This is a genomic window from Fulvimarina uroteuthidis (assembly GCF_034321785.1).
GTDB lineage: Bacteria > Pseudomonadota > Alphaproteobacteria > Rhizobiales > Rhizobiaceae > Fulvimarina > Fulvimarina uroteuthidis.
The window spans coordinates 342,662-390,810 of record NZ_JAXLPB010000005.1 but is presented as its reverse complement, the minus strand read 5'-3'; the positions used below and the strand labels follow the sequence as shown (position 1 = coordinate 390,810).

The following is a 48,149-nucleotide window of genomic DNA, read 5'->3' as shown; positions in this document are numbered from 1 at the left end:
CGACAATGTGGCGATGGACGTGACGCTGATCGTGCCGATCGCGATGGAAGAGAAGCTGCGCTTCGCAATCCGCGAAGGCGGCCGCACCGTCGGCGCCGGCATCGTGGCTTCGATCGTCGAGTAAGGCGTTTCAAGTTGGGCGCGCCCCGGCCTTAGCGGGGCGCGTTTTTTCTTGGGCCTTCTGATTTCGGAAGGCAGGTGGTTCGACCACCATGCGAATGGCTGACAAGAAGACATAACGTTCGGAAAGCGCCGGCATGACGGAAGGCTCCGACAGAGGACGAAAAACATGAACGGCCAGAATATCCGTATTCGCCTGAAGGCGTTCGATCACCGGGTTCTCGACGCCTCGACGCGCGAGATCGTTTCGACCGCCAAGCGGACCGGTGCCAACGTTCGCGGACCGATCCCGCTTCCGACGCGGATCGAGAAGTTTACCGTGAACCGTTCGCCGCACATCGACAAGAAGTCGCGCGAGCAGTTCGAAATGCGCACCCACAAGCGTTTGCTCGATATCGTCGACCCGACGCCGCAGACGGTCGATGCGCTGATGAAGCTCGACCTCGCCGCCGGCGTTGACGTCGAGATCAAGCTCTGATTCGAGCGGGGAAGGAATGAGACCCATGCGTTCAGGAGTGATCGCTCAGAAGGTCGGGATGACCCGCATCTACACGGATGCTGGTGAACATGTCCCGGTCACCGTCCTGAAGGTCGAGAACCTGCAGGTCGTCGGTCAGCGTACTGCCGACAAGAACGGCTACACCGCCGTTCAGGTCGGCGCTGGCCTCGCCAAAGTCAAGAACACGTCGAAAGCCATGCGGGGCGTCTTCGCCCAGGCTTCCGTCGAACCCAAGCGCAAGCTCGTCGAGTTCCGCGTGACGGAAGACAACATGATCGATGTCGGTGCCGAGATCACCGCCGATCATTTCGTCGAAGGCCAGATGGTCGACGTCACGGGCACCTCGATCGGTAAGGGCTTTGCCGGTGCCATGAAGCGTCACAACTTCGGCGGCATGCGGGCCACGCACGGCGTGTCCGTCTCGCACCGTGCCCACGGCTCCACCGGTCAGAACCAGGACCCGGGCAAGGTGTTCAAGGGCAAGAAGATGGCCGGCCATATGGGCCAGGTTCGCGTCACCACGCAGAACCTCCAGATCGTGCGCACCGACGCCGACAAGGGCCTGATCCTCGTCCGCGGCGCCGTTCCGGGCTCCAAGGGCGGCTGGATCGAAGTCCGCGACGCCGTCAAGGCGACGTTGCCCGAGAACGCACCCAAGCCTGCCGCTCTGCGTGGAGCTGCGCGCAACGGTGCTGCCGAAGAGACCACGGCCGCTGCCGAGGGAGCTGAATAATGGACATCACGATCAAGAAGCTTGACGGCGCCGACGGCGATACCGTCACCTTGTCCGAGGCGATCTTCGGCCTGGAGCCGCGCGAGGACATCCTGCACCGCATGGTGCGCTACCAGCTGGCCAAGCGCCAGCAGGGGACGCATTCCACGCTCGGTCGCTCGGACGTCGCGCGCACCGGCGCCAAGATGTACCGCCAGAAGGGAACGGGCCGCGCCCGTCACTCGACGGCCAAGGCTCCGCAGTTCCGCGGCGGTGGTATCGCCCACGGCCCGACGCCGCGCAGCCATGCCCACGATCTTCCCAAGAAGGTCTGCGCTCTGGCTCTCAAGCACGCGCTGTCGGCCAAGGCGAAGTCCGGCGGCCTGATGATCATCGACGAGCTGAAGGCCGCCGAAGGCAAGACCAAGGGTATGGTCAAGACCTTCGCCGATCTCGGCATCGAGAACGCGCTGATCATCGATGGCTCGGCGCTCGACCAGAACTTCGCTCGCGCCTCGCGCAACATTCCCAAGATCGACGTTCTGCCGATCCAGGGCATCAACGTTTACGACATTCTTCGTCGCCAGACGCTTGTTCTGTCGAAGTCGGCCGTCGACGCACTCGAGGAGCGTTTCAAATGAGCGATGTTCGCCACTACGACGTCATCACCTCACCGGTGATCACCGAGAAGTCGACGCTGTTGTCCGAGAACAATCAGGTCGTCTTCAACGTCCCGAAGACCGCGACCAAGCCGCAGATCAAGGCGGCCGTCGAGGCTCTGTTCGAAGTGAAGGTCGAAGCCGTCAACACGCTTATCCGCAAGGGTAAGGTGAAGCGCTTCAAGGGCCGGATCGGCAGGCAGAGCGATCAGAAAAAAGCCGTCGTGACCTTGGCCGAAGGCCAGTCCATCGACGTCTCGACCGGTCTTTAAGACTGCAAGGACCGGAGGAAGCACATCATGGCACTTAAGAATTTCAAACCGAACACGCCGAGCCAGCGCCAGCTGGTCATCGTCGACCGTTCGGGTCTTTGGAAGGGCAAGCCGGTCAAGCATCTGACCGAAGGCCTTTCGAACAAGGGCGGCCGCAACAATACCGGCCGCATCACGGCCCGCTACCAGGGCGGTGGTCACAAGCGCACCTATCGCATGATCGACTTCAAGCGTCGCAAGCTTGACATGTCGGCGACGGTGGAGCGTCTCGAATACGATCCGAACCGGACCGCGTTCATCGCGCTGATCCGCTACGAGGACGGCGAGGTCTCCTACATCCTCGCGCCCCAGCGTCTTGCCGCCGGCGACCAGGTGGTGTCCGGCAAGACCGGCATCGACGTGAAGCCGGGCAATGCGATGCCGCTGTCGGCCATGCCGGTCGGCACGATCGTCCACAATGTCGAGATGAAGCCCGAAAAGGGCGGTCAGATCGCACGTTCGGCCGGTGCCTATGCCCAGCTCGTGGGCCGCGATCCGGCCATGGCGATTCTTCGCCTGAATTCGGGCGAGCAGCGCCTCGTCCCGTCGTCCTGTTTCGCGACGGTCGGTGCGGTGTCCAACCCGGACCATGGCAACATCAATCTCGGCAAGGCCGGCCGCAAGCGCTGGCTCGGCAAGCGTCCGCACGTTCGCGGCGTCGTCATGAACCCGGTCGACCATCCGCACGGTGGTGGTGAAGGCCGGACGTCCGGTGGTCGTCACCCGGTTTCCCCCTGGGGCAAGCCGACGAAGGGCAAGCGTACCCGTTCGAACAAGTCGACCGACAAGTACATAATGCGCTCGCGCCACCAGCGGAAAAAGTAAGGGATACTCTCAATGACACGTTCCGTCTGGAAAGGCCCGTTCGTTGACGGCTACCTTCTTAAAAAGGCCGAAAAGTCGCGCGAAAGCGGTCGCAACGACGTGATCAAGATCTGGAGCCGTCGCTCCACGATCCTGCCGCAGTTCGTCGGACTGACCTTCGGCGTCTATAACGGCAACAAGCACATTCCGGTTTCGGTCAACGAGGACATGGTCGGACACAAGTTCGGCGAATTCTCGCCGACGCGAACCTATTACGGCCACGGCGCCGACAAGAAGGCGAAGAGGAAGTAACCATGGGCAAGGCGAAAGCTGAGCGTCAGCTCAAGGACAACGAGGCGAGAGCCGTTGCCCGCACCATTCGCGTCAGTCCGCAGAAGCTTAACCTCGTTGCCGCGCTCATCCGCGGCAAGAAGGTCAACAAAGCCCTCGCGGATCTCGAATTCTCGCGCAAACGTATTTCCGAGACCGTCAAGAAGACACTTGAAAGTGCGATCGCAAACGCCGAGAACAACCACGACCTCGACGTCGATTCGCTGATCGTCGCCGAGGCCTATGTCGGCAAGTCCATTACGATGAAGCGCTTTCACGCCCGGGGCCGCGGCAAGGCCAGCCGGATCGAGAAGCCGTTCTCTCATCTGACGATTGTCGTTCGTGAGGTTGAAGAACTTGAGGAGGCCGCGTAATGGGTCAGAAAATCAACCCGACCGGCTTCCGGCTCGGGATCAACCGTACCTGGGACAGCCGCTGGTTCGCCTCCGGCCGCGAATATGGTTCGCTTCTCCATGAGGATCTGAAGATCCGCAAGTTCCTGCTCGACGAGTTGAAGCAGGCCGCGGTGTCGAAGATCGTCATCGAGCGTCCGCACAAGAAGTGCCGGATCGCGATTCACTCGGCACGTCCGGGCATTGTGATCGGCAAGAAGGGCGCCGACATCGAGAAGCTTCGCAAGAAGCTGTCCACGATGACGGATGCCGAGACGCACATCAACATCATCGAGGTGCGCAAGCCTGAGACCGACGCGACGCTCGTCGCTCAGTCGATCGCCCAGCAGCTCGAACGCCGCGTCGCCTTCCGTCGCGCCATGAAGCGCGCCGTCCAGTCGGCGATGCGCCTCGGTGCGGAAGGCATCCGTATCAATTGCGGCGGCCGCCTCGGCGGCGCCGAGATCGCTCGTACGGAATGGTACCGCGAAGGCCGCGTGCCTTTGCATACGCTGCGCGCCGACGTCGACTACGGCACGGCCGAAGCGGTCACGGCATACGGTATCTGTGGCGTGAAGGTCTGGATCTTCAAGGGCGAAATCCTTGAGCACGATCCGATGGCCTCCGAGCGCCGTCAGATCGAGGGCGAAGGCCAGGGTGGCAATCGCCGCCGTGAGCACGCCTAAGCGATTAGCATTCGGAGAATAGAAGATGCTGCAACCAAAGCGCACAAAATACCGTAAGGCGTTCAAGGGTCGCATCCATGGAAACGCCAAGGGTGGTACCGCACTGAATTTCGGTGCATACGGCCTGAAGTCGATGGACCCGGAGCGCGTGACGGCGCGTCAGATCGAGGCGGCCCGCCGCGCGATCACCCGTCACATGAAACGCCAGGGTCGCGTATGGATCCGGATCTTTCCGGATCTGCCCGTGACCTCCAAGCCGACCGAAGTCCGTATGGGCAAGGGCAAGGGTTCCGTCGATTACTGGGCAGCACGCGTCCATCCTGGCCGCATCATGTTCGAAATCGATGGGGTCGACGAGCTCATCGCCCGCGAGGCGCTGCGTCTGGGAGCTGCGAAGCTGCCGGTTCGCACGCGCTTCATCCAGCGTATCGCCGAGTAAGGAGAGTTTGACGTGAAAGCTTCCGACGTCAGAACGATGACCCAGGACGAACTCACCGACGAGCTCGTAAAGCTGAAGAAAGAGCAGTTCAATCTGCGTTTCCAGCGTGCCACGGGTCAGCTCGAAAACACCGCCCGCGTGCGTCAGATTCGTCGCGACATCGCCCGGATCAAGACCATCTCCGCCCAGAAGGCGGTTGGGGCTCAGGCCTGAGGATCAACATGCCAAAACGAATTCTGCAGGGGACGGTCGTCTCCGACAAGAACGACAAGACCGTGGTCGTCCTGGTGGAGCGTCGCTTCACCCACGCGCTCTTCAAGAAGACCGTGCGCCGGACCAAGCGGTACAAGGCGCACGACGAGACCAACCAGTTCAAGGTTGGTGACCGCGTCGCGATCCAGGAAACGCGTCCCATTTCGCGTGACAAGAACTGGATCGTCGTCGTAGAGGACGCCGCAGTCGCGGGTTGAACAATTTTTCCGGGAGTGGCGCCTCGAGAGGGCGTTCCCGGCAGTAGCTTATAAGGCGAGCTGACATGATTCAGATGCAAACAAACTTGGACGTGGCCGATAATTCGGGCGCCCGCCGCGTTATGTGCATCAAGGTTCTGGGCGGTTCCAAGCGCAAGTATGCTTCCGTAGGCGACATCATCGTCGTCTCGATCAAGGAAGCCATCCCGCGTGGACGCGTCAAGAAGGGCGATGTTGCAAAGGCGGTCGTGGTTCGCACGGCCAAGGATATCCGTCGTGCGGACGGTTCGGTCATTCGTTTCGATTCGAATGCCGCGGTCCTGATCAACAACAACAAAGAGCCCATCGGCACCCGCATCTTCGGCCCAGTTCCGCGTGAACTGCGTGCCAAGAACCATATGCGCATCGTGTCGTTGGCACCGGAAGTTCTTTAAGGGGGAGCGGACGATGAATAGACTCCGTAAAGGCGACAATGTCGTCGTGCTCGCCGGCAAGGACAAAGGTCTGTCGGGCGAAATCGTCAAGATGATGCTGAAGGACGAGAAGGCTCTCGTGCGTGGCGTGAACATGGTGAAGCGTCACCAGCGCCAGACCCAGAGTGCTGAAGCCGGCATCATCTCCAAGGAAGCGCCGATCCATTTGTCGAACCTTGCGCTTGCCGATCCCAAGGACGGCAAGGCGACCCGCGTCGGGATCAAGGTGAACGACGATGGCAAGAAGGTTCGCTTCGCCAAGCGTTCGGGAGAAGAGATCAATGGCTGAAGCCGCAACCTCTTATGAGCCGCGTCTCAAGGGCGTGTATCGCGACGAGATCCGGGGCAAGCTGCAGGAGCAGTTTTCCTACAAGAACCCGATGCAGGTTCCGCGGATCGACAAGGTCGTGATCAATATGGGCGTCGGCGAAGCCACCGGCGATTCAAAGAAGCCGGCGAACGCCGCAGAATCGCTCGCTTTGATCGCCGGGCAGAAACCTGTTATCACGCACGCCTCGAAGTCGATCGCCGGCTTCAAGGTGCGTGAGGGCATGCCGATCGGCACCAAGGTCACGCTTCGTAAGGACCGCATGTACGAATTCATCGACCGCCTGGTGCAGATCGCTCTGCCGCGCGTTCGTGACTTTCGCGGCCTGAACCCGAAAAGCTTCGATGGCAATGGCAACTTCGCCATGGGCATCAAGGAACATATCGTTTTCCCGGAGATCAACTACGACAAGGTTGATCAGATGTGGGGCATGGACATCATCGTTTGTACGACGGCGACTTCTGACGAGGAAGCGCGCGCTCTTCTGACCGCGTTCAACTTCCCCTTCCGCCAGTAACGGCATTCGAGAAAGGATCACATCATGGCCAAAAAAGGCATGATCGAGCAGAACAAGCACCGTCGCGAGATGGTTGCGAAGTACGCCGCGAAGCGGGCCGCCCTCAAGGCGATCACGAAGAATGCGTCGGCGTCGATGGAAGAGCGTTTCAAGGCGCAGCTCGAACTGGCGGATCTTCCGCGCAACGGTTCGAAGGTGCGGGTGCGCAACCGGTGCGAGGTTTCGGGCCGTCCGCGGGCTTACTACCGCAAGCTCAGAATGAGCCGTATCGCGCTGCGCGAACTCGGCAATAACGGCCAGATTCCTGGTCTCGTTAAGTCAAGCTGGTAAGGGAACACGATTATGCAGTTGTCCGATCCACTTGGCGATATGCTGACCCGCATCCGCAATGCGTTGATGCGGAACAAGACGAGCGTTTCGACCCCGGCGTCGAAGCTCCGCGCGCGTGTTCTCGACGTTCTGAAGGACGAGGGTTACATCCGGGGCTACACCACCACCGAGCACGGGGCCGGCAAGACCGAGTTCGACATCGAGCTCAAATATTACGAGGGCGCCCCGGTCATCCGCGAGATCGCCCGCGTCTCCAAGCCTGGTCGGCGCGTCTACGTCTCGGCCAAGACCATTCCGCAGGTCGCAAACGGTCTCGGCGTGACAGTCCTTTCGACACCGAAGGGCGTTATGGCCGATCATGCCGCGCGCGAGCAGAACGTGGGCGGTGAGGTTCTCTGCCAGATCCTCTAAAAGGGTCTTGCGTGGAACGTCACAGAGCAAACGGACAAGGTTTCGAATATGTCTCGTATTGGTAAGAAGCCGGTCGCTGTGCCCAATGGCGTGACTGCCTCGGTTGAGGGGCAGACGGTCAAGGCGAAGGGACCGAAGGGCGAGTTGTCGTTCGTCGTCAACGACGAAGTCCTCGTCAAGATGGAAGACGGGTCGATCACGGTCGATCCGCGCGACAAGTCGAAGGACGCCCGGTCGAAGTGGGGCATGAGCCGCACGATGATCGAGAACCTGATGGTCGGCGTCGTCGCGGGCTTCCAGAAGAAGCTCGAGATCTCCGGCGTCGGTTACCGCGCGGCCAAGCAGGGGAACAATCTCCAGCTGTCGCTCGGGTTCTCGCACGAGGTGATCTACAACACGCCCGATGGCATCGACATCGTGGTGCCGAAGCCGACCGAGATCGTCGTCAGCGGCATCGACAAGCAGCGCGTGGGACAGGTCGCCGCGGAGATCCGCGAATATCGTCCTCCCGAGCCCTACAAGGGCAAGGGCGTGAAATATGCCGGCGAACAGATCGTCCGCAAGGAAGGCAAGAAGAAGTAAGGTCATGGTTAGCAAAACCGATACACTACGCCGCCGGGCCGCACGTATTCGCCGTTCGATCAAGAAGGTCGCAAACGGTCGCCCCCGGCTCTCGATCCACCGCTCGTCGAAGCACATCTATGCGCAGGTCATCGACGACAGCGTCGGTCGTACCCTCGCTGCCGCTTCGTCGCTCGATTCGACGTTGAAGGGTGATCTGAAGACGGGCGCCGACGTTGCGGCTGCCGCCGCCGTCGGCAAGCTCGTCGCGGAACGGGCCAAGGAAGCCGGCGTCACCGACGTCGTGTTCGACCGCGGCGCGTTCATCTATCATGGCCGCGTCAAGGCCGTGGCGGAAGGGGCCCGCGAAGGCGGCCTGAACTTCTGATCTTTCGCCGCCCGGTATTTTGTTGTATCGGACGGCTTGAAAACTCCAGGAACGGGCTGCCGGTCGGCGCCCGTTCTTTCGCAATGACGCCTCCGGAAAAAAATAAGGACTAGGATATGGCGCCTCGCAACGACCGCAGGGACGACCATGATGATGGTTTCGTCGACAAGCTCGTTCACATCAACCGCGTCGCCAAAGTCGTGAAGGGCGGCCGCCGTTTCGGCTTCGCCGCTCTCGTCGTCGTCGGCGATCTCAAGGGCCGCGTCGGCTTCGGCCACGGCAAGGCACGCGAAGTGCCCGAGGCCATCCGCAAGGCGACGGAAGCCGCCAAGCGCGATCTCATCTTCGTGCCGCTGCGCGACGGCCGTACGCTGCATCATGACGTGCATGGTCGCCACGGTGCCGGCAAGGTGCTGATGCGCGCCGCGGAAGCCGGTACCGGGATCATCGCGGGTGGCCCGATGCGCGCCGTCTTCGAGGCCGTCGGAATGCATGACGTCGTCGCGAAGTCGCTCGGTTCCTCGAATCCCTACAACATGGTTCGGGCAACGTTCGACGGGCTCAAGCAGGCGACGCATCCGAAGGATGTCGCGGCCAAGCGCGGGATCAAATATTCCGAGCTGCAGGCTCGCCGTCAGGCCGCAACCGGCCATTCCAACCACCAGGAATCGGCTGAGGAGACGTCCGAAGCCGCTTGAGGCTTCGTTCGCTCATCAGGTTGAAGGAGATAAGTTCGATGGCTGACAAGACAGTGACGGTCGAGCAGACGGGCAGCCCCATTCGCCGTGCAAAGGAACAGCGCCAGACCCTGACGGGTCTCGGCCTGAACAAGATGCACCGGCGTCGCACGCTCGAGGACACGCCCGCCGTTCGCGGCATGATCGCCAAGGTCGCCCACCTCGTGAAGGTGGTCGAAGAGGCTTGATTCGTCGGTGGACGGCGGCAACGCGGTCCACCCGGAACAATTTTGCAAATGCGGTACGGGCCCTCGTCGCGAACTTTCGCCTGACGCGTCCGAAATCGCCGGAGAAACACTATGAAACTCAACGAACTGCATGACAATGAAGGCGCGACCCATTCGCGCAAGCGTGTCGGTCGCGGTATCGGCTCGGGCAAGGGCAAGACCGGCGGGCGGGGCGTGAAGGGACAGAAGTCCCGGTCGGGTGTCGCCCTCAACGGTTACGAGGGTGGCCAGATGCCACTTTATCGTCGCCTTCCCAAGCGCGGCTTCGTGAACATTTTCGCGAAGAGCTTCAACACGGTCTCGCTCGGCCGCCTGCAGCAGGCGATCGACGCGGGTCGTCTGGATGCGTCGAAGGAGATCGACGTTGCCGCTCTGATCGCCGCCGGCATCGTGCGTCGTCCCAAGGACGGCGTTCGGGTTCTCGGCGACGGCGAGATCTCGGCTGCGCTGAACCTCAACGTTGCCGGTGCCTCGAAGTCGGCCGTCGAGAAGGTCGAGAAAGCCGGCGGGTCGGTCAAGACCGCCTGATGAGTCGCCCAGCGCTCTCGCCGGCCGCGAGCGTCCCGCTCGCATAGCGATACACGACATGGCCCGTTCCTCCCGTTTTCATGGGTGGGGCGGGTTTTGTTTTGTGGAAAATGCCGCTTCGACGGCAGTTGCTTGCGTCGCCTGCGTCCGCGGCTTATGTGTGCCCGGCGTGGCGCAGTCTTCCCCGACGCGACCGCTTCCGCATGTTCAGGAACCGGACCTGGTTCTGAACGCGAATTTCTGGAGAAATTTCCCATGGCATCGGCTGCAGAACAACTAGCCGCCAATCTGAACTTCTCGGCCTTCTCGAAGGCCGAGGATCTCAAGAAGCGGATCTGGTTCACCCTTGGCGCGCTGATCGTCTACCGGCTCGGCACCTATATTCCGATGCCCGGCATCGATCCCGACGCCCTGTCGCAGGCGTTCCAGCAGCAGTCGACCGGCATTCTGGGGCTGTTCAACATGTTTTCGGGCGGCGCCGTCGGGCGCATGGCGATCTTCGCTCTCGGGATCATGCCGTACATTTCGGCCTCCATCATCATCCAGCTGATGACATCGGTCATTCCCTCGCTCGAGGCTCTCAAGAAGGAGGGCGAGCAGGGACGCAAGGTCATCAATCAGTATACGCGTTACGGCACCGTGCTCCTGGCCATGGTGCAGGCCTACGGCATCGCCGCCGGTCTGCAGACACAGGCGGGAATCGTGGTCGATCCCGGCTGGTTCTTCACGGTCTCGGCGGTCATCACCCTCGTCGGCGGGACCATGTTCCTGATGTGGCTCGGCGAACAGATCACCGCGCGCGGGATCGGCAACGGCATCTCGCTGATCATCTTCGCCGGCATTGTCGCAAACCTTCCATCGGCCCTTGCGAACCTTCTGGAGCTCGGCCGCACCGGTTCGCTGTCGACGGCCGTCATCATCATCGTCATCGCGCTGGCCATCGGCACGGTCGCGATGATCGTCTTCTTCGAGCGTGCCCAGCGCCGGCTGCTGATCCAGTATCCCAAGCGCCAGGTCGGCAATCGCATGTTCCAGGGTGACACCTCGCACCTGCCGCTGAAGCTGAACACGTCGGGTGTCATTCCGCCGATCTTCGCCTCCTCGCTGCTCCTGCTGCCGGTCACGGTGGCGAACTTCTCGAACACGGAAGAGCTGCCGGACTGGGCGACGTCCGTCGTCGCCTCGCTCGGCCACGGTCAGCCGCTCTACATGCTGATGTATGCGTTCCTGATCGGGTTCTTCGCATTCTTCTATACGGCGGTCGTCTTCAGCCCGAAGGACACGGCCGACAATCTGAAGAAGCATGGCGGCTTCGTTCCGGGCATCCGGCCGGGCGAGCGCACTGCCGACTACATCGATTACGTCCTGACGCGCATCACGGTCGTCGGCGCGATCTATCTGATCGTCGTCTGTCTGCTGCCGGAATTCCTGATATCCGCGGTGGGCGTTCCGTTCTATCTCGGCGGCACGTCGCTGCTGATCGTCGTCAGCGTGACGATGGATACGGTTGCACAGGTCCAGGGGCATCTTCTGGCGCACCAGTACGAAGGCCTGATCAAGAAATCGAAACTCAGAGGGGGGAAACGGGGCCGATGAGATTAATACTGCTGGGTCCGCCGGGTGCGGGCAAGGGAACGCAGTCCAAAAGGCTGGTGGACAGCCTGCATGTTCCGCAGCTGTCGACCGGCGACATGCTGCGGGCGGCGGTCGTCAACCAGACGGAGATCGGCAAGAAGGCCAAGGCCATCATGGATGCCGGTGATCTTGTTCCCGACGAGGTCGTCAACCGGATCGTTTCGGAGCGCATCGAGGAAGCGGACTGTGCGAACGGGTTTATCCTCGACGGTTTCCCCCGCACCCTCGTCCAGGCCGACGCGCTTGGGGAGATCCTGACGTCGAAGGGCCTGACGCTCGACAAGGTGGTCGAGATGAGGGTCGACGACGAAGCGCTGGTGCATCGCATCACCGGCCGTTTCACCTGTGCCAACTGCGGCGCGCTCTATCATGACACCGACCATCCGCCGAAGACCGAGGGCGTGTGCGACGTGTGTGGATCGACCGAGTTCAAGCGGCGGGCCGACGACAACGAAGACACGGTTCGTCAGCGCCTGCGGGCCTATTACAAGGACACTTCGCCGCTGATCGGCTATTACCACGCCAAGGGCAAGCTCGCGCGCGTGGATGGCATGCAGGACATTGACATCGTCACGCGGTCGATCCTCGAAGCGATCGAGCGCTGATCGTTTCTCCGACAGACTTTCGCGGGGCAGGGCGGTCTGCCTTTGGTTGACTTGTCAAGCGGTGTTTTCTATAGGCTACCCCTATCCGCGAATCCGTTGCGATCGAAACCGGCAAACCCGTCTGGGATGATGCCGCTTCGGTCGCCTTTGGCCGTAACGCTGATCCTGCATTTGCGCGCGGCCGCAAACCTTTGAATTTTAGGAGCACGACGTGGCACGTATCGCTGGCGTCAATATCCCGACGAGCAAACGCGCAGTCATCGCACTGCAGTACATTCACGGCATCGGTCCGGCGCTCGCGCGCCAGATCATGGAGAAGGCGAACCTCACCGAGGACCGCCGCGTCAACGATCTTTCGGATGCTGAGGTTCTTCAGATCCGCGAGATCATCGACCGCGACCATCAGGTCGAGGGTGACCTTCGCCGTGAAGTGTCCATGAACATCAAGCGTCTGATGGACCTTGGCTGCTATCGCGGCCTGCGCCATCGCCGCTCCCTGCCGGTGCGCGGTCAGCGCACGCACACCAATGCCCGCACCCGCAAGGGTCCGGCCAAGGCGATCGCCGGCAAGAAGAAGTAATCGCGATCGGGCGCTTCCGGGCGCCCGGTTCAGGTGGAGCCGCCGGAACTACGGCGGTGTCGAGATCGAACGAAAGACACTTTGAATGGCTAAAGAACAGCGCGTTCGCCGCCGCGAGCGCAAGAACATTTCCGCGGGCGTTGCCCATGTCAACTCGACCTTCAACAACACGCTGATCACGATCACGGACGCGCAGGGAAACACGATTTCCTGGTCGTCCGCCGGCGCGCAGGGCTTCAAGGGTTCGCGCAAATCGACCCCGTTCGCCGCACAGATCGCCGCCGAGGATTGCGCCAAGAAGGCGCAGGAACACGGCATGAAGACGCTTGAAGTCGAAGTGTGCGGTCCGGGCTCGGGTCGCGAGTCGGCGCTTCGCGCCCTGCAGGCGGCCGGTTTCACGATCACCTCGATCCGTGATGTGACGCCGATCCCGCACAATGGTGTTCGCCCGCGCAAGAAGCGCCGCGTCTAATAGCCTTGTTGGCCCTCGGGATGTTCCCGGGGGTTTCGCTGTTTCGTCCCGCGCCGCCGTCCTCTCCGAAGGGCCGTGGCGCGTCGGCGTGTCAGAACCCATCGCCACGAATGGATGGTGGCGAGGAAACTGAAAGGCATCCATATGATTGCTAGCAACTGGCAGGATCTCTCGAAGCCCAACAATGTGGTCTTCAAGGGCACCGGGCGCACCAAGGCTTCTCTGACGGCCGAGCCGTTGGAGCGCGGCTTCGGCCTGACGCTCGGAAACGCGCTTCGCCGCGTTCTTCTGTCTTCACTCCAGGGCGCGGCCGTGACGGCCGTCCAGATCGACGGCGTTCTGCACGAATTCTCGTCGATCCCCGGCGTGCGTGAAGATGTGACCGATATCGTTCTCAACATCAAGGAGATCAATATCGGCATGCAGGGCGAGGGCCCCAAGCGGATGGTCGTCCGCAAGCAGGGTCCCGGCATCGTCCGCGCCGGCGACATCCAGACGGTCGGCGATATCGAGATCCTCAATCCCGATCACGAGATCTGCACGCTCGACGAGGGTGCCGAGATCCGCATGGAATTCACCGTCAACACCGGCAAGGGCTACATCCCTGCCGACCAGAACCGTGCGGAAGACGCGCCGATCGGCCTGATCCCGGTCGATGCGCTGTTCTCGCCGGTGAAGAAGGTGTCCTACAAGGTCGAAGCCACCCGCGAGGGGCAGGACCTGAACAAGGACAAGCTGACCATGCAGATCGAGACCGACGGTTCGATCTCGGGCGAGGATGCCGTGGCCTATGCGGCGCGGATCATTCAGGATCAGCTTTCGGTCTTCGTCAATTTCGAGGAGCCGCAGCGCGACCAGCGCGGCATGGCCATCGGCGGCGGCGTCGGCGGCTCGGGAGCGGCGGCCGAAGAGCCGATGCAGGAGCTTGCCTTCAACCCGGCGCTTCTGAAAAAGGTCGACGAGCTGGAGCTTTCTGTGCGGTCGGCGAACTGCCTGAAGAACGACAACATCGTCTATATCGGCGATCTGATCCAGAAGACCGAGGCCGAAATGCTGCGGACGCCGAACTTCGGCCGCAAGTCCTTGAACGAAATCAAGGAAGTGCTTGCCTCGATGGGTCTGCACCTCGGCATGGAAGTTCAGGCCTGGCCGCCTGAGAACATCGACGATCTGGCCAAGCGCTACGAAGACCAGTACTGATCTGGCCTGCCGGATCGATGTAGGCTCCTTCACGGGCCGATAGAGATTTCGCACCGGCGGAGACGGCGGTGCGACGAAATCATTCAAAGGAACGGCGGCTTGTCTTCGAAGCAAGGCAAGGACGCAAAGATCCCGACCTTCAGCGAGACGCCCGGACAGGGCGCGGGCTGACTTCTGAACTTTAAGGAAACCAACTCATGCGTCACGGAAACCGCGGCCGCAAGCTCAACCGGACCTCGAGCCATCGCAAGGCGATGTTCTCCAACATGGCCGTTGCGCTGATCGTTCACGAGCAGATCGTCACGACCCTGCCGAAGGCGAAGGATCTTCGCCCGATCGTCGAGAAGCTCATCACCCTCGGCAAGCGCGGCGATCTGCATGCGCGTCGCCAGGCCTTCTCCAAGCTTCGCGACGAGGCTGCGGTCGCAAAGCTGTTCGATGCGATCGCATCGCGCTACGCCGATCGCCAGGGCGGCTACACCCGGGTTCTCAAGGCCGGCTTCCGCTATGGCGACAATGCGCCGATGGCCGTGATCGAGATGGTCGATCGCGATCCCGACGCGCGCGGTGCGCCTGACCGCGCCCGTCTCGAAGCCGAAGCCGGCGACGAGTCGGAAGCTGCGTAAGACGCAGCGTTGCACCGTGCATGATGAAAGGGGCCTTGCGGCCCCTTTTTTGTTGGCCATCTCAAGGTTTCACGGTTCGATCGGACACACCGACCGGCGGGCTTTCGACCGGCACGTCAAAAGGCATCAGGAGATCAAGACATGACGACCGACCGCGTCCTTCTGACCGGCGCATCCGGGTTCGTGGCCAAGCATATCTGCGCCCGTCTCCTTAAAGAGGGATGGCGCGTGCGCGGGACGGTGCGCGGGTCGGCGAAGGCGGATGCGGTGCGTGCGGCGATGAGCGGCCAGGGGCACGATCCGGCTCGGCTGGAGCTCGTCACGGCCGACCTGACCGAGGATGCCGGCTGGAGGGATGCCGCCACCGGTTGCCGCTTCGTGATCCACACCGCCTCGCCGTTCCCGAAGGTACAGCCGAAACACAGGTTCGGGCTCGTCGACATCGCCAGAGGCGGCACGCTCCGTGTCCTGGAATGCGCCGAACGGGCCGGCGTCGAGCGTGTGGTCCTCACCTCGTCGGTCGTCGCCGTCTATGTCGGGCGGGCGAAGCGATCGCAGACGGTTTTCGGTGAAGCCGACTGGACCGATGTCGATGGCGAGGGTGCCTATCCCTACGCGGTTTCCAAGACCCTCGCCGAACGGGCGGCCTGGGCGTTCGCGGACAAGCACCGGCTCGATCTCGCCGTCGTCAATCCGGGGTTCGTCCTCGGCCCGATGCTCGACGGGGTTCCGGGGACCTCGATCGACCTGATCCGCACCATGCTGAAAGGCCGGCTCGTCGCAGTGCCGGACGCTGCCTTCGGCATCGTCGACGTCCGCGATGTCGCAACGGCCCATGTCCGCGCGATGACCGTGCCGGGCGCTGTCGGTCGACGCTTCCTGCTGTCGGGCGGCACGCGGTCCCTGAAGGAGATCGGCGACACGATCGGGCGGAACGATCCGAAGGTGGCAAGGCGGATGCCGCGTTTCGTCCTGCCGGACTGGCTGGTGCAGGGGGCGGGGGCGCTGTCCGGCCAGGTTGCCCCGATCGTTCCGGAGCTTGGACGACGCAAGATTTTCGACAGCGGTCCGGCGCGCGACGTTCTCGGTCTTGAACTGCGGACGGCCGACGACGCGATCGCTTCGGCGGCCCGGAGCGTGCGCGAACGCTTCGACGCGTGACGATATCCGGACTGCGGCGTTTTGGACCGTGGAAAATCGGTGCCGTGGGGTAGACTTTGCAACCTGGGGGTTATTTCAGTCCGAAACGTTCGGGAGGCCTCCAGAACGTTCGCGACCGGCTGAAAGGACCCCGATGGCGACGCCCCGCAGTTTCGATACCCGAATCATGGACCATCCGGGAGGCTACGGTCTCGTCAGCCGGTTCTTTCACTGGCTCGTCGTCCTCCTCATGCTGAACCAGATCGTGTCGGCGCTGGCACGCCACTGGTTCGACGATACGCCGTTCGGGGATGCGATGTTCTCCCTGCATGTCCCCGTTGGCGTGACCATTTTGATCGTCACCATCGCCCGGATCGCGTGGGCGCTCGCCAACAGCGCCAAACGTCCCGCCCACGGCGAAGGTCTCGAAAAGCTCGCCGGCTATGGCCACGGGGCGATCTATGCCCTGCTGGTTCTCGTTCCGACGCTGGCGATCCTGCGCAATTACGGATCGGGTCGCGGGTGGTCGATCTTCGGACTGCAGATCTTCGACCAGACCGGAGCGGAGATCGGCTGGCTGACCGCTCTCGGCAGCGCCTTTCACGGCGAACTCGGCTACGTCCTCTTCGCCGTCATCGTCGGTCATGCCGCGATGGCCATCATCCATGACAGGATCCTCTATCAGAACATCCTGGCCCGCATGACGACGGGCCGCGGCCAGATCTGATCCCGGCGCCCGGCCCCTGTGCGAGACGCTCGGCGTGAGAGCGCCGGATCGCGCGGCAACAGGCGTCGGCCGACGCCCCATCCGGCGCCCGTTCCAGCGCCGAACCCGCAATCCCCCTTGCGGTCCGCTTCCCTCTGCGGTTATGGCTTTCCCGACACGGATGGGTGTCCGAGTGGTTTAAGGAACCGGTCTTGAAAACCGGCGTGCGGGAAACCGTACCGTGGGTTCGAATCCCACCCCATCCGCCAATAGAATATATATTTCAGTGGTTTAGAGCCGTTTTTGAATTTTGTGAACGCATTTACCTACGTGAAGGTGTCTAGTGTCTTTGTCTTCTAGCCACGAACTGATTGGTCGAATTCTGTCGAGCTTGATAGCCGGGGGCCTTCGAAAGCAATATCTTGAGCCCGAGGAGTTCGAGTGCGCCGATCCGCCGAAATTCTATGAGTTCATGGACGTGATGCACTGGATGGTCGAAGAACGTCTGATTCGTGTGGAAGGCATCGAAGTAGATGGTCTTCACAGAAGCGTACAGCTTACGTCGCTGGGGTTGAAAGCTGCCGAGGACAAAGCCTTCGATGAAAACGAATCAGTCCGAGAAGCTGTGGAGAAGACACCATCGGGGCTGTCTGCCGAGAAATACGCCAAGATTGGAAGCTTCGTCGGCGGGCTAATCGGCGGAATGACGAAAAGTATCGGAGGTTAACCCCCGGGTTGCCACACCGCCCGGCACTCCGAAACCAAGTTGCCCTTGAACGTGTCGACCCACTGTTGGGCCTCCGATTCGTAGACGGCCCGCCATAGGCGGTTCTTTTCCTGGCCTCGGATCGAATGCAGATGGTTCTCGAGCTGGCCTTGGATATAGTCGCAGACTGCGGTCGGGCAGTCGCGGACCCAATGGCGAGCATCTTCCGTCTTCGTCATCGCTTCGTGCCAGTTGCCGCACTGCTCACAGGCCCATTTGTGCGCCGCCTTGCGCGCATTCCCCCCGGTGTCGAACATGATGATCAGCCTTTCGGTTCGAGCGGGTGGAGTCCATACGGGTCAAGGCGGTCGAGCTCGGACTCGGCGTGGCGTTTGATCTCGGCCAGATACAGCGCGAAATGCTCACGGGTGACGGCCTCGGCTTCATTCAGGTAGATGGCGGCCATGTCGGGGCTTCCGTCCGAAAGTAGGTCCGCAGCCACCTTACGATGCGGCTCGAGTAGCCTATCCAGTGCCGCCGCTTGGTTTGCCGCTAGATAGTCGAGATTGTCGGAGTCCACCCGCATTCCGTCCCACCATATATCTAAGCCTGCTTTTGTCTCTTTCCGCACATGATCGCGGAAGGTTTCGACTGCCTGGCGCTTAGTTTCTTCAGGGTTGGTCATCATGCTACCTCTTTGTTTGCGGCCATGGCGCGCCGCTGTTTTCGATTGAGACGCGGACCGATCAGCGTAACGTTCGCCGGCTTGGCCGACCGTTTCGGTTCGATCCGCTGTCCGATTTGATCTTCCGGCCAGCGATGAATGACGCGGGTCTTCACGCCGCTTTTCGAGACTTCGGCAAGTGTAACTTGCCCTCCGATCAAGTGCGAAGTCGCCCGGCCATTACGCGGTAGCGCCATCAATCTTTGAAGCTCGAGGAGTCGGATACTGTCTGACACGGGGTCGAAGCGCTCGATATTGAACGCCATTCCGTGATGTGCCAGCTAGGCTGTGCGGGCCGCTCCCATCAGAATCGGATGCGTTAGATTGCCGACATCATCGGCGTACCGTTCGTCATGCCCTCCACGCGAAAAAACGATGACTTTCAGCCGGCCCAGCTTGTCGGACCATCCGACGATAGCGGCTGTCAGTCCGCGCGTGCCTTAGTCGTCCAGGAGGTCCGCGATCTTTTCATAGACCGCATCTAGAACTGACTCTCCGCTTTCGGAAACGTCATCGATGTCCTGATAGACGTCCGGCAAGACGCGGCTGAGGGTCAGCGCTGCGATCGATGCGCCTGTACATGCCACGAACGCGCGCATCTGCGGAATTTCGAAGCCTTTTTGAACGAAGCCGGTTACGATGCCGTCGGCGTCATAAGCCGCGGAATCGTAGGAGAGGAAGACGCGATCTTCCTTGTGACAAATATTAAGGCCGCTCATTGAACCGACTCCTTTTTCGCTTGTGAGAATGGCACGCATCGGGATCGGCATGGAGCGGACTCGCCGGCGGTCATGCCCAGCGTGGCAATTTGCGTTTCGAGGGCTGAGACCTGTTCGTTAGCTTGGACGCGAAGCGCTTTCATCACCTCGGAATAGGTGTCGGTTTCCTTCGCGGCCTCCCGAAGAGCGTCCGCCCGAGAGGCGAGACCGTCCCGCAAAGCGTCGAAGCCTTCCGGGTTCAACCGCCGGAACATATCGATTGACGAACCACGTACGCCGATCGATGACGGGCTGAAGGCGACATTGCGGATTGCCATGCCCTGACTGCCGGTCGCGACCGGTGGACTGGCTCGCCGCCTCCATGGAACGTGCGCTTCCCCCTTGCGCCGGCCGACAGGGTGCCAAGCGGGTGCAGCATTAGAGGGCTTTGGCGTAGACGTCGTGCTCATCATCATCGGGCGCGGCCCGCCATCAAACACGTGTCCGACACCGACCCATGGGCGACGGCCTGTCCATGCCAAGTCGATCCCGCGACTGGCCGCCCGGGATGCGATCTGCGTCAATCCTGGTCCTGGCGGCCCTGAAGGCGTGCCCGGTGGCTGATGAAGAGGTCTGACAGGTAATCAGCAACGACCCGAACGCGGCGCGAGTGCGCCAGGTCGGAATGCATCACGAGCCAGATCGGTTGATCGAAGCCGAGTTCATCGGCCGGGCACACCAGACCCAGAGGTCGTGCGAGAAAATGGGGTAGCACGGCCAATCCGAGGCCGGCGACCGTGGCGGAGAGCTGGGATGAAAGGCTCGTGGTCGTCAACGCGCAGGCGCGTCCTCGAAGCATGCGCTCGATCCATTGCGCCGCAGGCAGATGGCTTTGCGTTTCGGCCCAGCCGATGAACCGATCGGTCTTGAACCCGGCCGGATCCGCGTCGGCCCGGCGGGCCCGCATGTAGTCCGCGGAACCGTAGAGGCCGAAGCCCAACGTCCCGAGCCGCCGCACGGTGACATTGCCGCCATCGGGCTTGACCATCCTGATCGCCAGGTCCGCATCGCGTCGATGCAGGTTGACGGTGTGGACATCGGTGGTGACTTCGATCTCGAGGCCCGGATGGCGATCGAGCAGAGTCGGCAGTGCGGGAATGATCAGCGGGTTGGCGAGGTTCTCGGCCGTGGCGAGGCGGACTTGCCCCGTCACGCTGGCCTGCCGGTCCGCCTCAACGCCGAAGGCATTGCCGGCATGTTCCAGAGCTTCGGCCCGCCCGATGAGCGCCTGGCCGTCATCCGTCAGGCGGTAGCCGGTTTGATGCCGACTGAAGAGCGGCACGCCCAGGGCGCGCTCCAGCCGCTCGATCCGCCTCGAGACGGTGGCAAGTCCCGTTCCGAGCTGAGCGGCCGCGCCGCTCAACGTTCCCGCCCGGGCAATCGCCAGGAAGACCCGCGCATCGTCCCACTGAATGCCCATCATTCGATCTTCCGTTATCGGAAAACAGATTCCACAAATTCTCGCTATAATTGCCGGTCATAGGACGTCATGCTTCTCCTGACAATTGCAAGGAGAAGCCCATGCAACGCCGCACGATCGGATCGAACCTCACCGTCTCAGCCATCGGTCTGGGCTGCATGGGGATGAGCGAGTTTTATGGCCCACGGGACGACGCCGAATCCATGGCCGTCCTCGATCGCGCCGTCGAACTCGGCGTCGATTTCTTCGATACCGCCGACACCTACGGACCGCACCACAATGAGCAACTGATCGGCGAGTTCCTGGCGTCGCGCCGTCCCGAGGTGCGGATCGCCACCAAGTTCGGGATCGTCCGCACGCCGGGCGAATATCGTCGAACGCTCGACAACAGCGCAGGCTACATCCGCACGGCCTGCGAAGGGTCGTTGCGCCGATTGGGGGTCGAGCGGATCGATCTCTACTATGTCCACCGGATCGACAGTGGACGCCCCATCGAGGAAACGATGGACGATCTTGCGGCGCTGCGCCGTGAGGGCAAGATCGACGGCATCGGGCTGTGCGAGGTCAGCGCCGCGACGCTGCGGCGTGCCCATGCCGTCCATCCCGTAACCGCGGTTCAAACGGAATATTCGCTCTGGACGCGGGACGTGGAAGCGGACATCCTGCCGACATGCCGCGAACTGGGGATCGGCTTCGTCGCCTATTCTCCGCTCGGTCGCGGATTCCTGACCGGGCGCTTCGACGGCGCGACGACCTTCGGACTCGGTGACGCCCGCGCGGATCTGCCCCGTTTCGCGAAGGAGAACGCCTCCACGAACCGGCGTCTCGTCGATGTGATCGCCGAATTCGCCGATCGCAAAGGCTGCACACCGGCGCAGATCGCCCTGGCCTGGCTGTTGGCGCAGGGCGACGACATCGTGCCGATCCCCGGCACCAAGCAGCGGCGTTATCTCGAGGACAATGTCGGCGCGGCGTCGATCGCCCTCGGCGCCGATGAACTCGCCGCTCTCGATCGGGCCCTCTCGCCGCTTTCGGTCGCCGGTGATCGCTATATTGCCGAAGGAATGAAGGGGGTCGGCGCATGAACGGCAATGACCGTCGCGGCCGCGCGCTTGCCCTCCTGGCGCGCCTCGATCCTGCGGCACCGTCCCGCGTCGCGTCCAACCTCGACGGGCTGTCGCCAGATTTTCTGGAACTGGTCCTCGGCTTTGCCTTCGCCGATATCGTCTCGCGACCGGGGATCGACCTCAAGACGCGCGAAATGCTGACGGTCTCGGCCCTCATGGCGATGGGTACGGCGCCGGAGCAACTTGAATTCCACATTCGCGCCGCGCTCCACACGGGCGTCACCCGCGAAGAGATCGTGGAGATCCTGCTGCAGATCGCGGTCTATGCAGGCGTCCCCGCCTGCATGAACGGTGTGTCGGCCGCCCGGAAGGCCTTCGCCGTGCATGACGCGACGCCTTAGCGCCCACGGCGCCTGCTCAGCCTCTTCCAATCTTTCCCGCGAGGCGCAATTCCTTGCGCGCCGCCCGCTTGATCGGCGCACTGGCGCACGGAACGTTCTGGACGGTGACCGGGTCGCCGGGCGCGCAGATCGCCCCGGCCCGGCATGTCGGCCTTGCCACATCGATCATTTTCGGCGGCGTCTCGGCGGCCAGCGTTCTGGGCGTCCCGCCGGCAAGCTTCATTGGCGAAATCGGTGGCTGGCGTACCGCCTTCGGCGCCATCGCCGCCCTTTCCCTGGCCACGGCCGCCGCAATCGCCCCATCGGTGCCACGGGCGCCGGCCTCGGCGCCGGTGTCGCGACGGATCGTCCGATGCGCCCGAGGCATTCGCCCGGGCGAGGGGGCAAGACGCGACGATGGCGGGATCGTGGCGAAATCTGTGGCGGCGTGGTCACACTGGCCGGACGTTGGAATTAACCGGCTTCTTCGTTTCCTGTGCGTCTCATCCGCCGGAGGCCCGACTGTGATGGAAAAGCGCTATCGCGCGGGTTTCGCCCATGGCAAAGCAGCGTCGCGGTTCCGGGAAAAGTTCGTGACGTCGACTGCAACCATTTGAGTTGCGGTGACTTACCCATCCTGAAGCGGGGACGCAGCCACGAGGAATGTGGCGAAATTTACGAGGATTAAACAATCCGTATGCAGAATGCCGAAATGACAAATCAAAAGGTACGGTTTCCAGTGCGCCGCACAGCCATCACGCTCCTCGCCGCCATGGGCGCATTTGCGGTTCTGACCGCAAGCTATGCGACCGCCGACTTGCCGGCTCCGGTGTCCGCCGCCGTGGCGAACGACCTTGACGGCGCGAACTGAGCCTATCGCTCTTCGTATGCGGCGGAACGAGCGGCGAACCGCGAACTGAACGAAAAAGGGGTCCCGCGGGACCCCTTTTTCGTGGCTGGAGCCGTCGGGATCGGCCTTGAAATATTTGCCGCGACCGGTGCGAGGCGGTATGCCTGCAAGACGTCCCTCGACGGCGCCAACGCACGGCCCGACGATCTCCGGACCGCAAGAAGGCAACAGGACGAGCACGGGAATTGGCCGCATGGTTCACCCTCATCGCGCAGCATTGTTCGCCCTCGTGATCCTGCTGGCGGCAGGCGCGTCGGCACCGCTCGCGACGGCCGAAGGCTGGAGCCTTCGCGGCCTCTTCGGTGGCGAAGAGAGCGAGGATCAGTCAGCCACGCCGGACCCGTCTCCCGCACCCGTCCCCGAGACCTTGTCCGGCGCGCGCACCGAGGCCGTTCCGGCGAGCCCATCCGAGATCACGCTCACCTTCGCGCCGCTGGTGCGGAAGACCGCGCCCGCCGTCGTCAATGTCTATGCCGCACGCGCGGTCCCGCCGCGCCTGTCGCCCTTTGCGGGCGATCCGTTCTTCGGACAGTTCTTCGGCGGGCCGACGCGTCCGGCCGAACCGCGCATCGAAAGCTCGCTCGGCTCCGGCGTGATCGTCGATCCGGGCGGCCTGATCGTCACGAACAATCATGTCATCGCCGATGCGGACGAGGTGCGAATCGCCTTTGCGGACGGGCGGGAATTCGAGACGGAAATCGTCCTCAAGGATGCCAAGGTGGACCTTGCGGTGTTGAAGGTCAGCGATCCGACCGAAGCGTTTCCATCGATCGAACTGGCCGATTCCGACGGGATCGAAATCGGCGATCTGGTTCTGGCGATCGGCAATCCGTTCGGGATCGGACAAACGGTCACCAACGGCATCGTGTCGGCCCTGTCGCGCACCCATCTGAAGCCGGGCGACCCGGGCGTGTTCATCCAGACGGACGCCGCGATCAATCCGGGAAATTCGGGCGGGGCGCTCATCGACATGGGCGGGCGGCTCGTCGGCGTGAACACGGCGATCTTCTCCAAATCCGGCGGTTCGAACGGCATCGGCTTTGCGATCCCCTCCAATCTCGTCGCCAGCTTCATCCGCGCCGCCAAGGCCGGGGGGTCGTTCTCGCGGCCCTATATCGGCGCATCCTTCGGCCAGGTTTCGCCCGATATCGCCGAAGCCGTCGGGCTTGCGCGGCCGACGGGGGCGATCGTCTTCTCGGTCGCGGAAGGCTCGCCGGCGGATATTGCGGGTCTTGAGGAAGGCGACGTCATTCTCGAGGTCGGATCCGTCGCCATCACCGATCCCGATGCGCTCGGATATCGCCTCGCAACCGCCGGGATCGGTTCGACGACGACGCTGACGGTCTTGCGCGGCGAGGCGCGCGAGACCCTGTCGCTGCCCCTGACGGGGGCCCCCGAAACACCGCCGCGGGACGCCCGTCTCCTTGAAGGGCGCACGCCGTTCTCCGGCGCGACCGTCTGGACGCTGTCGCCGAAGGTCGCCGAGGAGCTCGATCTGCCGCTCGAGAAAACCGGCGTCGTGATCGCCGATGTCGAACGCGGTTCGTTCGCGGCCCGTTTCGGGCTCAGGCCCAGGGACATCGTCATCGCGCTCAATGGCGAGCGCGTCGCCACCAGCGCCGGCCTCGAACGGCTTCTGTCGGAAGCCTGGGGCGGGTATGAATTCGAGATCGAACGGGGCGGCCGCCGCCTGATGAGAAGGGTGCGCTGACCGTGGCCGACCTGTTTGGTGACCCCGCAGCAGACGAACGACCGGCATCCCGGCACGGAGGGGCCGCCGGACATGGGCCCGTGGCGGCGTCGACCGCAGCTGCCCGCCCGCTCGCCGATCGCCTGCGCCCGAAGACCTTGAGCGAGGTCGTCGGACAGACCCATCTGACGGGCGAGGGCGGGATTCTCTCCCGCATGCTGGCCTCGAAGAACCTCGGCTCGATGATCTTCTGGGGGCCACCCGGAACCGGAAAGACGACGGTCGCCCGGCTTCTGGCCAATGACAGCGATTACGCCTTCGAACAGATCTCAGCGATCTTTTCAGGCGTCGCGGACCTGAAGAAGGTGTTCGAATCGGCCCGGATGCGCCGGTCCAACGGAAAACCGACGCTGCTGTTCGTCGACGAGATCCACCGTTTCAACCGGGCCCAGCAGGACAGTTTCCTGCCTGTCATGGAAGACGGAACGGTCGTCCTCGTCGGCGCGACGACGGAAAATCCCTCCTTCGAACTGAACGCCGCGCTCCTGTCGCGTGCGAGGGTCCTGACGTTCAAGGCCCATGACGCCGCAAGCCTCGGCGCGCTCCTCGACCGGGCCGAAGAGATCGAGAACGAGCGCCTGCCGCTCGACGACGAGGCACGACAGGTGCTGTTGCGCCTGGCCGACGGGGATGGCCGCGCGGTCCTCAGTCTCGCCGAGGAGATATGGCGATCGGCCAAGCCGGGTGAGCTGTTCGACGCCGACGCGCTCCAGACCATCGTGCAGCGGCGGGCTCCGGTCTACGACAAGGGCCAGGACGGGCATTACAATCTGATTTCCGCCCTGCACAAATCCGTTCGGGGCTCGGACCCCGATGCCGCGCTCTACTGGCTGTGCCGGATGCTGGATGCGGGCGAGGACCCGCTCTATCTCGGCCGGCGGCTGGTCCGCATGGCCTCCGAGGATATCGGACTGGCCGATCCGCACGCGCTTCGCGTCACGCTCGCGGCCAAGGATGCCTACGATTATCTCGGCTCTCCGGAAGGCGAACTCGCGCTTGCCGAAGCCACCGTCTATCTGGCGGCGGCGCCCAAATCGAACGCGGTCTACACCGCTTACAAGCAAGCGATGCGTGCGGCCAAGGCGCACGGATCCCTGCTTCCGCCACGCCATATCCTGAACGCGCCGACGAAGCTGATGAAGGAGGAGGGGTATGGTTCGGGCTATTCCTACGATCACGACCAGCCCGACGCCTTTTCGGGACAGACTTATTTTCCGGACGAGATGGAGCGCGAAACCTATTATCGGCCGACACGCTACGGACGGGAAGAGTGGATCGGCGAGCGGCTGCAGCATCTTGCAAGGCTGAGGGCGCAGCGCGACCGGGGCGACTGAAACGACCGGCGCCGACGGACCCTGCAGGTGCCGAAGCCGCCATGGAAGGTTCGGCAATTGGCGTCAACCCGTTGAAACGGCGCGGCGCCTGTTCTAGGATTGCGGCGAATTCATGGAATCCGCGATGTGTCGAAGCAGACGCCTCGCGGATTTCTTGTATTTGCATAACAGACCGGACGGGTGCGCTCTCGAATGTCTTCGGGAGCCTGCTTCCTGCTGCAAGACCCGCCCGAACCGACAAGCCTGGCAACGATCAAGGAGAACGCCATGACGGTGGATCAGGACAAGATACCCGATCAATCGGTCTCGGAATACGAGGTCGGACAAGACAATCTGCAGAAATACGGCCTCGACATCCACAATCCGGTGTTTCCGATCTCGGCGGGAATCATCATTCTTTTCGTGGCTTTCGCCCTCATGTTTCCGGGCGTCGCGGACAGTTTCTTCGGCTGGCTTCGACCGTTCCTGACCTCGACCTTCGATTGGGTGTTCCTGATCGCCGGCAACATCTTCGTCCTGTTCTGCCTCGCGCTCATCGTGACGCCGCTCGGAAACATCCGGCTCGGCGGCGTCGATGCCAAGCCCGACTACGGCTATTTCGGCTGGTTCGCGATGCTGTTCTCGGCCGGCATGGGCATCGGCCTCGTCTTTTACGGCGTTTCCGAACCCGTCAGCCATTATTCGGCAGCCTTCGAAGGCACGGACTGGGCGCCGCTCGGCGGGGCCGCCGGCGAGCAACTCGAAGCCCGCCGTCTCGGCATGGCCGCGACCCTCTATCACTGGGCCCTGCACCCTTGGGCGATCTACGCGGTCGTGGCGCTCGCGCTCGGTTTCTTCTCCTACAATTGGGGCCTTCCGCTGACCATGCGTTCGGCCTTCTACCCGATCCTCGGCGATCGGGTCTGGGGCTGGCCGGGTCATGTGATCGACATCATGGCCGTGTTCGCGACGCTTTTCGGACTTGCGACATCGCTCGGCTTCGGCGCCGAGCAGGCGACCGCCGGTCTCAACTTCCTGTTCGGCATTCCCGATACGATGCTGACCAAGATCACGCTGATCGCGGTGATCACCGGCATCGCCCTCATCTCCGTCGTCGCCGGCCTCGACGCCGGTGTGAAGCGACTGTCGGAGTTCAACATGGTGCTGGCGATCCTGCTTCTCGGCTTCGTCTTCCTGGTCGGTCCGACAATGGATCTCGTCCGGGGCCTGTTCGGCAACACGGTCTCGTACTTCCGCGAGCTGATCCCGCTCTCCATGCCGTTCGGGCGCGAGGACGACAATTTCAGGACCGGTTGGACGACGTTCTACTGGGCCTGGTGGATGAGCTGGTCGCCGTTCGTCGGCATGTTCATCGCCCGCGTCTCGCGCGGCCGCACCGTGCGCGAGTTCATGACCTGCGTGCTCGTGGTTCCGACCATGGTGTCGATCATATGGATGACCGTCTTCGGCGGGACAGCCCTCACCGAAACCATCGGTGGCTATGCCGGCATCGTCGATGCCGAACTGCCGGTGAAGCTGTTCGCGATGCTCAACCAGCTTCCGCTGACGCAGATCACGTCCCTGGTCGGGATCATTCTGGTCATCGTGTTCTTCGTGACCTCGTCCGATTCCGGCTCGCTGGTCATCGACACGATCACGGCGGGCGGCAAGCTCGATGCGCCGACGGCGCAACGGGTCTTCTGGGCGACCTTCGAGGGGCTCATCGCCATCGCGCTGCTCCTCGGCGGCGGTCTGGCGGCGCTGCAGGGCGCGGCGATCGCCACGGGGCTTCCCTTCGCGATCCTGCTTCTCGTGCTCGCCTTCTCGACCGGTAAGGGCCTCATCGCGGAGCGCAAGAAACCGTTCCTCGAAAATGTCGAGCAGACCGGACCGGCCCCCGCCCGATAGGTCGCCTGCGGCCTTGACGATCCGCCTCCGGCCCCGAACACGCCCGTGTTCGGGGCCGAACTCTTTCCAAGGGCGGCCATCGGCGCTATCGGACGGGCATGATCAACCTTCTCCTCGTCATGGCGGGCGGCGGGCTCGGGGCCGGCATGCGACATCTCTCAAACCTTGCCGCCGTGCGCTTTTTCGGATCGGGCTTTCCCTGGGGTACGGCCTTCGTCAACGTGTTCGGCTCGTTCCTGATGGGTGTCCTGGTGGAGCTTCTGGCGCGCAAGCTCGGCATGTCGCAGCACTGGCGGATGTTTCTGGCCAGCGGATGCCTCGGCGGGTTCACCACCTTCTCCTCGTTCTCGCTCGACACCATGAACCTGATCGACAAGGGCGCGGCGGGGCTCGCGATCGCTTATGTCGCCGGGTCGGTGATCCTGGGGGTCGCCGCGCTTTTCGCCGGCCTCCTGAGCGTCAGGGCGCTTCTGTGACCGGCCTGCCAGGTGCGGTGCGTTGCCGGACGCGCTTCGGGCAGCTAGAAGAGCGCAAAACCGACGGCCTCCGCGAACCATCGCACCGGTCCCGGATATCATAGCCTCGAATTACGGAGCGACGCCCCATGGCGGCAGTCGAACAACGGCGCGTGGACGATGACGAGGCCGGATTGCGCCTCGATCGCTGGTTCAAGCTGCATTATCCCGGCCTCGGCTTCGGCCAGCTGCAAAAGCTGCTGCGGTCCGGCCAGATCCGGGTCGACGGCGGCCGGGCGAAGTCCGACACGCGCGTGACGCCCGGTCAGATGATCCGGGTGCCGCCGATGGCGGTCGATTCCCATTCCGGGGAGCGGCCCGTCTCCAACAAGCCGCTGACGGCCAACACCATCAAGGGCCAGAACGATGGAGACGTCCTCGCCCAGATGGTGATCTACGAGGACGACAAGGTCATCGTCTTCAACAAGCCGGCAGGGCTTGCCGTGCAGGGCGGCTCGGGCCTGACTCGCCACGTCGACGACATGCTGGAATCCTGGCGCAACAGGAAGGGCGAGAAGCCGAGGCTCGTCCATCGGCTCGACCGCGACACGTCCGGCATTCTCGTCGTCGCGCGCACCCGGGGCGCCGCGACCGCGCTGACAAAAGCCTTCCGGGAGCGTGAGACCAAGAAGCTCTACTGGGCGCTCGTCAAGGGCGTGCCGGCCCCGCACGAGGGCAAGATCTCGACCTATCTGAAGAAGGAGCAGACGCCGGACGGCGACCGGATGCGGATTGCCAAGCACGGGGAGGAGGGTGCCGACCACGCCCTGTCCTATTACCGCGTCGTCGACCAGGTCGCGCAGAATTTCTCCTGGCTGGAACTCGAACCACATACGGGGCGCACACATCAATTGCGCATCCACATGCTGCATCTCGGCCATCCGATCGTGGGTGATCCGAAATATTTCGAGCACGACACCAATTGGGAGTTCCCGGGCGGGGTCCAGAAACGGCTCCATCTTCACGCGCGCCGCATCATCATCCCGCACCCGAACGGCGGCGTGATCGATCATATCGCGCCCTTGCCGCAACATATGCGCCAAACGTTCAACCTGTTCGGGTTCGATGAAGCAGAACTTGAGGATTGATCGCCAAGTGTCCGGAATAAAAGCGGTTCTGTTCGATTGCGACGGCACGCTCGCGGACTCGGCAGGCCTCATCTGCGATATCATGGAGCGATGCTTCACGGCCCACGATCTCCAGCCCCCGCCGCGCGAGGCGACCCGTGCGATCATCGGCCTGTCGCTCGATACGGCGATCGCGACCCTGCGGCCCGGGCTGACGCCGGTGGAAGTCCACCGGCTGTGCGAGAGCTACCGGGCCGAATACCGGCTGGAGCGTACGCGCCCGCATTTTTCCGATCATCTGTTCGAGGGCATGGCCGAACTCGTCCGCGATCTGGCCGCGCGCGAGGCCGTCTTCGTCGGCATGGTGACCGGAAAATCGCGTCGCGGCGTCGCGGCGCTGACCGCATCGCATAACCTGACCGACGTGTTCGTCACCGTTCGAACCGCCGACGACTGCCCCTCCAAACCCCATCCGGCGATGGTCCTGGAATGCTGCGGGGAACTGGGCGTCGCGCCGATCAACGCCGTCGTCGTCGGCGACACGACATACGACATGGAGATGGCCCGATCGGCCGGGAGCCATGCGATCGGCGTCGACTGGGGTTCGCACGCGCCGGAGCTCCTGTTGCGGCGGGGAGCCGCAGCGGTCGTCGGCACCGTGCCGGACCTTGCCGCCACGCTCGATCGCTGGCTGGCGGACGGGCCCGCCGCAACCTAGCGCGTCATGCGTCTCTTCAGACGCGGAATGCGCTAGCTATCTTTTTGATTTCACGCATGAGGCGTTCGGAAAATCGATTCCGATCCTCGGGCCGATGCTCTAGGTTCGCCCACCACAGATATCTCTTTCCTGCGACGAACAGAACCGGACGGCCATGTCGAACGATCCCGATATCCTGCAGAAGATGTTCGAAAATCCGAACGCCCTCCGCCGCTCCCTGCCCAAGCGGTTTTACACCACGGTCTCACTCGGCGAGGTCGAGGGCGGTCTCTCGGTGCTGCTCGACGGGCGAACCGTCAAGACGCCGGCAAAGAAGACGCTGGTTCTGCCGAACCGTCCGATCGCGGACGCCGTTCATGGCGAATGGATGCGCCAGGGCGAGCGGATCGATCCCGGCACCATGCCGGTGGCGCGGCTTTCCAACACGGTGGTCGATGCCGTGGCGCCCGATCCTGCGCCGGTGCTGAACGAGGTGCCGCTCTATGCGGAGACGGACCTTCTGGTCTATCGCGCGGCGCATCCGGACGAGCTCGTGGAGCGCCAGCGCGAGCGTTGGGACCCGATCGTCGAATGGGCGTCCGACACGCTGGGGGCGCGCTTCGTGCTTGCCGAAGGCGTGATGCATGTCGCCCAACCGGCCGAGGCGCTCGCCGCGTTCAAGGCCCGGATCGCCCCTCTGAAGGATCCATGGACGATCGCGGGGCTGCAGCTTGCCACGGCGCTTTCGGGCTCGGCGCTCCTGGCGCTCGCGCTTCTGGAGGGCAGGCTTGCGCCGGACGAAGCCTGGGAGCTTTCACGGCTCGACGAGAACTGGAACGTGGAACATTGGGGCGCCGACGAGGAAGCCCGCATCGCCGCCCGCTACAAGCAGGCCGATTTCGAAGCCGCGGCCCTGTTGATGGGCCGGGCTGCGAACGTGCAGTGACGAAGCGGCGCAAGCCGATCCAGCTGTTGCCGGCTGTGCCTTACCGCACGATGCCGCGATAGATCGCGTCGATCGGGAGCGTCACGGCGAGGCGCGAAAGTTCGATCGCGCCCGTTTCGACGATCCGCGGCTGGTCCGGCCAGTTTCCCTCGCCATCGCGCTCCCAGAGCCAGACGCAGGCCTTGTCCTGGCGGAGGATGAGAGTGGCGTCGAGCGTGGAAAGGCTCATATATTCGAGCTTCTTCGGCCCGAAATCGTTGGCGGTGGTCATGTCCGAGAGAACTTCGAAAATCAGCTTCGGCGTGTCGGTCGTCCGGCCGTCGAGATCGTCGCTCGCCGCCTCGACCAAGACGTCGGCGTAGCGGATCGAACGCACGCCGGTCCGGATGGCGAAGTCGCCTTGCGTGACCAGGTACCGGTCCGGGTCCAATTGTTGCTGAAGTGTTCTGTCGATATTGCTGACGACCCTTGCATGGGATCGTTTGACGAAGGGCATCATGACCGGCGTCCCATCGACGAGTTCGTAGCGCTCCTCCCGCAATTCGATCCAGTCGAAGAAGGCGTCGATCGTCAGGTTTCGCGGGACCGCGTCCGGCGGATGGGTGTCGGCAAGCGCGCTCATGGCAGAACTCCGTTGCAGATGTCGTGCCAGCATAACATATGAACCGGCCTCTGGCTCCGGTCCCGGTGCCTGCCGCATCGCCGCTCGCCCGCTCCAGCTTGATCGTTCGAGACCTTTCATCTAGCGATTGAGGCGACTTTCCCGCGACGTTTTCCGGATGCTTTGAATGACCCTCGTCGATACCCGCACACCGAACCCGAAATCCTTCATCTCCGGCGCGACCGGCGACTGGGAGGTGATCATCGGCATGGAAGTCCACGCCCAGGTCTCGTCCGAGGCCAAGCTGTTTTCCGGAGCCTCGACCGATTTCGGCGCCGAGGCCAATTCCCATGTCAGCCTGGTGGATGCCGCGATGCCGGGCATGCTGCCGGTCATCAACGAGGCGTGCGTGCGCCAGGCGGTGAAGACCGGGCTTGGCCTCAAGGCGCAGATCAACAAGCGTTCGGTGTTCGACCGGAAAAACTATTTCTATCCCGATCTGCCGCAAGGGTACCAGATCAGCCAGTTCAAGGACCCGATCGTCGGCGAGGGCGTCGTGCATGTCGCGGTCGGTCCGAACAGCAAGGGCGAGTTCGAGGATATCGAGGTCGGCGTCGAGCGGCTGCATCTGGAACAGGATGCGGGCAAATCCATGCACGACCAGCATCCGTCCATGAGCTTCGTCGATCTCAACCGGTCTGGCGTCGCGCTGATGGAGATCGTCTCCAAGCCCGACATGCGTTCCCCCGACGAGGCGAAGGCCTACCTCACCAAGCTGCGCACCATCCTGCGCTATCTCGGCACCTGCGACGGCAATATGGACGAGGGCTCGATGCGCGCCGACGTCAACGTCTCCGTGCGCCGGCCGGGCGGCGCGTTCGGCACGCGCTGCGAGATCAAGAACGTCAATTCCATCCGCTTCGTGGGCCAGTGCATCGAGGCAGAAGCGCGCCGCCAGATCGCGGTCATCGAGGATGGCGGCGTCATCGACCAGGAGACCCGCCTGTTCGATCCGGTGAAGGGCGAGACGCGGGCGATGCGTTCGAAGGAGGACGCGCACGACTATCGCTACTTCCCCGACCCCGATCTTCTGCCGCTCGAGTTCGATCAGGCCTATATCGACGCCGTCCTCGCCGAACTGCCGGAGCTTCCCGACGACAAGAAGAACAGGCTGATCGAGGATGCCGGCCTGTCGGCCTACGACGCGTCGATCCTCGTGTCGGAAAAGGCGATCGCCGATTTCTTCGAGAAGGTGGCCAGGGGCCGGGACGCCAAGCAGGCCGCCAACTGGGTGATCAACGATCTTCTCGGCGCTCTCAACAAGGCCGGTAAGGACATCGAGGAGACGCCGGTGTCGGCCGAACAGCTCGGCGCGATCCTCGATCTCATTCGCGAGGAGGTGATCTCGGGCAAGATCGCCAAGGATCTGTTCGAGATCGTCTGGAACGAGGGCGGCGATCCGAAGGAAATCGTCGAGGCGCGCGGCATGAAGCAGGTGACCGATACCGGCGCGATCGAGAAGGCCGTCGACGAGGTCATTGCCGCCAACCCCGCCAAGGTCGAGCAGGCGAAGGAGAAGCCGTCGATGGCCGGCTGGTTCGTCGGCCAGGTCATGAAGGCGACCGGCGGCAAGGCCAACCCGCAGGCCGTCAACGCCCTCGTCAAGCAGAAGCTCGGCGTCGAATAGAGGCCGCCATGTATTTCGTCCGCACCGCCATGGAGCGCGATCTCCCGGCCATTTCGAAGCTTCTCGAAGAGACCTGGCACGCCACCTATGACGCGATCTACGGCGCGGCGCGGGTCAGCGAGTTGACCCGCGCCTTCCACTCGGTCGATGCGATGAAGCCCCGCATCAACCGTCCGTCCTCGGAATTCATCGTCGCCGACAATGGCGAGCGCCTCGGCGGCGTCGCGTTCGCCGCATCCTCCGATGCCGATCGCGCGCTCGTGGTTCTTCACCAGCTCTATGTCCTGCCGGCCGAGCAGCGGTCCGGCATCGGCGCGGAGATGCTCGGCGAGATCATGAACGCGTTCCCCGATGGGCGCCGGATCAGGTGCGAGGTGGAACCGGCCAATGCCGGCGCGGTCGCCTTCTACGAGGCGCACGGTTTTGCGGCGATAAGCACCGCGACCGCCATGGATGGTGCCGATGACGGGATCGAGGTCAGCGTCTACGAGCGTCCGCTCGGCTGACGGACGATGCATGTCCGCGACCCGGGGCTGCCGAACCGGTTCGATGTGACGCATGGACATGTCTCGGCGCTGCGACAGATCGCCGTCAAGCGTGCAACGCCCGAGTGCGCGCCGCGAACGATCGGGAGCGGACTGCCATGGCCTTGAAGATCTACCAGATTTTCGAACGCGGGATCGCCTATCTGCTTCTGGCGGGCATGGGCATCGTTGTTCTCCTCGCCGCCGTCAGCTTCGGCCATTCCATCCTCGTCATCTTCACCGGCCTGTCGGACCCGCTCGACTATACGGCCTTCCAGGTCCTGTTCGACCGGGTTCTGGTGGTCGTGATCGCCCTGGAACTCGCCCATTCGATCCAGCAGATGGCCGCCGGCGATCACCGGCTCGCGCAGGTGCGCACGGTCATCGTCATCGGCGTTCTCGCCGTCGTTCGAAAGCTCATTCTCCTCGAGGTCGAGACGACGTCGGGCCTGTTCCTCGTCGGTCTTGCCGCCACGATCCTTGCGCTCGGGCTGGTGCTCTACCTGATCGGGATGATCGACCGCAGCGAGCGTTCCCCGTCGCCATCACAGCATCGCGGCGACTGACGGCCGGACGGCCTGCGCTGCTGGACATCGGGCGGCATCGGTCCCATAAGAGCACCGGATATCAGCCACGCATATGGGCAGACGCGCGATGAAAGAATGGCTCCTGCAGATCTTTACATGGTGGAACGGCCAGACCCTCGGCACGCGTTTCCACACATGGCGCACCGGCAAGAAGGTCGGCGAGGATCAGTACGGCAACATCTACTACACCAATGCCGATAGGACCCGCCGCTGGGTGATCTACAACGGGCCCGTCGAAGCCTCCGCGATCCCGTCAGGCTGGCATGGCTGGATGCATCATCGCGTCGACACGCCGCCGGCCGATGAAGTCTACGTCCCGCGCAGCTGGGAGAAGCCGTCCGAGAAGAACCATACCGGCACGGACGAAGCCTACCGCCCTGCGGGTTCGCTGCTTCGGCCCGAAAAGGACCGTCCGCGCGTGACCGGCGAATACGACGCCTGGACCCCCTGACCGATCCCTCTTCGCGATGCTTGCGAGGGTCGATTCAGGACCGGTTCATCGCCGGCGGGCCATTCGGTAAGGCGCGCCCGTCGGTGTTCCCCGCAAGACCGCCGCATCGTCCGCGGCTGAGGATCATCGGCTCTTTCACGACCGGAAGTTACCAATCCCTGATGAACAGACTGCGCTTCTTCCCGTTTCGCTCCGCCCTCGTCGCTGCCCTTGCCAGCGGCACGTTCGCGCTCGGTCACACCGGTGCGTCGGCGCAGGAGCGCGTCGACAATCCGGTTGCCGTATTTTCCGGTCTCGACAAGATCACCGGACGGCTCACCGAGTTCGACGTCTTCATCGACGAGACGGTGCAGTTCGGGGCGCTCCAAGTGACGCCGCGCGTCTGCAAGACGAGCCCCGAGGGGCGAACGGCCCAGACCGACGCCTTCGTCGAGGTCGACGAGATCACCCTGGACCGCGAGATTCGCCGTATCTTCTCGGGCTGGATGTTCGCCGCATCCCCCGGTCTCAACGCCGTCGAGCATCCGGTCTACGATGTCTGGCTGAAGAGCTGCAAGACGGAGTCCGACGTTCCGGCCCCGGCCGAATAGAACGTCGTTTCGGCCTCGATCGCCTCGGCGAGGAGCAGCTGATAGTCGTCGCGTGGAATCTCGATGGCGCCGAAGCGTGCCAGATGGCCGGTCAAAAACTGTGTGTCGAGCAATGTGTAGCCGCCGCGGATAAGGCGCTCGCACAGGAACACCAGCGCGACCTTCGAGGCGTCCGTCGCCCGCGAGAACATGCTTTCCCCGAAGAATGCGCCCCCGAGCGAGACGCCGTAGAGGCCGCCGACGAGCCTTCCATCCTTCCACGCTTCCACCGAATGGGCAAAGCCCTTCCGGTATAGCGCGATGTAGAGGTCGCGGACGGTTGCGTTGATCCACGTTTCCGTACGATCGGGCGCAGGCTCCGCACACCCGTCGAGGACCGCGACGAACGCCGTGTCGACGGTGATGTCGAAGACGTTCCGACGGATCGTCTTCTTCAGGCTGCGTGAGACATGCAATCCATCGAGCGGAAGAATGCCGCGTTCGACGGGATCGACCCAGAAGATATTCGGGTCGTCCGCCGATTCCGCCATGGGGAATATCCCGCAGGCATAGGCTTTCAGGAGGATGGCCGGCGTGATGCGATAGTCCTGTCCGCCACCCGTCGCCATCACGCCTCAGTCAGCCTCGCCCTTGAGGTAATGCTCGAGCCAGTGAATGTCGTACTCGCCGCGCCTGACGCTTTCATTGACCACCAGATCGCGGAAGAGCGGCAGCGTCGTGCTGATCCCGTCGAGCACGAACTCGTCGAGGGCACGCTTGAGGCGCATCAGGCATTCCTCGCGGGTGCGTCCGTGCACGATCAGCTTGCCGACCAGGCTGTCGTAGAAGGGCGGAATCCGGTAGCCGCGATAGACCGCCGAATCGATGCGCACGCCGAGCCCGCCGGGGGCGTGGTAATGGGTAATCTCACCCGGCGATGGAACGAAGGTACGCGGATCCTCGGCATTGATGCGGCATTCGATGGCGTGCCCGGAGAAGGTCACCTGATCCTGCGTCACCGACAGGCCCTGGCCACTGGCGACCCTGATCTGCTCGTGCACCAGATCGAGCCCGGTGATCGCCTCCGTCACCGGATGCTCGACCTGAAGCCGCGTGTTCATCTCGATGAAGAAGAATTCGCCGTTCTCGTAGAGAAATTCGATCGTGCCGGCGCCACGATATTTCAGGCCCTTCATCGCGTCCGCGCAGATCATGCCGATGCGGTCGCGCTGTTCCTGGTCGAGGGCAGGGGAGTTGGCCTCTTCCCAGACCTTCTGGTTGCGGCGCTGCAGGGAGCAGTCGCGCTCGCCCAGATGAATGGCGTTGCCCATTCCGTCGCCGAAGACCTGAACCTCGATGTGGCGGGGCTTTTCGAGATATTTCTCGATATAGACGGCGTCGTCTCCGAAGGCCGCACCCGCTTCCGTGCGCGCGGTCGCCAGCGCCACCGAAAGATCGGCTTCGGTTCGGGCGATCTTCATGCCGCGGCCACCGCCGCCGGCCGATGCCTTGACGATGACCGGGAAGCCGATCTCGCGCGAGATCCGCATCGCCTCGCCGTCTTCCGTCACCGCGCCGGGTGAGCCGGGAACCACCGGAATCCCGAGGCGCTGCGCCGTCCGCTTGGCCTCGATCTTGTCGCCCATGACCCGAATATGTTCTGCGGTCGGGCCGATAAAGGTGAGTTCGTGGGCTTCGAGGATCTCGGCGAAGCGGGCGTTCTCAGACAGGAACCCATAGCCCGGATGGACCGCATCCGCCCCGGTGATCTCGCAGGCCGCGACGATCTGGGGAATATTGAGATAGCTTTCGCTGGCAGGCGGCGGCCCGATGCAAACGCTTTCATCGGCGAGACGCACATGCATCGCCGCATTGTCGGCGGTGGAATGAACCGCAACGGTCGCGATGCCGAGTTCCTTGCATGCGCGCAGCACGCGAAGGGCGATCTCGCCGCGATTGGCGATCAGGACCTTGGAGACCATCAGACTTCTATCCTCAGTCGATCACGAAGAGCGATTCGCCGAACTCAACCGGCTGGGCGTTCTCGATGAGGACTTCCCGCACCGTGCCCGAACGCGGCGACGGAATGCTGTTCATGGTCTTCATCGCCTCGATGATGCAGAGCGTGTCGCCCTCCTTCACGCTCTGTCCGATCTCGACGAAACTCTTCGAGCCGGGAGAGGCCGCCAGGTAGACGGTGCCGACCATCGGCGAGGAGACGGTGCCTTCGCCGCTTCTCGCAGGCGCGGCCGGGACGGTGCCTCCCTGCGCGACGGGCGCCGACATCGGCTGATGGGCGGGTGCCATCTGCATCTGCGGCTGCTGGTAGAAGATCGGCGCGGCTTCGATCTGGCGGGTGAGACGGATGCGGAGCTCATCGCGCTCGATCTCGATTTCGGTGAGATCGCTCTCTTTCAGGATCGAAGCCAACTCACGAACGATATCGGGGTCCAAACTCTTGTCGCTCATGATCTTGCCCTGTCGCCTTCTCGGTCGCCGTTTTTCAAGTTTCACTCATGATCGATCTGTCCCCGACGGGAGCATTCGATCGCAGCTGCAGCGTTGCTTGCACAATCCCGACGTCGAATTCAACGTCCGGCCCCCGCGAACAACGGTTTCACGCCTGTTTCGGCTCTGTGACCCGCAAATAAGGCACAAATCGCACAGTGCGAGCGCAAGCGATCCGTGCCACGATTATTCTTTCGGCGGACGGATCAGCTGCACTCGACCTTGCCGCACGCGCGCATCGAGCCGACGACGGCCTTCAGGCCTTCGAGACCGACCCTTGCCTGCAGGACCTCGTCGCCGATCACATAGGTCGGCGTTCCGTTGATGCGAAGATCGCTCGCGAGCGTCTGGATGTCCTGGAGCGCCTTCATGTTCGCGGAAGCCGCAAGTTTTTCCTCGATCTTCGCCGGATCGACGCCGAGCTCTTCGGCGACGCCGAGGGCGGCGGCCTTGTCGGCGGAGCCGCGCCGCTCGAGAAGCGCCTCGTGGAACCCGCGATATTTTTCGGGCGCGAGATCGCGAACGGCCATTGCGACCCGCGAGGCTTCGAGCGAGCCGACACCCAGGATCGGGAATTCCTTGACGACGAAGCGGATCTGATCGTCCTCTTCGAGAAGCGCCGTCATGTCCGCGAGCGCCTGCTTGCAGTAGCCGCAATTGTAATCGAAGAATTCGGTGATGGTCACGTCGCCATCGGGATTGCCGAAGACCATGCCCTCGGGCGCCGACGTCAACTGGTCGCGCGCGCTTTCGATGACGCTGGCCTGCGCGGTTTTCTGCTGTTCGTCCTGCTTGGCCTGCAGCGCGCTCATCGCCTCCACCAGGACTTCCGGATTTGCGATCAGATAGTCGCGGACGATCGTCTCGATCGCCTGCTTTTGCGTGGAGTCGAAACTTTCCTGAGCCGAGGCCGGCAAGAGTGAGGCGCTGCCCAGAAGCGCGGCAGACAGTGCGACAGTGGTGATCGAACGCATGAAACGGGTCCCTTGCCCTGACAATCCTGAATCGGGTCGGCTATGGGACAGTATCACGGCGAAACTTCGAAGCGAGTGACGACGCGACACGATTTCCGCGGCTGTTTCGCGCGTTCCGCGACCGGTCCGGGCGCTTACATTGCGCGACGTTGCGATGATATGCCAGAGCGGCGGGCGGGCAGGCATGCGTGGCCGCCCCTCGCAACGTCAAGGATCGATCTTCATGACCTCATGCTCGCGCGGCCCCTCCGCCCGGTCGTCCGCCGTCGAACCGTTTCGGGCGATGGCGTTCATGGCGGAGGCGAACCGGCTCAGGGCGGATGGCTGCAACGTGCTGTCGCTTGCCGTCGGCCAGCCTGCCTCGCCCGCGCCACAGGCCGCGCGCGACGCGGCCCATGCGATGATTCGCCAGGGCCGAATCGCCTATACCGATGCGATGGGCCGGATCGATCTGCGCCGCGCCATCGCCGGCCACTATCGTCACGCCTACGGTGTCGAGATCGAGCCGTCCCGGGTGATGATCACGTCGGGGGCCTCGGGCGGCTTCAACATCGCGTTCCTCGCCGCCTTCGAGGCGGGCGACAACATCGCGCTGGCATCGCCCGGATATCCCGCCTACCGCAACATCATGCGAGCGTTGGGGATCGTGCCGGTGGAGATCGAGGTCGGGCCTTCCGACGCCTACATCCTGACGCGCGATCATCTCGAAGCGGCCTTCGAGCGCGCGCCGTTCAAGGGGCTTCTCATCGCAAGTCCGGCAAACCCGACCGGCACCATGACGCCGCCGGCCGAAATGACGCGGATCGCCGCGTTCTGCCGCGAGACCGGCGTCAGGCTGATCTCGGACGAGATCTACCACCGCCTGAGTTTCGGGGTGGAGGAGCGCTCCGCGCTGCAGGATCTCGACGAGGCGATCATTCTCAACTCGTTCTCGAAATATTACTGCATGACGGGCTGGCGCATCGGCTGGATGGTCCTGCCGGCAGACCTCGTCAAGGCGGCCGAGCGTCTTGGCCAGAACATCTACATCTCCGCGCCCGAGCTTTCGCAGGTCGCGGGACTGGCCGCTCTCGGCGCAAGCGATGAACTGGATCGGGTGCGCGACAGCTATCTGCCGAAGCGGCGGATGATGATGGACAGGCTGCCCGCGATCGGATTCCAGGCGATCGCACCGATCGACGGCGCCTTCTACGCCTATGCGCAGGTTCCACAGGGATTCCACTCGGCAACCGCCTTCGCGGAAGCCCTGCTCGCCCAGTGCCATGTCGCGCTGACGCCCGGGCTCGATTTCGATCCTGCTCGCGGCGACGGTTTCGTCCGCCTGTCCTATGCGGGGGACGAGACGGAGATCGCCGAAGCTCTCGATCGAATCGCCGGGTTCGTCGTCCGGCATGGCTGACAGGCCGCTCGGGCGGGGAGACCGTGCGTCGCGACGCGCTTCACGTTGCAATGGCCGCAAACGAGAAAGGGCCGGTCGAACCGGCCCTTTTTCCGTGTCGTCCGTACGGCTCAGAAGAAACCGCGGTTCCACCAGCCGACGCGGCGCGGCTTGGAATCGTCGTTGTCCTCGTCGTCGGTCGCGGCATTCGTGCCGGACGTGACGCGCGGCTCGGTCAGCGGCTCGCGCTCCGGCGTTTCCGCCTCGCCATCGGCGGCGCCCGTTCCATGTTCGGCGGACATATCGGCCGATGGCGGCTCGGATGCGGCTTCGACCGGTTCGTCGGACCGCGGCGCAGGTTCCGCCGCAGCCGCTTGCGGTGCAGCTTCGGCCTCATCGGACACGGTTTCGGGCGCGGACCCTTCGTCGCCGGCGTGCGCCGCCTCGCCGATCATCGTCGCGACCGGATCGTCGAACCGCTCGTCGGCGGTCGACGGGGTCGACTGGACGACTTCGATCGGGATCACGGTTTCCGCGCGCTCGTTCGAGCGGGCGTCATCGGTCGGGGTCGACACGTCAGCGCCGACGTCCGAAGACGTGGCCTGCGCGTCCGACGAACCGGATGGCTCGCTGGAGCCAGCCGGCTTGGCTGCCTGCTTTCCCGGCGCGTCACCGTCATTCCCCGCCAGCGTTTCGGTTCCGGCGTCAAGCTTCTGCCCGCCCTCGCCCTCGCCGTTCTCGTTGGCGGACTGGCGATCGTCGCTTCCATCCCGTTGGCGGCGACCGCCGCGGCGACCACGCCGGCGCCGGCGTCGGCCGGATTGGCTGTCCTCGTCCTCGTCCGAACTCTCGTCCGACTTTGCGGACGTCTCGGCCTCGTCCTTCTCGTCCTTGGTTTCGGCGTCCGAGGTCTCGTCGTCCGAGCCGCTGCGGCGCCTGCGTCTGCGGCGGCTCTTGGTCTTCGGCTCGCGCTCCTCGGTCTCGTCCTTGCCGTCGTTCGACGGCACGAGCTCGCCGGTGGCTTCCGGCGATTCCGCCTCTTCGGACTCGTTCGCCTCTTCGGCGAGATCCTCGTCGATCTGGTTTTCCGCGTCGATCGACACCGGGCTCACGAACTCGCGCGCGATCGGCTTCGTCGCCATGCCGCCCTGTTCGACATTGATGTCGTTGTGACCGACGCTCGGATCGGCTTCGATGACGATCCGCAGGTCATGGGTCTGCTCGAGCTCGTCGATATGGTGACGCTTCTCGTTGAGAATGAACAAAGCCGTCTCGGTGGAGACCTTCACGATGAGATCGCGGCCCTTGTTCTTCTGCAGATAGTCCTCGATGTGCCGGATCGCGTGCAGCGCCATGGACGAGGTGGCGCGGACCATGCCGACGCCTTCGCACACCGGGCACGGCTTCATGGTGGATTCCAGGACGCTGGCGCGTATGCGCTGGCGGCTCATCTCCATCAGGCCGAAATGCGAGATCTTGCCCACCTGGATGCGGGCGCGATCGTCCTTCAAACAGTCCTTCATCTTCTTTTCGACGGCGCGGTTGTTCCGCTTTTCGTCCATGTCGATGAAGTCGACCACGACGAGACCGGCCAGATCGCGCAGGCGCAACTGGCGCGCGATCTCCTCGGCTGCTTCCAGATTGGTCTGGTAGGCCGTGTTCTCGATCGACATTTCCCGGGTCGAACGGCCGGAATTGACGTCGATGGCGACCAGCGCCTCGGTCTGGTTGATGATGATGTAACCGCCCGATTTCAACGTCACATGGGGCTGCAGCATCTTGTCGAGCTGCGGCTCGATGCCCTGACGGGTGAAGATCGGTGTCGGGTCCCGGTAAGGCTGTACGGCCTTGGACTGGGACGGCATCAGCATTCGCATGAAGTCCTTGGCTTCGCGGTATCCCGCTTCGCCCGAGACGAGGATCTGGTCGATATCCTTGTTGTAGAGATCGCGGATCGAGCGCTTGATCAGGCTGCCTTCCTCGTAGACGAGGCTCGGCGCGATCGATTGCAGCGTCAGCGTGCGCACCGATTCCCACAGGCGCATCAGATATTCGTAGTCGCGCTTGACCTCGGCCTTGGTGCGGTTGGCACCGGCCGTGCGCAGGATGATGCCCATGCCGCGCGGAATCTCGAGTTCCCTGACCATGTCGCGAAGGCGCTTGCGATCGGACTGGTTGGTGATCTTGCGGGAAATGCCGCCGCCCCGCGCCGTGTTCGGCATCAGGACGGAATAGCGACCGGCAAGCGAGAGATAGGTGGTGAGAGCCGCGCCCTTGTTGCCGCGTTCTTCCTTGACGACCTGAACGAGCAGGATCTGGCGGCGCTTGATGACCTCCTGGATCTTGTAGTTCTTGCGCAGGCGAACCTGGCGGACCGGCACTTCCTCGAGCGCGTCCTGCGAACCGATCTCGTCGACGCCGTCATCCTCGCCATCGCTGTCGCCATTGTCGTCGTTCTTGTCGCCGCGGCGCGAACGGCCACGGGCAGAGGAACGCCGGCCGCGCTTGGCACGCGAGCCACGCCTGGCGCGCCCGGTCTCGTCGTCGCCCGAAGCGGATGCCTCGTCGCCGTCGCCGGCCGCGTCATCGTCCGAATCGTCCTCGGAATCATCGTCCTCGTCATCGCCCTCGGAGCGAGCCGCATGCGAGCGGGAGCGACGATCGTCGCCGTCATTGCCGGAGGAATCCGATCGTGCGGAGGCCGAATCATCGTCTCCGTCATCCTCCGACGAATCGTCGTTTTCGTTTTCGTTCTCGTCCGACCCGTCACGGTCATCCGCGTTTTCCGAAACGCTGTCGTCGGACCCGTCCTCGCGGCGCGCCGAGCGTGCGCGGCGCTTCAGCTTCTTCTGCTCTTCGCGCTCGGCATCCTCGTCGTCATCGTCGTTCTCGGCCTGGGCGCGGGCGAGTTCCTCGGCCATGAGCGCTTCACGGTCGGCCTTGGGGATCTGGTAATAGTCCGGATGGATCTCGCTGAAGGCGAGGAAGCCATGACGTCCGCCGCCATATTCGATGAAGGCGGCCTGGAGCGACGGCTCGACGCGCGTCACCTTGGCAAGATAGATATTACCCTTGAGCTGCTTCTTGTGCTCGGACTCGAAATCGAACTCTTCGACGCGATTACCGCGGACGACGACGACACGCGTCTCTTCCGGATGGGACGCGTCGATCAACATTTTGTTGGCCATGGAAAGTCTCCAAGGCCCGGTCTCTGCGATTGGCTGATCGTCTCAACGATGATGAGGAAAATCGGATAGGAAACCGGGCGGCGGGTCGCACTGTGCCTGACGCGACCGACCGTGTCCGCGCGGGGAGACGGACCGATGGGACCGTTCTCCATTTCCGCTGCGATGGTCGGATTGTCGTCGACAAGACAGAGCTCCGCAAAATCGAAAGGTGACCGCCTTGCAGCGGCCGATGATATTCGGCGTGTCCGCGAACTCGCAGAGTCGGGACCGTTCAACATGCCGGGCGACGCGTCTCTGACCACATCGCACGCAGCGAAATTCTGGGAAGTCTCGAGGATGTGCATGGGGGCCGAGGAACAGAAAGCCTCTCGCCCAAATGCCCGTCGCCAGCCAACCCGGCGATCTTCCTAGATCGATCGGAACTTGCGGGCATACGGCCCGTCTGGCAAGACTTCTTACCCTCTCTTAGGCGCTGGATCGCCAAGAAACAAGCCGTTTAGCTTGTGCGAACATGCCGGGGACGCTCGGCGCGCCGGGTTTCCGCTCCATTTTGCAGCAAGTCAGGTGATGCAAGGATCGGCGTTTCCGCCCGTCATAATCCTCACCAACCCATCATCTATGGCATCCACCACCGCAATCGAACATGACCGGCTTTTCCGAATGGTCCCAACACTCCGAGCCTGGGGGTGCGCATGCTTCGTGATCGTATGCGCTATGATATCGCTCGTAAAATCAGCCGCGGCCGAGACCGCCATCGTCATGCGCGTCGAGGTTCAGGCCGGTGCGGCCGATCGGCAGAGCGTCGTCCTGACGTTCACCAGCGCGCCGGACGCGCGGCTCGTCGTCCTGCGCTCGCCGGACAGGATCGCCCTCGATCTGACGGACGCGCTTCCGGCCAGCGATCCCGAACTGCCCGATGAGAGCGGGCTGATCGAAAGCGTGCGCCATGGCGCGACCGGCCCGGATCGCTACCGCTACATCTTTCGGCCGCGCGAGGGCGTGGAGGCACGGCTCGATCGTCTGACCGTGCCGGAGGGCGAAGGGGCGGCGTATGAAATCCGCTTCTCCAGAAGCCATGGGGAAAGCGTCGTCGCGGGCAAGGCGCAACTCGGCGCGAAGGCGAACGCGGACGTTGCCGAGGGTGCGTCGGCCGCAACCTCGGAGGCAGTCGGGGACGGTGCCGAATTCACCGTGGTCATCGATCCCGGTCATGGCGGCGAGGACAATGGCGCGATCGCGAAGAACGGTGCGATGGAGAAGGACGTCAATCTCGCGGCGGCCAAGGCGCTGCGCGATGCCCTGTCGGACAATCCGAACGTGCGCGTCGTCATGACCCGCGAAGAGGATGTCTTCGTCGGCCTTTTCGAGCGCTCCCGCATCGCGCGGCGCGAGAACGCCAATCTCTTCATTTCGCTTCACGCCGATTCGATCCGCTACGAAAATCTTCGCGGTGCGACCATCTACACGCTCTCCGAACGCGCATCCGACCGGCTGTCGCTGGAAATCGCCAACAATGAAAATGCCGCCGACCGATTCGGCGATGCCGCCGATCTCGTCGAGGCGCCGGAGGTGTTCGATATCCTGTCGGACCTCACGCGCCGCGAGACCGTGGGATATTCGGAACACTTCGCCGCATCGCTCCTGTCGGAGATGAAGCGTTCCAACGTCCGGATGATCAAGAATCCGAAGCGGTCGGCGAGCTTCCTCGTCCTCAAGTCGCCGGACGTTCCCTCGGTCCTGATCGAACTCGGCTTCATGTCGAACGACAAGGACGCCAAGCTTCTGGCGGACGAGGAATGGCGACGGGACACGATGAAAACCATCGCCAACGCGATCACCGCGTTTTATGGCTTGTAGATGCGGGTTGAAACCGAAGCGTTTCCGTCGTCCCCTCAGCGCGGAACATGATTTTGCAAGTTCGTCGAAAAATGCGACAGACCATCGCTCTGCCGCATTTTACGATCAAAGCGTTAACGTGCACGCGATCGTGAAGCGCAGCACCTCGCCGCGCGTTTCGAGGCGTCGGGCGGGAACGGGCGAAGCGATGGGGATCGCTTGGTTCGAGGGGTTAACATTCTTGGATATCCGGCGGTCGTTCCACGCTGGGAAGTGGGTAAATCACCGATGATCAGACTGATCGGCTATTTCTTCGGAATCGGCTCCGTTTTCTTTCTCATCTTCGCCGGCGGTCTTGCCTGGTATGTCGAGAAGATCGGGCAGACGCTTCCCGATTACGAGGTGCTGGCCGACTACAAGCCGCCGGTCACGACGCGCGTTCACGCCTCCGACGGCGCGATGATGGCCGAATATGCCCGCGAGCGCCGTTTGTTCCTGCCGATCCAGGCGATGCCCTCGCGCGTGAAGAACGCCTTCCTCGCCGCCGAGGACAAGAATTTCTATTCCCACCCCGGTGTCGACATCGAGGGTATCGGCCGCGCCATCGTGGTGTTGGCGCAGGGTGGCCGCATGCAGGGCGCCTCGACCATCACCCAGCAGGTCGCGAAGAATTTTCTCTTGTCGAACGAGCGCACCTTCGACCGCAAGGTCAAGGAGGCGATCCTCTCGATGCGCATCGAGCAGGCCTATTCGAAGGACAAGATCCTCGAACTCTATCTCAACGAGATCTATCTCGGCATGGGCGCCTACGGCGTGGCGGCGGCGTCGCTGAGCTATTTCGACAAATCGGTCAACGAGTTGACGATCGAGGAGGCGGCCTATCTCGGTGCGCTTCCGAAGGCGCCGGAAAACTACAATCCCTATCGCAATCCGGAGCGCGCGATCGCGCGCCGCAACTGGGTCATCGCCCAGATGGCCAGCAACGGTTTCATCACCGAGCAGGAGGCCGATCTCGCCAAGAGCAAGCCGCTCGGCATCAATCCGCGTCCGACGGGCACCTATCTTGCGACAGCCGAATATTTCACCGAGGACGTGCGCCGCGAGATCGTCGATCGCTACGGCATTGACGCGCTGTACGAGGGTGGACTGTCGGTGCGCACGACGCTCGACCCCCAAATGCAGAAACTCGCCCGCACCGCGCTGCAGTCTGCGCTGGTCGAATTCGACACGGCGCGCGGTTTTCGCGGGCCCGTGAAGAATGTCGAGATCGGCGGTGACTGGGGCGAAGCGGTCGGCGCGATCGAAGCCTTCGACGACGTTCCGCAGTGGCGGCTCGCCATCGTCCTGTCGGTCGACGGCGAATCCGCCAGCATCGGCCTCCAGCCGAGACGCGACGCCGGCGACAAGCTGGGCTCCGAGCGCGAGATCGGAACGATCGCCAAATCGGACATGGCCTGGGCCATGCGCCTCAACACGGAAGAAAAGCAGGGGACCGTCGGATCCGTGTCCGAAGTCCTCGATCGCGGCGACATCGTCTATGTCGAGAAGGTCGAGGACGGCGACGGCGATGCCTGGCGCCTGCGCCAGCCACCGGAGATCCAGGGCGGTCTCGTCGCCATGGAGCCCGAGACCGGCCGCGTGCGGGCCATGGTCGGCGGGTTTTCCTACGCCGAATCCGAATTCAACCGCGCAAGTCAGGCCTATCGCCAGCCCGGCTCGTCCTTCAAGCCGTTCGTCTACGCGACGGCGCTCGACAACGGCTACACGCCTGCATCGGTCATCCTCGATGCGGCGATTTCCATGCCCGACGGCAATGGCGGCTACTGGACCCCGTCCAATTACGGCGGCGGCGCTGCCGGCCCGTCCACGCTGCGGCTCGGCATCGAGAAGAGCCGCAATCTGATGACGGTGCGGCTCGCCCGCGACATGGGCATGAAGCTCGTCGCGGAATATGCCGAGCGGTTCGGTATCTACGACAAGCTCGCGCCTTTCCTCCCGATGTCGCTGGGAGCGGGCGAGACGACGGTGCTGCGCATGGTCGGCGCCTATTCCGTGCTCGCCAATGGCGGGCGCGCGATCGAGCCGACCCTCATCGACCGCGTCCAGGACCGGTACGGTCGCACCATCTACAAGCACGACCAGCGCTTCTGCGCCGAGTGCAATGTCAGCGGCTACAGCGGCCAGGCCGAGCCCACGCTCGTCGACGAGCGCGACCAGGTTCTCGACCCCATGACCGCCTACCAGATCACCTCCATGATGGAAGGCGTGGTCCAGCGCGGAACCGCCACCTCGGTCAAGGCCCTGGGCTTCCCGGTCGCCGGCAAGACCGGCACCACCAACGAGGAAAAGGACGTCTGGTTCGTCGGCTTCACGCCCGATCTCGTCGTCGGCGTCTATCTGGGCTACGACCAGCCGCGCCCCATGGGCAAGGGCGCGACGGGGGGCGGTCTGGCCGCGCCCGTCTTCGTCGACTTCATGAGCAAGGCGATGGAGGGCAAGCCTGCGGTCGAGTTCACCGTGCCGGAGGGCATGGAGGTCATCGCCGTCAACCGCTCCAACGGCATGCGTGCCTCGGGCACGGGCGAAGGGGTCATCATGGAAGCCTTCAAGCCTGGCACGGGTCCCGCCGACAGCTACAGCGTCATCGGAATGGACGCGATCGCCTCCGACGTTCAGCGCGGAGTGGTTTCCGACCAGACGCGCCAGGCGATCTCGCAGGGCGCGGGCGGCTTGTTCTAGGCCGACTTCGCCGCGGCCCAACTAGCCAAGGCGGACCCGCACCGCTATATTCCGCGACAA

62 protein-coding genes and 1 tRNA gene are annotated in these 48,149 nt (G+C 63.4%); 51 read left to right on the top strand and 12 right to left on the bottom strand.

Translation table 11 applies throughout. The features are described 5' to 3' along the window. The 32 genes from U0C82_RS16190 to U0C82_RS16035 all read left to right on the top strand — a co-directional run. The coding region (locus tag U0C82_RS16190) for an EF-Tu C-terminal domain-related protein (RefSeq protein ID WP_322188517.1) at nt 1-124 on the top strand (124 nt) is incomplete at its 5' end. Nucleotides 125-289: 165 nt separating this feature from the next. Next, a complete protein-coding gene (rpsJ, locus tag U0C82_RS16185) occupies nt 290-598 on the top strand; it encodes a 30S ribosomal protein S10 (RefSeq protein WP_007066362.1) in 309 nt (102 codons plus the stop codon). A 25-nt stretch (nt 599-623) separates the two neighbouring features. Continuing rightward, nucleotides 624-1,352 (top strand): 50S ribosomal protein L3, encoded by a 729-nt coding sequence (gene rplC, locus U0C82_RS16180; protein WP_322188481.1) that lies wholly within the window; start codon nt 624-626, stop codon nt 1,350-1,352. Continuing rightward, entirely contained in the window at nt 1,352-1,972 is a 621-nt protein-coding gene (gene rplD, locus U0C82_RS16175; protein ID WP_322188479.1) for a 50S ribosomal protein L4, read from the top strand. The genes rplC and rplD overlap by 1 nt, the downstream gene beginning before the upstream one ends. Next, nucleotides 1,969-2,262, top strand: coding sequence for a 50S ribosomal protein L23 (locus U0C82_RS16170; RefSeq protein ID WP_322188477.1), 294 nt, complete (start codon nt 1,969-1,971; stop codon nt 2,260-2,262). The genes rplD and U0C82_RS16170 overlap by 4 nt, the downstream gene beginning before the upstream one ends. 27 nt (nt 2,263-2,289) lie before the next feature. After that, entirely contained in the window at nt 2,290-3,126 is an 837-nt protein-coding gene (rplB, locus tag U0C82_RS16165) for a 50S ribosomal protein L2 (protein ID WP_322188475.1), read from the top strand. Between the two features lie 12 nt (nt 3,127-3,138). After that, a complete protein-coding gene (gene rpsS, locus U0C82_RS16160; protein WP_116681357.1) occupies nt 3,139-3,417 on the top strand; it encodes a 30S ribosomal protein S19 in 279 nt (92 codons plus the stop codon). A 2-nt stretch (nt 3,418-3,419) separates the two neighbouring features. Next, on the top strand, nt 3,420-3,809 hold the full coding sequence (gene rplV / locus U0C82_RS16155) for a 50S ribosomal protein L22 (protein WP_322188472.1): 390 nt from the start codon (nt 3,420-3,422) through the stop codon (nt 3,807-3,809). Beyond that, nucleotides 3,809-4,513, top strand: a complete 705-nt coding sequence (gene rpsC, locus U0C82_RS16150; protein ID WP_322188470.1) for a 30S ribosomal protein S3 — start codon at nt 3,809-3,811, stop codon at nt 4,511-4,513. Before rplV ends, rpsC begins: the two co-directional genes overlap by 1 nt. Before the next feature lie 25 nt (nt 4,514-4,538). Beyond that, nucleotides 4,539-4,952: a 50S ribosomal protein L16 gene (gene rplP, locus U0C82_RS16145; protein WP_322188468.1), complete on the top strand. Its 414-nt coding sequence runs from the start codon at nt 4,539-4,541 to the stop codon at nt 4,950-4,952. A 12-nt stretch (nt 4,953-4,964) separates the two neighbouring features. Next, on the top strand, nt 4,965-5,165 hold the full coding sequence (gene rpmC / locus U0C82_RS16140) for a 50S ribosomal protein L29 (protein WP_322188466.1): 201 nt from the start codon (nt 4,965-4,967) through the stop codon (nt 5,163-5,165). An 8-nt stretch (nt 5,166-5,173) separates the two neighbouring features. Then, nucleotides 5,174-5,422: a 30S ribosomal protein S17 gene (gene rpsQ / locus U0C82_RS16135; protein ID WP_322188464.1), complete on the top strand. Its 249-nt coding sequence runs from the start codon at nt 5,174-5,176 to the stop codon at nt 5,420-5,422. A 65-nt stretch (nt 5,423-5,487) separates the two neighbouring features. Next, nucleotides 5,488-5,856, top strand: a complete 369-nt coding sequence (rplN, locus tag U0C82_RS16130; protein WP_322188462.1) for a 50S ribosomal protein L14 — start codon at nt 5,488-5,490, stop codon at nt 5,854-5,856. Between the two features lie 13 nt (nt 5,857-5,869). Next, on the top strand, nt 5,870-6,184 hold the full coding sequence (gene rplX / locus U0C82_RS16125) for a 50S ribosomal protein L24 (protein WP_322188461.1): 315 nt from the start codon (nt 5,870-5,872) through the stop codon (nt 6,182-6,184). After that, the gene (rplE, locus tag U0C82_RS16120; protein WP_322188459.1) at nt 6,177-6,740 is read left to right on the top strand and encodes a 50S ribosomal protein L5; all 564 of its coding nucleotides are present in this window, start codon (nt 6,177-6,179) and stop codon (nt 6,738-6,740) included. Before rplX ends, rplE begins: the two co-directional genes overlap by 8 nt. Before the next feature lie 24 nt (nt 6,741-6,764). Then, nucleotides 6,765-7,070, top strand: a complete 306-nt coding sequence (rpsN, locus tag U0C82_RS16115; RefSeq protein ID WP_322188457.1) for a 30S ribosomal protein S14 — start codon at nt 6,765-6,767, stop codon at nt 7,068-7,070. 12 nt (nt 7,071-7,082) lie between these two features. Next, nucleotides 7,083-7,481 (top strand): 30S ribosomal protein S8, encoded by a 399-nt coding sequence (gene rpsH, locus U0C82_RS16110; RefSeq protein ID WP_322188455.1) that lies wholly within the window; start codon nt 7,083-7,085, stop codon nt 7,479-7,481. 48 nt (nt 7,482-7,529) lie between these two features. Then, the gene (gene rplF, locus U0C82_RS16105; protein ID WP_322188453.1) at nt 7,530-8,063 is read left to right on the top strand and encodes a 50S ribosomal protein L6; all 534 of its coding nucleotides are present in this window, start codon (nt 7,530-7,532) and stop codon (nt 8,061-8,063) included. Between the two features lie 4 nt (nt 8,064-8,067). Beyond that, nucleotides 8,068-8,430, top strand: coding sequence for a 50S ribosomal protein L18 (rplR, locus tag U0C82_RS16100; protein ID WP_322188451.1), 363 nt, complete (start codon nt 8,068-8,070; stop codon nt 8,428-8,430). A gap of 116 nt (nt 8,431-8,546) precedes the next feature. Continuing rightward, nucleotides 8,547-9,128, top strand: coding sequence for a 30S ribosomal protein S5 (rpsE, locus tag U0C82_RS16095; protein ID WP_322188449.1), 582 nt, complete (start codon nt 8,547-8,549; stop codon nt 9,126-9,128). Between the two features lie 38 nt (nt 9,129-9,166). Continuing rightward, nucleotides 9,167-9,355 (top strand): 50S ribosomal protein L30, encoded by a 189-nt coding sequence (gene rpmD, locus U0C82_RS16090; protein ID WP_322188447.1) that lies wholly within the window; start codon nt 9,167-9,169, stop codon nt 9,353-9,355. Nucleotides 9,356-9,466: 111 nt separating this feature from the next. Then, nucleotides 9,467-9,922 carry a 50S ribosomal protein L15 gene (gene rplO / locus U0C82_RS16085; protein WP_322188445.1) on the top strand — a complete coding sequence of 152 codons (456 nt, stop codon included), beginning with the start codon at nt 9,467-9,469 and terminating at the stop codon, nt 9,920-9,922. Nucleotides 9,923-10,177: 255 nt separating this feature from the next. Next, the gene (gene secY / locus U0C82_RS16080; protein ID WP_322188443.1) at nt 10,178-11,518 is read left to right on the top strand and encodes a preprotein translocase subunit SecY; all 1,341 of its coding nucleotides are present in this window, start codon (nt 10,178-10,180) and stop codon (nt 11,516-11,518) included. After that, entirely contained in the window at nt 11,515-12,162 is a 648-nt protein-coding gene (locus U0C82_RS16075; RefSeq protein WP_322188441.1) for an adenylate kinase, read from the top strand. The genes secY and U0C82_RS16075 overlap by 4 nt, the downstream gene beginning before the upstream one ends. 211 nt (nt 12,163-12,373) lie before the next feature. Beyond that, a complete protein-coding gene (gene rpsM / locus U0C82_RS16070) occupies nt 12,374-12,742 on the top strand; it encodes a 30S ribosomal protein S13 (protein WP_322188440.1) in 369 nt (122 codons plus the stop codon). An 85-nt stretch (nt 12,743-12,827) separates the two neighbouring features. Next, nucleotides 12,828-13,214 (top strand): 30S ribosomal protein S11, encoded by a 387-nt coding sequence (rpsK, locus tag U0C82_RS16065; RefSeq protein ID WP_322188439.1) that lies wholly within the window; start codon nt 12,828-12,830, stop codon nt 13,212-13,214. 144 nt (nt 13,215-13,358) lie between these two features. Further along, nucleotides 13,359-14,414 carry a DNA-directed RNA polymerase subunit alpha gene (locus U0C82_RS16060; RefSeq protein ID WP_322188437.1) on the top strand — a complete coding sequence of 352 codons (1,056 nt, stop codon included), beginning with the start codon at nt 13,359-13,361 and terminating at the stop codon, nt 14,412-14,414. Between the two features lie 197 nt (nt 14,415-14,611). Next, nucleotides 14,612-15,040, top strand: coding sequence for a 50S ribosomal protein L17 (rplQ, locus tag U0C82_RS16055; RefSeq protein ID WP_322188436.1), 429 nt, complete (start codon nt 14,612-14,614; stop codon nt 15,038-15,040). Nucleotides 15,041-15,181: 141 nt separating this feature from the next. Then, on the top strand, nt 15,182-16,201 hold the full coding sequence (locus U0C82_RS16050; RefSeq protein ID WP_322188434.1) for an SDR family oxidoreductase: 1,020 nt from the start codon (nt 15,182-15,184) through the stop codon (nt 16,199-16,201). A gap of 133 nt (nt 16,202-16,334) precedes the next feature. Further along, nucleotides 16,335-16,907, top strand: coding sequence for a cytochrome b (locus U0C82_RS16045; protein WP_322188432.1), 573 nt, complete (start codon nt 16,335-16,337; stop codon nt 16,905-16,907). 158 nt (nt 16,908-17,065) lie between these two features. Further along, nucleotides 17,066-17,155 (top strand) — tRNA-Ser (locus U0C82_RS16040). A gap of 80 nt (nt 17,156-17,235) precedes the next feature. After that, entirely contained in the window at nt 17,236-17,613 is a 378-nt protein-coding gene (locus tag U0C82_RS16035; RefSeq protein WP_322188430.1) for a hypothetical protein, read from the top strand. Here the strand turns inward: U0C82_RS16035 and U0C82_RS16030 are convergent. From U0C82_RS16030 to U0C82_RS16005, 6 genes are all read right to left on the bottom strand, one after another. After that, nucleotides 17,610-17,909 (bottom strand): hypothetical protein, encoded by a 300-nt coding sequence (locus U0C82_RS16030; protein ID WP_322188428.1) that lies wholly within the window; start codon nt 17,907-17,909, stop codon nt 17,610-17,612. The two genes, U0C82_RS16035 and U0C82_RS16030, sit on opposite strands and share 4 nt — an antisense overlap. 5 nt (nt 17,910-17,914) lie before the next feature. After that, a complete protein-coding gene (locus U0C82_RS16025; protein WP_322188427.1) occupies nt 17,915-18,280 on the bottom strand; it encodes a hypothetical protein in 366 nt (121 codons plus the stop codon). Further along, nucleotides 18,277-18,582 (bottom strand): hypothetical protein, encoded by a 306-nt coding sequence (locus U0C82_RS16020; protein ID WP_322188426.1) that lies wholly within the window; start codon nt 18,580-18,582, stop codon nt 18,277-18,279. Before U0C82_RS16020 ends, U0C82_RS16025 begins: the two co-directional genes overlap by 4 nt. A 174-nt stretch (nt 18,583-18,756) precedes the next feature. Next, complete coding sequence (locus U0C82_RS16015; protein WP_322188424.1) at nt 18,757-19,035, bottom strand: hypothetical protein; 279 nt, start codon at nt 19,033-19,035, stop codon at nt 18,757-18,759. Continuing rightward, nucleotides 19,032-19,352, bottom strand: coding sequence for a hypothetical protein (locus U0C82_RS16010; protein WP_322188423.1), 321 nt, complete (start codon nt 19,350-19,352; stop codon nt 19,032-19,034). The genes U0C82_RS16015 and U0C82_RS16010 overlap by 4 nt, the downstream gene beginning before the upstream one ends. A 242-nt stretch (nt 19,353-19,594) precedes the next feature. After that, nucleotides 19,595-20,494: a LysR family transcriptional regulator gene (locus U0C82_RS16005; RefSeq protein WP_322188516.1), complete on the bottom strand. Its 900-nt coding sequence runs from the start codon at nt 20,492-20,494 to the stop codon at nt 19,595-19,597. Nucleotides 20,495-20,595: 101 nt separating this feature from the next. Between U0C82_RS16005 and U0C82_RS16000 the strand changes: the two genes are divergently transcribed. The 11 genes from U0C82_RS16000 (at nt 20,596) to U0C82_RS15950 (ending at nt 31,047) form a co-directional block, all read left to right on the top strand. Beyond that, nucleotides 20,596-21,579 (top strand): aldo/keto reductase, encoded by a 984-nt coding sequence (locus U0C82_RS16000; RefSeq protein WP_322188421.1) that lies wholly within the window; start codon nt 20,596-20,598, stop codon nt 21,577-21,579. After that, nucleotides 21,576-21,962, top strand: a complete 387-nt coding sequence (locus U0C82_RS15995; RefSeq protein WP_322188419.1) for a carboxymuconolactone decarboxylase family protein — start codon at nt 21,576-21,578, stop codon at nt 21,960-21,962. The genes U0C82_RS16000 and U0C82_RS15995 overlap by 4 nt, the downstream gene beginning before the upstream one ends. A gap of 53 nt (nt 21,963-22,015) precedes the next feature. After that, nucleotides 22,016-22,558 carry an MFS transporter gene (locus tag U0C82_RS15990; protein WP_322188417.1) on the top strand — a complete coding sequence of 181 codons (543 nt, stop codon included), beginning with the start codon at nt 22,016-22,018 and terminating at the stop codon, nt 22,556-22,558. A 122-nt stretch (nt 22,559-22,680) separates the two neighbouring features. Beyond that, nucleotides 22,681-22,812, top strand: coding sequence for a hypothetical protein (locus U0C82_RS15985; protein ID WP_322188416.1), 132 nt, complete (start codon nt 22,681-22,683; stop codon nt 22,810-22,812). A 232-nt stretch (nt 22,813-23,044) separates the two neighbouring features. Further along, a complete protein-coding gene (locus U0C82_RS15980) occupies nt 23,045-24,562 on the top strand; it encodes a Do family serine endopeptidase (protein ID WP_322188415.1) in 1,518 nt (505 codons plus the stop codon). 80 nt (nt 24,563-24,642) lie between these two features. Beyond that, complete coding sequence (locus tag U0C82_RS15975) at nt 24,643-25,935, top strand: replication-associated recombination protein A (protein WP_322188413.1); 1,293 nt, start codon at nt 24,643-24,645, stop codon at nt 25,933-25,935. A gap of 267 nt (nt 25,936-26,202) precedes the next feature. Continuing rightward, entirely contained in the window at nt 26,203-27,822 is a 1,620-nt protein-coding gene (locus U0C82_RS15970) for a BCCT family transporter (RefSeq protein WP_322188411.1), read from the top strand. Between the two features lie 98 nt (nt 27,823-27,920). After that, the gene (crcB, locus tag U0C82_RS15965) at nt 27,921-28,298 is read left to right on the top strand and encodes a fluoride efflux transporter CrcB (protein ID WP_322188409.1); all 378 of its coding nucleotides are present in this window, start codon (nt 27,921-27,923) and stop codon (nt 28,296-28,298) included. Between the two features lie 128 nt (nt 28,299-28,426). Beyond that, entirely contained in the window at nt 28,427-29,425 is a 999-nt protein-coding gene (locus U0C82_RS15960) for an RluA family pseudouridine synthase (RefSeq protein WP_322188407.1), read from the top strand. Nucleotides 29,426-29,432: 7 nt separating this feature from the next. Continuing rightward, nucleotides 29,433-30,122 carry an HAD-IA family hydrolase gene (locus tag U0C82_RS15955; protein WP_322188405.1) on the top strand — a complete coding sequence of 230 codons (690 nt, stop codon included), beginning with the start codon at nt 29,433-29,435 and terminating at the stop codon, nt 30,120-30,122. 154 nt (nt 30,123-30,276) lie between these two features. Beyond that, complete coding sequence (locus U0C82_RS15950; RefSeq protein ID WP_322188403.1) at nt 30,277-31,047, top strand: ATP12 family chaperone protein; 771 nt, start codon at nt 30,277-30,279, stop codon at nt 31,045-31,047. A gap of 40 nt (nt 31,048-31,087) precedes the next feature. Here U0C82_RS15950 and U0C82_RS15945 read toward each other — a convergent pair whose 3' ends face one another. Then, the gene (locus tag U0C82_RS15945) at nt 31,088-31,669 is read right to left on the bottom strand and encodes a Uma2 family endonuclease (protein ID WP_322188401.1); all 582 of its coding nucleotides are present in this window, start codon (nt 31,667-31,669) and stop codon (nt 31,088-31,090) included. A 166-nt stretch (nt 31,670-31,835) separates the two neighbouring features. Here U0C82_RS15945 and gatB point away from each other — a divergent pair, with 166 nt between their 5' ends. The 5 genes from gatB to U0C82_RS15920 all read left to right on the top strand — a co-directional run bounded on the left by gatB (nt 31,836) and on the right by U0C82_RS15920 (nt 35,487). Next, a complete protein-coding gene (gene gatB / locus U0C82_RS15940; RefSeq protein WP_322188399.1) occupies nt 31,836-33,335 on the top strand; it encodes an Asp-tRNA(Asn)/Glu-tRNA(Gln) amidotransferase subunit GatB in 1,500 nt (499 codons plus the stop codon). 8 nt (nt 33,336-33,343) lie between these two features. Further along, on the top strand, nt 33,344-33,841 hold the full coding sequence (locus tag U0C82_RS15935; protein WP_322188397.1) for a GNAT family N-acetyltransferase: 498 nt from the start codon (nt 33,344-33,346) through the stop codon (nt 33,839-33,841). Nucleotides 33,842-33,978: 137 nt separating this feature from the next. After that, nucleotides 33,979-34,425, top strand: coding sequence for a phosphate-starvation-inducible PsiE family protein (locus U0C82_RS15930; RefSeq protein ID WP_322188395.1), 447 nt, complete (start codon nt 33,979-33,981; stop codon nt 34,423-34,425). 88 nt (nt 34,426-34,513) lie between these two features. Beyond that, nucleotides 34,514-34,897 carry an NADH:ubiquinone oxidoreductase subunit NDUFA12 gene (locus U0C82_RS15925; RefSeq protein WP_322188394.1) on the top strand — a complete coding sequence of 128 codons (384 nt, stop codon included), beginning with the start codon at nt 34,514-34,516 and terminating at the stop codon, nt 34,895-34,897. 161 nt (nt 34,898-35,058) lie between these two features. After that, nucleotides 35,059-35,487, top strand: a complete 429-nt coding sequence (locus tag U0C82_RS15920) for a DUF2155 domain-containing protein (RefSeq protein ID WP_322188392.1) — start codon at nt 35,059-35,061, stop codon at nt 35,485-35,487. Here U0C82_RS15920 and aat read toward each other — a convergent pair. From aat to U0C82_RS15900, 4 genes are all read right to left on the bottom strand, one after another. Then, nucleotides 35,427-36,095 carry a leucyl/phenylalanyl-tRNA--protein transferase gene (gene aat / locus U0C82_RS15915; protein WP_322188514.1) on the bottom strand — a complete coding sequence of 223 codons (669 nt, stop codon included), beginning with the start codon at nt 36,093-36,095 and terminating at the stop codon, nt 35,427-35,429. The two genes, U0C82_RS15920 and aat, sit on opposite strands and share 61 nt — an antisense overlap. A 6-nt stretch (nt 36,096-36,101) precedes the next feature. Continuing rightward, complete coding sequence (accC, locus tag U0C82_RS15910; RefSeq protein ID WP_322188390.1) at nt 36,102-37,448, bottom strand: acetyl-CoA carboxylase biotin carboxylase subunit; 1,347 nt, start codon at nt 37,446-37,448, stop codon at nt 36,102-36,104. A gap of 13 nt (nt 37,449-37,461) precedes the next feature. After that, entirely contained in the window at nt 37,462-37,935 is a 474-nt protein-coding gene (gene accB, locus U0C82_RS15905; protein ID WP_322188388.1) for an acetyl-CoA carboxylase biotin carboxyl carrier protein, read from the bottom strand. A gap of 245 nt (nt 37,936-38,180) precedes the next feature. Continuing rightward, the gene (locus U0C82_RS15900; protein WP_322188386.1) at nt 38,181-38,948 is read right to left on the bottom strand and encodes a DsbA family protein; all 768 of its coding nucleotides are present in this window, start codon (nt 38,946-38,948) and stop codon (nt 38,181-38,183) included. A 223-nt stretch (nt 38,949-39,171) separates the two neighbouring features. Here U0C82_RS15900 and U0C82_RS15895 point away from each other — a divergent pair, with 223 nt between their 5' ends. Beyond that, nucleotides 39,172-40,347 carry a pyridoxal phosphate-dependent aminotransferase gene (locus U0C82_RS15895; protein WP_322188385.1) on the top strand — a complete coding sequence of 392 codons (1,176 nt, stop codon included), beginning with the start codon at nt 39,172-39,174 and terminating at the stop codon, nt 40,345-40,347. Nucleotides 40,348-40,457: 110 nt separating this feature from the next. Here U0C82_RS15895 and U0C82_RS15890 read toward each other — a convergent pair whose 3' ends face one another. Then, nucleotides 40,458-43,514: a ribonuclease E/G gene (locus U0C82_RS15890; RefSeq protein WP_322188384.1), complete on the bottom strand. Its 3,057-nt coding sequence runs from the start codon at nt 43,512-43,514 to the stop codon at nt 40,458-40,460. A 714-nt stretch (nt 43,515-44,228) separates the two neighbouring features. Between U0C82_RS15890 and U0C82_RS15885 the strand changes: the two genes are divergently transcribed. Both U0C82_RS15885 and U0C82_RS15880 read left to right on the top strand, forming a co-directional pair. Continuing rightward, nucleotides 44,229-45,371: an N-acetylmuramoyl-L-alanine amidase gene (locus U0C82_RS15885; protein WP_322188382.1), complete on the top strand. Its 1,143-nt coding sequence runs from the start codon at nt 44,229-44,231 to the stop codon at nt 45,369-45,371. A gap of 267 nt (nt 45,372-45,638) precedes the next feature. Continuing rightward, nucleotides 45,639-48,089 carry a penicillin-binding protein 1A gene (locus tag U0C82_RS15880; RefSeq protein ID WP_322188381.1) on the top strand — a complete coding sequence of 817 codons (2,451 nt, stop codon included), beginning with the start codon at nt 45,639-45,641 and terminating at the stop codon, nt 48,087-48,089. The last annotated feature ends 60 nt before the right edge of the window (nt 48,090-48,149 follow it).

Excerpts from the sequence above, each read along its gene's own strand:
- U0C82_RS15960 (WP_322188407.1), top strand. The coding sequence starts at position 28,427 with ATGGCGGCAGTCGAACAACGGCGCGTGGACGATGACGAGGCCGGATTG.
- U0C82_RS16050 (WP_322188434.1), top strand. The coding sequence starts at position 15,182 with ATGACGACCGACCGCGTCCTTCTGACCGGCGCATCCGGGTTCGTGGCC.
- rplB (WP_322188475.1), top strand. The coding sequence starts at position 2,290 with ATGGCACTTAAGAATTTCAAACCGAACACGCCGAGCCAGCGCCAGCTG.
- rpsS (WP_116681357.1), top strand. The coding sequence starts at position 3,139 with ATGACACGTTCCGTCTGGAAAGGCCCGTTCGTTGACGGCTACCTTCTT.
- U0C82_RS15950 (WP_322188403.1), top strand. The coding sequence starts at position 30,277 with ATGTCGAACGATCCCGATATCCTGCAGAAGATGTTCGAAAATCCGAAC.
- U0C82_RS15920 (WP_322188392.1), top strand. The coding sequence starts at position 35,059 with ATGAACAGACTGCGCTTCTTCCCGTTTCGCTCCGCCCTCGTCGCTGCC.
- U0C82_RS16015 (WP_322188424.1), bottom strand. The coding sequence starts at position 19,035 with ATGAGCGGCCTTAATATTTGTCACAAGGAAGATCGCGTCTTCCTCTCC.
- rplC (WP_322188481.1), top strand. The coding sequence starts at position 624 with ATGCGTTCAGGAGTGATCGCTCAGAAGGTCGGGATGACCCGCATCTAC.
- rplX (WP_322188461.1), top strand. The coding sequence starts at position 5,870 with ATGAATAGACTCCGTAAAGGCGACAATGTCGTCGTGCTCGCCGGCAAG.
- U0C82_RS15980 (WP_322188415.1), top strand. The coding sequence starts at position 23,045 with ATGGTTCACCCTCATCGCGCAGCATTGTTCGCCCTCGTGATCCTGCTG.
- accB (WP_322188388.1), bottom strand. The coding sequence starts at position 37,935 with ATGAGCGACAAGAGTTTGGACCCCGATATCGTTCGTGAGTTGGCTTCG.
- rpsK (WP_322188439.1), top strand. The coding sequence starts at position 12,828 with ATGGCTAAAGAACAGCGCGTTCGCCGCCGCGAGCGCAAGAACATTTCC.
- U0C82_RS15970 (WP_322188411.1), top strand. The coding sequence starts at position 26,203 with ATGACGGTGGATCAGGACAAGATACCCGATCAATCGGTCTCGGAATAC.
- rplQ (WP_322188436.1), top strand. The coding sequence starts at position 14,612 with ATGCGTCACGGAAACCGCGGCCGCAAGCTCAACCGGACCTCGAGCCAT.
- rpsJ (WP_007066362.1), top strand. The coding sequence starts at position 290 with ATGAACGGCCAGAATATCCGTATTCGCCTGAAGGCGTTCGATCACCGG.
- secY (WP_322188443.1), top strand. The coding sequence starts at position 10,178 with ATGGCATCGGCTGCAGAACAACTAGCCGCCAATCTGAACTTCTCGGCC.
- U0C82_RS15945 (WP_322188401.1), bottom strand. The coding sequence starts at position 31,669 with ATGAGCGCGCTTGCCGACACCCATCCGCCGGACGCGGTCCCGCGAAAC.
- U0C82_RS16030 (WP_322188428.1), bottom strand. The coding sequence starts at position 17,909 with ATGTTCGACACCGGGGGGAATGCGCGCAAGGCGGCGCACAAATGGGCC.
- rplO (WP_322188445.1), top strand. The coding sequence starts at position 9,467 with ATGAAACTCAACGAACTGCATGACAATGAAGGCGCGACCCATTCGCGC.
- U0C82_RS15885 (WP_322188382.1), top strand. The coding sequence starts at position 44,229 with ATGATATCGCTCGTAAAATCAGCCGCGGCCGAGACCGCCATCGTCATG.
- U0C82_RS16010 (WP_322188423.1), bottom strand. The coding sequence starts at position 19,352 with ATGGCAATCCGCAATGTCGCCTTCAGCCCGTCATCGATCGGCGTACGT.
- U0C82_RS15995 (WP_322188419.1), top strand. The coding sequence starts at position 21,576 with ATGAACGGCAATGACCGTCGCGGCCGCGCGCTTGCCCTCCTGGCGCGC.
- gatB (WP_322188399.1), top strand. The coding sequence starts at position 31,836 with ATGACCCTCGTCGATACCCGCACACCGAACCCGAAATCCTTCATCTCC.
- U0C82_RS16005 (WP_322188516.1), bottom strand. The coding sequence starts at position 20,494 with ATGGGCATTCAGTGGGACGATGCGCGGGTCTTCCTGGCGATTGCCCGG.
- U0C82_RS16000 (WP_322188421.1), top strand. The coding sequence starts at position 20,596 with ATGCAACGCCGCACGATCGGATCGAACCTCACCGTCTCAGCCATCGGT.
- rpsC (WP_322188470.1), top strand. The coding sequence starts at position 3,809 with ATGGGTCAGAAAATCAACCCGACCGGCTTCCGGCTCGGGATCAACCGT.
- rpsQ (WP_322188464.1), top strand. The coding sequence starts at position 5,174 with ATGCCAAAACGAATTCTGCAGGGGACGGTCGTCTCCGACAAGAACGAC.
- crcB (WP_322188409.1), top strand. The coding sequence starts at position 27,921 with ATGATCAACCTTCTCCTCGTCATGGCGGGCGGCGGGCTCGGGGCCGGC.
- rpsN (WP_322188457.1), top strand. The coding sequence starts at position 6,765 with ATGGCCAAAAAAGGCATGATCGAGCAGAACAAGCACCGTCGCGAGATG.
- U0C82_RS16075 (WP_322188441.1), top strand. The coding sequence starts at position 11,515 with ATGAGATTAATACTGCTGGGTCCGCCGGGTGCGGGCAAGGGAACGCAG.
- U0C82_RS15895 (WP_322188385.1), top strand. The coding sequence starts at position 39,172 with ATGACCTCATGCTCGCGCGGCCCCTCCGCCCGGTCGTCCGCCGTCGAA.
- rplR (WP_322188451.1), top strand. The coding sequence starts at position 8,068 with ATGGTTAGCAAAACCGATACACTACGCCGCCGGGCCGCACGTATTCGC.
- rpsE (WP_322188449.1), top strand. The coding sequence starts at position 8,547 with ATGGCGCCTCGCAACGACCGCAGGGACGACCATGATGATGGTTTCGTC.
- aat (WP_322188514.1), bottom strand. The coding sequence starts at position 36,095 with ATGGCGACGGGTGGCGGACAGGACTATCGCATCACGCCGGCCATCCTC.
- U0C82_RS15935 (WP_322188397.1), top strand. The coding sequence starts at position 33,344 with ATGTATTTCGTCCGCACCGCCATGGAGCGCGATCTCCCGGCCATTTCG.
- rplD (WP_322188479.1), top strand. The coding sequence starts at position 1,352 with ATGGACATCACGATCAAGAAGCTTGACGGCGCCGACGGCGATACCGTC.
- rplV (WP_322188472.1), top strand. The coding sequence starts at position 3,420 with ATGGGCAAGGCGAAAGCTGAGCGTCAGCTCAAGGACAACGAGGCGAGA.
- U0C82_RS15925 (WP_322188394.1), top strand. The coding sequence starts at position 34,514 with ATGAAAGAATGGCTCCTGCAGATCTTTACATGGTGGAACGGCCAGACC.
- U0C82_RS16045 (WP_322188432.1), top strand. The coding sequence starts at position 16,335 with ATGGCGACGCCCCGCAGTTTCGATACCCGAATCATGGACCATCCGGGA.
- rplF (WP_322188453.1), top strand. The coding sequence starts at position 7,530 with ATGTCTCGTATTGGTAAGAAGCCGGTCGCTGTGCCCAATGGCGTGACT.
- U0C82_RS15900 (WP_322188386.1), bottom strand. The coding sequence starts at position 38,948 with ATGCGTTCGATCACCACTGTCGCACTGTCTGCCGCGCTTCTGGGCAGC.
- U0C82_RS16020 (WP_322188426.1), bottom strand. The coding sequence starts at position 18,582 with ATGGCGTTCAATATCGAGCGCTTCGACCCCGTGTCAGACAGTATCCGA.
- rpsH (WP_322188455.1), top strand. The coding sequence starts at position 7,083 with ATGCAGTTGTCCGATCCACTTGGCGATATGCTGACCCGCATCCGCAAT.
- accC (WP_322188390.1), bottom strand. The coding sequence starts at position 37,448 with ATGGTCTCCAAGGTCCTGATCGCCAATCGCGGCGAGATCGCCCTTCGC.
- U0C82_RS15930 (WP_322188395.1), top strand. The coding sequence starts at position 33,979 with ATGGCCTTGAAGATCTACCAGATTTTCGAACGCGGGATCGCCTATCTG.
- U0C82_RS16060 (WP_322188437.1), top strand. The coding sequence starts at position 13,359 with ATGATTGCTAGCAACTGGCAGGATCTCTCGAAGCCCAACAATGTGGTC.
- U0C82_RS16025 (WP_322188427.1), bottom strand. The coding sequence starts at position 18,280 with ATGATGACCAACCCTGAAGAAACTAAGCGCCAGGCAGTCGAAACCTTC.
- rplP (WP_322188468.1), top strand. The coding sequence starts at position 4,539 with ATGCTGCAACCAAAGCGCACAAAATACCGTAAGGCGTTCAAGGGTCGC.
- rplE (WP_322188459.1), top strand. The coding sequence starts at position 6,177 with ATGGCTGAAGCCGCAACCTCTTATGAGCCGCGTCTCAAGGGCGTGTAT.
- U0C82_RS16170 (WP_322188477.1), top strand. The coding sequence starts at position 1,969 with ATGAGCGATGTTCGCCACTACGACGTCATCACCTCACCGGTGATCACC.
- rpmD (WP_322188447.1), top strand. The coding sequence starts at position 9,167 with ATGGCTGACAAGACAGTGACGGTCGAGCAGACGGGCAGCCCCATTCGC.
- U0C82_RS15890 (WP_322188384.1), bottom strand. The coding sequence starts at position 43,514 with ATGGCCAACAAAATGTTGATCGACGCGTCCCATCCGGAAGAGACGCGT.
- rplN (WP_322188462.1), top strand. The coding sequence starts at position 5,488 with ATGATTCAGATGCAAACAAACTTGGACGTGGCCGATAATTCGGGCGCC.
- U0C82_RS15880 (WP_322188381.1), top strand. The coding sequence starts at position 45,639 with ATGATCAGACTGATCGGCTATTTCTTCGGAATCGGCTCCGTTTTCTTT.